Origin of the sequence: Nocardioides zeae (genome assembly GCF_010686755.1) — a bacterium.
Lineage (GTDB): Bacteria > Actinomycetota > Actinomycetes > Propionibacteriales > Nocardioidaceae > Nocardioides > Nocardioides zeae.
In genome coordinates this window covers 1-55,987 of the sequence record NZ_JAAGXA010000008.1, presented here as the reverse complement: position 1 = coordinate 55,987, position 55,987 = coordinate 1, and the positions used below count along the sequence as shown (strand labels likewise).

At 74.2% G+C, this 55,987-nt stretch carries 57 protein-coding genes (1 of these 57 cut by a window edge); 34 read left to right on the top strand and 23 right to left on the bottom strand.

The genetic code is table 11. The features are described from left to right. The 6 genes from dnaK to G3T38_RS12460 form a co-directional block, all read left to right on the top strand. Positions 1–272, top strand: partial view of a molecular chaperone DnaK gene (gene dnaK / locus G3T38_RS12485; RefSeq protein ID WP_163772644.1) — the 3' end only. It extends 1,579 nt beyond the left edge of the window; only the last 272 of its 1,851 coding nucleotides appear in the window; its start codon lies off the left edge, out of view; its stop codon occupies positions 270–272. Then, the gene (gene grpE / locus G3T38_RS12480; RefSeq protein ID WP_163772643.1) at positions 269–883 is read left to right on the top strand and encodes a nucleotide exchange factor GrpE; all 615 of its coding nucleotides are present in this window, start codon (positions 269–271) and stop codon (positions 881–883) included. Before dnaK ends, grpE begins: the two co-directional genes overlap by 4 nt. A gap of 80 nt (positions 884–963) precedes the next feature. After that, the gene (gene dnaJ / locus G3T38_RS12475; RefSeq protein ID WP_163772642.1) at positions 964–2,106 is read left to right on the top strand and encodes a molecular chaperone DnaJ; all 1,143 of its coding nucleotides are present in this window, start codon (positions 964–966) and stop codon (positions 2,104–2,106) included. Then, positions 2,106–2,570 carry a heat shock protein transcriptional repressor HspR gene (locus tag G3T38_RS12470; RefSeq protein ID WP_163772641.1) on the top strand — a complete coding sequence of 155 codons (465 nt, stop codon included), beginning with the start codon at positions 2,106–2,108 and terminating at the stop codon, positions 2,568–2,570. Before dnaJ ends, G3T38_RS12470 begins: the two co-directional genes overlap by 1 nt. A 47-nt stretch (positions 2,571–2,617) precedes the next feature. Next, complete coding sequence (locus tag G3T38_RS12465; RefSeq protein ID WP_163772640.1) at positions 2,618–3,202, top strand: RNA polymerase sigma factor; 585 nt, start codon at positions 2,618–2,620, stop codon at positions 3,200–3,202. Further along, a complete protein-coding gene (locus G3T38_RS12460) occupies positions 3,199–4,251 on the top strand; it encodes a hypothetical protein (protein ID WP_163772639.1) in 1,053 nt (350 codons plus the stop codon). The genes G3T38_RS12465 and G3T38_RS12460 overlap by 4 nt, the downstream gene beginning before the upstream one ends. Positions 4,252–4,322: 71 nt before the next feature. On the opposite strand, the gene G3T38_RS12455 is transcribed toward G3T38_RS12460, so the two are convergent. Further along, positions 4,323–4,562: a hypothetical protein gene (locus G3T38_RS12455; protein ID WP_163772638.1), complete on the bottom strand. Its 240-nt coding sequence runs from the start codon at positions 4,560–4,562 to the stop codon at positions 4,323–4,325. A gap of 270 nt (positions 4,563–4,832) precedes the next feature. Here G3T38_RS12455 and G3T38_RS12450 point away from each other — a divergent pair, with 270 nt between their 5' ends. Then, complete coding sequence (locus tag G3T38_RS12450) at positions 4,833–5,096, top strand: hypothetical protein (RefSeq protein ID WP_163772637.1); 264 nt, start codon at positions 4,833–4,835, stop codon at positions 5,094–5,096. A gap of 67 nt (positions 5,097–5,163) precedes the next feature. Here G3T38_RS12450 and G3T38_RS12445 read toward each other — a convergent pair whose 3' ends face one another. Both G3T38_RS12445 and G3T38_RS12440 read right to left on the bottom strand, forming a co-directional pair. Next, positions 5,164–6,606: an HNH endonuclease signature motif containing protein gene (locus tag G3T38_RS12445; protein ID WP_163772636.1), complete on the bottom strand. Its 1,443-nt coding sequence runs from the start codon at positions 6,604–6,606 to the stop codon at positions 5,164–5,166. Positions 6,607–6,782: 176 nt separating this feature from the next. Next, positions 6,783–7,085, bottom strand: coding sequence for a DUF4333 domain-containing protein (locus G3T38_RS12440; RefSeq protein WP_163772635.1), 303 nt, complete (start codon positions 7,083–7,085; stop codon positions 6,783–6,785). A gap of 167 nt (positions 7,086–7,252) precedes the next feature. Between G3T38_RS12440 and G3T38_RS12435 the strand changes: the two genes are divergently transcribed. Both G3T38_RS12435 and G3T38_RS12430 read left to right on the top strand, forming a co-directional pair. Continuing rightward, on the top strand, positions 7,253–8,629 hold the full coding sequence (locus G3T38_RS12435) for a DUF445 domain-containing protein (RefSeq protein WP_338037623.1): 1,377 nt from the start codon (positions 7,253–7,255) through the stop codon (positions 8,627–8,629). Further along, positions 8,626–9,657, top strand: a complete 1,032-nt coding sequence (locus G3T38_RS12430; protein WP_338037622.1) for an Abi-alpha family protein — start codon at positions 8,626–8,628, stop codon at positions 9,655–9,657. Before G3T38_RS12435 ends, G3T38_RS12430 begins: the two co-directional genes overlap by 4 nt. A gap of 44 nt (positions 9,658–9,701) precedes the next feature. Here the strand turns inward: G3T38_RS12430 and G3T38_RS12425 are convergent, their stop codons facing one another. Continuing rightward, the gene (locus G3T38_RS12425) at positions 9,702–10,628 is read right to left on the bottom strand and encodes a LysR substrate-binding domain-containing protein (RefSeq protein WP_163772634.1); all 927 of its coding nucleotides are present in this window, start codon (positions 10,626–10,628) and stop codon (positions 9,702–9,704) included. A gap of 93 nt (positions 10,629–10,721) precedes the next feature. On the opposite strand from G3T38_RS12425, the gene G3T38_RS12420 reads away from it, so the two are divergent. Then, on the top strand, positions 10,722–11,861 hold the full coding sequence (locus tag G3T38_RS12420; protein ID WP_163772633.1) for a TDT family transporter: 1,140 nt from the start codon (positions 10,722–10,724) through the stop codon (positions 11,859–11,861). Positions 11,862–11,898: 37 nt separating this feature from the next. Here G3T38_RS12420 and G3T38_RS12415 read toward each other — a convergent pair whose 3' ends face one another. The 5 genes from G3T38_RS12415 to G3T38_RS12395 are packed head-to-tail and all read right to left on the bottom strand — an operon-like array spanning position 11,899 to position 17,152. Further along, a complete protein-coding gene (locus G3T38_RS12415) occupies positions 11,899–13,524 on the bottom strand; it encodes a sodium:solute symporter family transporter (RefSeq protein ID WP_163772632.1) in 1,626 nt (541 codons plus the stop codon). After that, positions 13,521–13,961, bottom strand: a complete 441-nt coding sequence (locus G3T38_RS12410; protein ID WP_163772631.1) for a hypothetical protein — start codon at positions 13,959–13,961, stop codon at positions 13,521–13,523. Before G3T38_RS12410 ends, G3T38_RS12415 begins: the two co-directional genes overlap by 4 nt. Position 13,962: 1 nt before the next feature. Further along, a complete protein-coding gene (locus G3T38_RS12405; RefSeq protein WP_163772630.1) occupies positions 13,963–14,781 on the bottom strand; it encodes a response regulator in 819 nt (272 codons plus the stop codon). Positions 14,782–14,809: 28 nt separating this feature from the next. After that, the gene (locus tag G3T38_RS12400; protein ID WP_163772629.1) at positions 14,810–15,964 is read right to left on the bottom strand and encodes a histidine kinase; all 1,155 of its coding nucleotides are present in this window, start codon (positions 15,962–15,964) and stop codon (positions 14,810–14,812) included. A gap of 3 nt (positions 15,965–15,967) precedes the next feature. Further along, complete coding sequence (locus G3T38_RS12395; protein ID WP_163772628.1) at positions 15,968–17,152, bottom strand: class I SAM-dependent methyltransferase; 1,185 nt, start codon at positions 17,150–17,152, stop codon at positions 15,968–15,970. 246 nt (positions 17,153–17,398) lie between these two features. Here G3T38_RS12395 and G3T38_RS12390 point away from each other — a divergent pair, with 246 nt between their 5' ends. Next, positions 17,399–20,722, top strand: coding sequence for a 5'-nucleotidase C-terminal domain-containing protein (locus G3T38_RS12390; RefSeq protein ID WP_163772627.1), 3,324 nt, complete (start codon positions 17,399–17,401; stop codon positions 20,720–20,722). A gap of 297 nt (positions 20,723–21,019) precedes the next feature. Here G3T38_RS12390 and G3T38_RS12385 read toward each other — a convergent pair whose 3' ends face one another. Genes G3T38_RS12385 through G3T38_RS12370 form a run of 4 tightly spaced genes read right to left on the bottom strand, consistent with a single transcriptional unit; the run spans position 21,020 to position 24,240 of the window. Next, a complete protein-coding gene (locus G3T38_RS12385; RefSeq protein ID WP_163772626.1) occupies positions 21,020–21,832 on the bottom strand; it encodes an HAD family hydrolase in 813 nt (270 codons plus the stop codon). 58 nt (positions 21,833–21,890) lie between these two features. Then, on the bottom strand, positions 21,891–22,235 hold the full coding sequence (locus G3T38_RS12380) for a hypothetical protein (protein ID WP_163772625.1): 345 nt from the start codon (positions 22,233–22,235) through the stop codon (positions 21,891–21,893). 38 nt (positions 22,236–22,273) lie between these two features. Further along, the gene (locus tag G3T38_RS12375) at positions 22,274–23,635 is read right to left on the bottom strand and encodes a hypothetical protein (protein ID WP_163772624.1); all 1,362 of its coding nucleotides are present in this window, start codon (positions 23,633–23,635) and stop codon (positions 22,274–22,276) included. Further along, on the bottom strand, positions 23,635–24,240 hold the full coding sequence (locus G3T38_RS12370; protein WP_163772623.1) for a hypothetical protein: 606 nt from the start codon (positions 24,238–24,240) through the stop codon (positions 23,635–23,637). Before G3T38_RS12370 ends, G3T38_RS12375 begins: the two co-directional genes overlap by 1 nt. Before the next feature lie 232 nt (positions 24,241–24,472). Between G3T38_RS12370 and ssd the strand changes: the two genes are divergently transcribed. From ssd to G3T38_RS12335, 7 genes are all read left to right on the top strand, one after another. Further along, the gene (gene ssd, locus G3T38_RS12365; protein ID WP_163772622.1) at positions 24,473–25,651 is read left to right on the top strand and encodes a septum site-determining protein Ssd; all 1,179 of its coding nucleotides are present in this window, start codon (positions 24,473–24,475) and stop codon (positions 25,649–25,651) included. 80 nt (positions 25,652–25,731) lie between these two features. Beyond that, entirely contained in the window at positions 25,732–26,883 is a 1,152-nt protein-coding gene (locus G3T38_RS12360; RefSeq protein ID WP_241728830.1) for a TadA family conjugal transfer-associated ATPase, read from the top strand. Further along, positions 26,880–27,710 (top strand): type II secretion system F family protein, encoded by an 831-nt coding sequence (locus G3T38_RS12355; RefSeq protein ID WP_163772621.1) that lies wholly within the window; start codon positions 26,880–26,882, stop codon positions 27,708–27,710. Before G3T38_RS12360 ends, G3T38_RS12355 begins: the two co-directional genes overlap by 4 nt. Beyond that, entirely contained in the window at positions 27,707–28,438 is a 732-nt protein-coding gene (locus G3T38_RS12350; protein WP_338037621.1) for a type II secretion system F family protein, read from the top strand. The genes G3T38_RS12355 and G3T38_RS12350 overlap by 4 nt, the downstream gene beginning before the upstream one ends. A 137-nt stretch (positions 28,439–28,575) precedes the next feature. Next, the gene (locus G3T38_RS12345) at positions 28,576–28,800 is read left to right on the top strand and encodes a DUF4244 domain-containing protein (protein WP_163772620.1); all 225 of its coding nucleotides are present in this window, start codon (positions 28,576–28,578) and stop codon (positions 28,798–28,800) included. 83 nt (positions 28,801–28,883) lie between these two features. Continuing rightward, positions 28,884–29,210 (top strand): TadE family type IV pilus minor pilin, encoded by a 327-nt coding sequence (locus G3T38_RS12340; RefSeq protein ID WP_338037620.1) that lies wholly within the window; start codon positions 28,884–28,886, stop codon positions 29,208–29,210. 53 nt (positions 29,211–29,263) lie between these two features. Further along, positions 29,264–29,599 carry an Rv3654c family TadE-like protein gene (locus tag G3T38_RS12335; RefSeq protein ID WP_338037619.1) on the top strand — a complete coding sequence of 112 codons (336 nt, stop codon included), beginning with the start codon at positions 29,264–29,266 and terminating at the stop codon, positions 29,597–29,599. On the opposite strand, the gene G3T38_RS12330 is transcribed toward G3T38_RS12335, so the two are convergent. Next, positions 29,515–31,935: a DEAD/DEAH box helicase gene (locus G3T38_RS12330; RefSeq protein WP_163772617.1), complete on the bottom strand. Its 2,421-nt coding sequence runs from the start codon at positions 31,933–31,935 to the stop codon at positions 29,515–29,517. The genes G3T38_RS12335 and G3T38_RS12330 overlap by 85 nt on opposite strands. A gap of 178 nt (positions 31,936–32,113) precedes the next feature. Between G3T38_RS12330 and G3T38_RS12325 the strand changes: the two genes are divergently transcribed. The 8 genes from G3T38_RS12325 (at position 32,114) to G3T38_RS12295 (ending at position 39,241) form a co-directional block, all read left to right on the top strand. Continuing rightward, a complete protein-coding gene (locus G3T38_RS12325; RefSeq protein WP_163772616.1) occupies positions 32,114–32,461 on the top strand; it encodes an STAS domain-containing protein in 348 nt (115 codons plus the stop codon). Positions 32,462–32,582: 121 nt separating this feature from the next. Continuing rightward, positions 32,583–32,738 carry a hypothetical protein gene (locus G3T38_RS20925; protein WP_174267947.1) on the top strand — a complete coding sequence of 52 codons (156 nt, stop codon included), beginning with the start codon at positions 32,583–32,585 and terminating at the stop codon, positions 32,736–32,738. Between the two features lie 64 nt (positions 32,739–32,802). Next, complete coding sequence (locus G3T38_RS12320) at positions 32,803–33,738, top strand: NUDIX hydrolase (protein WP_163772615.1); 936 nt, start codon at positions 32,803–32,805, stop codon at positions 33,736–33,738. A 206-nt stretch (positions 33,739–33,944) separates the two neighbouring features. After that, entirely contained in the window at positions 33,945–35,066 is a 1,122-nt protein-coding gene (gene pstS / locus G3T38_RS12315; RefSeq protein ID WP_163772614.1) for a phosphate ABC transporter substrate-binding protein PstS, read from the top strand. A gap of 109 nt (positions 35,067–35,175) precedes the next feature. Next, positions 35,176–36,147: a phosphate ABC transporter permease subunit PstC gene (pstC, locus tag G3T38_RS12310; RefSeq protein WP_163772613.1), complete on the top strand. Its 972-nt coding sequence runs from the start codon at positions 35,176–35,178 to the stop codon at positions 36,145–36,147. Continuing rightward, a complete protein-coding gene (gene pstA / locus G3T38_RS12305) occupies positions 36,144–37,184 on the top strand; it encodes a phosphate ABC transporter permease PstA (protein ID WP_163772612.1) in 1,041 nt (346 codons plus the stop codon). The genes pstC and pstA overlap by 4 nt, the downstream gene beginning before the upstream one ends. Positions 37,185–37,202: 18 nt before the next feature. Continuing rightward, the gene (gene pstB / locus G3T38_RS12300) at positions 37,203–37,982 is read left to right on the top strand and encodes a phosphate ABC transporter ATP-binding protein PstB (RefSeq protein WP_163772611.1); all 780 of its coding nucleotides are present in this window, start codon (positions 37,203–37,205) and stop codon (positions 37,980–37,982) included. Between the two features lie 281 nt (positions 37,983–38,263). Beyond that, entirely contained in the window at positions 38,264–39,241 is a 978-nt protein-coding gene (locus G3T38_RS12295) for a hypothetical protein (RefSeq protein ID WP_163772610.1), read from the top strand. A 146-nt stretch (positions 39,242–39,387) separates the two neighbouring features. Here the strand turns inward: G3T38_RS12295 and G3T38_RS12290 are convergent, their stop codons facing one another. The 3 genes from G3T38_RS12290 to G3T38_RS12280 all read right to left on the bottom strand — a co-directional run bounded on the left by G3T38_RS12290 (position 39,388) and on the right by G3T38_RS12280 (position 43,355). After that, entirely contained in the window at positions 39,388–40,410 is a 1,023-nt protein-coding gene (locus G3T38_RS12290) for an inorganic phosphate transporter (protein WP_163772609.1), read from the bottom strand. 4 nt (positions 40,411–40,414) lie between these two features. After that, the gene (locus G3T38_RS12285) at positions 40,415–41,032 is read right to left on the bottom strand and encodes a DUF47 family protein (protein ID WP_163772608.1); all 618 of its coding nucleotides are present in this window, start codon (positions 41,030–41,032) and stop codon (positions 40,415–40,417) included. A 142-nt stretch (positions 41,033–41,174) separates the two neighbouring features. Then, on the bottom strand, positions 41,175–43,355 hold the full coding sequence (locus tag G3T38_RS12280) for an RNA degradosome polyphosphate kinase (RefSeq protein WP_163772607.1): 2,181 nt from the start codon (positions 43,353–43,355) through the stop codon (positions 41,175–41,177). Between the two features lie 101 nt (positions 43,356–43,456). On the opposite strand from G3T38_RS12280, the gene G3T38_RS12275 reads away from it, so the two are divergent. Next, positions 43,457–44,527 (top strand): alpha/beta hydrolase, encoded by a 1,071-nt coding sequence (locus tag G3T38_RS12275; RefSeq protein WP_338037618.1) that lies wholly within the window; start codon positions 43,457–43,459, stop codon positions 44,525–44,527. Continuing rightward, entirely contained in the window at positions 44,524–45,195 is a 672-nt protein-coding gene (locus G3T38_RS12270) for a GDSL-type esterase/lipase family protein (protein ID WP_163772606.1), read from the top strand. The genes G3T38_RS12275 and G3T38_RS12270 overlap by 4 nt, the downstream gene beginning before the upstream one ends. A 19-nt stretch (positions 45,196–45,214) precedes the next feature. Here the strand turns inward: G3T38_RS12270 and mshD are convergent, their stop codons facing one another. Both mshD and G3T38_RS12260 read right to left on the bottom strand, forming a co-directional pair. After that, positions 45,215–46,177, bottom strand: a complete 963-nt coding sequence (gene mshD / locus G3T38_RS12265) for a mycothiol synthase (RefSeq protein WP_163772605.1) — start codon at positions 46,175–46,177, stop codon at positions 45,215–45,217. 65 nt (positions 46,178–46,242) lie between these two features. Further along, positions 46,243–46,959 carry a winged helix-turn-helix domain-containing protein gene (locus G3T38_RS12260; protein WP_163772604.1) on the bottom strand — a complete coding sequence of 239 codons (717 nt, stop codon included), beginning with the start codon at positions 46,957–46,959 and terminating at the stop codon, positions 46,243–46,245. An 83-nt stretch (positions 46,960–47,042) separates the two neighbouring features. Between G3T38_RS12260 and G3T38_RS12255 the strand changes: the two genes are divergently transcribed. Further along, positions 47,043–47,345: a MoaD/ThiS family protein gene (locus G3T38_RS12255; RefSeq protein WP_163772603.1), complete on the top strand. Its 303-nt coding sequence runs from the start codon at positions 47,043–47,045 to the stop codon at positions 47,343–47,345. A gap of 38 nt (positions 47,346–47,383) precedes the next feature. Here the strand turns inward: G3T38_RS12255 and radA are convergent, their stop codons facing one another. After that, entirely contained in the window at positions 47,384–48,790 is a 1,407-nt protein-coding gene (gene radA / locus G3T38_RS12250) for a DNA repair protein RadA (RefSeq protein WP_163772602.1), read from the bottom strand. A gap of 145 nt (positions 48,791–48,935) precedes the next feature. On the opposite strand from radA, the gene G3T38_RS12245 reads away from it, so the two are divergent. Beyond that, positions 48,936–49,982 (top strand): LacI family DNA-binding transcriptional regulator, encoded by a 1,047-nt coding sequence (locus tag G3T38_RS12245; protein WP_163772601.1) that lies wholly within the window; start codon positions 48,936–48,938, stop codon positions 49,980–49,982. 24 nt (positions 49,983–50,006) lie between these two features. Here the strand turns inward: G3T38_RS12245 and G3T38_RS12240 are convergent, their stop codons facing one another. The 3 genes from G3T38_RS12240 to G3T38_RS12230 form a co-directional block, all read right to left on the bottom strand. Continuing rightward, on the bottom strand, positions 50,007–50,738 hold the full coding sequence (locus tag G3T38_RS12240; protein WP_338037617.1) for a class I SAM-dependent methyltransferase: 732 nt from the start codon (positions 50,736–50,738) through the stop codon (positions 50,007–50,009). A 19-nt stretch (positions 50,739–50,757) separates the two neighbouring features. Next, the gene (locus tag G3T38_RS12235; RefSeq protein WP_163772600.1) at positions 50,758–51,396 is read right to left on the bottom strand and encodes a VOC family protein; all 639 of its coding nucleotides are present in this window, start codon (positions 51,394–51,396) and stop codon (positions 50,758–50,760) included. 78 nt (positions 51,397–51,474) lie between these two features. Then, on the bottom strand, positions 51,475–52,260 hold the full coding sequence (locus tag G3T38_RS12230; protein ID WP_163772599.1) for a DUF3109 family protein: 786 nt from the start codon (positions 52,258–52,260) through the stop codon (positions 51,475–51,477). A 57-nt stretch (positions 52,261–52,317) separates the two neighbouring features. Between G3T38_RS12230 and G3T38_RS12225 the strand changes: the two genes are divergently transcribed. The 4 genes from G3T38_RS12225 (at position 52,318) to proC (ending at position 55,937) form a co-directional block, all read left to right on the top strand. After that, positions 52,318–53,253 (top strand): Ppx/GppA family phosphatase, encoded by a 936-nt coding sequence (locus tag G3T38_RS12225; RefSeq protein ID WP_163772598.1) that lies wholly within the window; start codon positions 52,318–52,320, stop codon positions 53,251–53,253. 36 nt (positions 53,254–53,289) lie between these two features. Next, positions 53,290–54,087: a sugar phosphate isomerase/epimerase family protein gene (locus G3T38_RS12220; RefSeq protein WP_163772597.1), complete on the top strand. Its 798-nt coding sequence runs from the start codon at positions 53,290–53,292 to the stop codon at positions 54,085–54,087. A 67-nt stretch (positions 54,088–54,154) separates the two neighbouring features. After that, positions 54,155–55,087 (top strand): proline dehydrogenase family protein, encoded by a 933-nt coding sequence (locus G3T38_RS12215; RefSeq protein WP_163772596.1) that lies wholly within the window; start codon positions 54,155–54,157, stop codon positions 55,085–55,087. Between the two features lie 37 nt (positions 55,088–55,124). Next, entirely contained in the window at positions 55,125–55,937 is an 813-nt protein-coding gene (gene proC, locus G3T38_RS12210) for a pyrroline-5-carboxylate reductase (RefSeq protein ID WP_338037616.1), read from the top strand. Positions 55,938–55,987: the final 50 nt, after the last annotated feature.

Below are 55,987 nucleotides of genomic sequence, written 5' to 3'. Positions count from 1 at the left end.
AGAAGCTGCCCGAGGACGTGAAGACCGAGGTGCAGGCCGACGTCGACGCGCTCAAGGAGACGCTCGCCAAGGAGGACGCCACCTCGGAGGAGATCGAGGCCGGCGTGCAGAAGCTCAACACCTCGAGCCAGAAGATGGGTGCCGCGCTCTACGCGCAGGCCGAGGCCGACCAGGCCGCGGCCGGTGGGAGCACCGGCTCGACGGGCGAGGCCGACGACGACGTCGTCGACGCCGAGATCGTCGACGAGACCCCCGAGGGTGAGAGCAAGTGACCGCTCCCGGCGACGGTGACCGCGAGGAGGTGAACGACCCGTCGGTGGAGGAGCCGACGGAGTCGCACATCGCCGAGGGTGACGCCCCGGACGTGCACGAGCCCGAGGCCCAGCCCGACGCCGCGCAGGCCGACGGCGGGGGCGCCGGCGCCGCCGAGCACACGGCGGCGTCCGACGAGCTCGCCGTGACGCAGATGGAGCTGGCCGAGCGCACGGCCGACCTCCAGCGGCTGCAGGCCGAGTTCCTCAACTACAAGCGACGGGTCGAGCGCGACCGCGAGCTGCTGGCGCAGAACGCGGCGTACAAGGTGCTCACCCCCGTGATCGAGGTGCTCGACACGATCGACCGCGCCCAGGAGCACGGCCCCCTCGAGGGCGGCTTCAAGGCGGTGGCCGACCAGCTGGAGCGTGTCGTGGGCGCGCAGGGCCTGACCCGCTTCGGCGCGCCGGGCGACGCGTTCGACCCCAACCTGCACGAGGCGCTGTCGCACCTCGGCACCGATGCGGACGTCACCGTGCAGACGGTGAAGGTCGTCGCCAAGGCGGGCTACCGCATGGGTGACCGCGTGGTGCGCGCGGCGCAGGTGCTGGTCGTCGATCCCGAGGACTGACGACCGTTCCGCCGGGCCCGGGACCTCCCGGGCCCGGCGGACCCACGACTGATGAGTGATCTCGAGGAGGAGGTGCGCGGATGAGCAACGCCGACTGGGCGACGAAGGACTTCTACAAGGTGCTCGGGGTGGGCAAGGACGCCTCCGCCGACGACATCAAGAAGGCCTACCGCAAGCTCGCGCGCGCCAATCACCCCGACTCCAACCCCGGGGACACCGCGAAGCACGAGACGTTCAAGAAGGTCGCCGAGGCCTACGACGTCATCGGCGACCCGGCGAAGCGGAAGCAGTACGACGACATCCGGTCCGCACCGTCCTTCGGGGGCGGCTTCGGCGGTGGTGGCGGCGGGGGCGGGTTCGACCTGTCCGACCTGCTGCGCGACCGCGGTGGCGCCGGCGGCGCCGGGGGCCTGGGCGACATGTTCGGCGACCTCTTCGGCCGCCGGCAGCAGACCCGCAGCCGCGCCACCAAGGGCGCCGACGTCGAGAGCACCGCGACGATCAGCTTCACCGACGCGCTCGAGGGCGTCACGATCTCCCTGCGGCTGAGCAGCGAGGCCGCCTGCTCGACGTGCAGCGGCACGGGCGGCAAGCCCGGCACGAAGCCGCACATCTGCACGGAGTGCGAGGGCGCGGGCTACATCACGGGCTCCGTCGGCGGGGCGTTCTCCATGAACGAGACCTGCCCGGTCTGCCACGGCCGGCAGCTGGTGTACGACGAGTCCTGCCCCACCTGCCACGGCTCGGGGCGCGGCACGTCGGCGCGCACCATCCAGGCCCGCATCCCGGCCGGTGTGAAGGACGGGCAGCGCATCCGGCTGCGGGGCAAGGGCGCGCCGGGGGAGAACGGCGGTCCGGCGGGTGACCTCTTCGTCACCGTCAAGGTGGCCGGCCACCGCGTGTTCGGCCGCAAGGACGACAACCTCACCCTCGACGTACCCGTCGGGTTCGACGAGCTCGCCCTCGGCGCGGAGATCAAGGTGCCCACGCTCGGGGGTGCGCCGGTGACCCTCCGGATCCCGCCGGGGACGCCGAACGGCCGCACCTTCCGCGTGCGGGGCAAGGGCGCGCGGCGGGCGGACGGCACGACGGGCGACCTGCTCGCGACCGTCGAGGTCCAGGTGCCCGCCACGCTGGATCCCGCAGCGCGCGAGGCGATCGAGAACTACCGTGCTGCCGTGGCCGGCAAGCCGTTGCGGGCCGGACTGTTCGAGGAGTCGTGATGGCGGGTCCGGGGGGTGCGGGTGGTCCGCGGCGTCCCGGGCCGCCGGACCCCGACGCCGCCGTCTTCGTCATCTCGGTGGCCGCCGAGCTGACGGGGCTGCACCCGCAGACGCTGCGCGCCTACGAGCGCATGGGTCTCATCAACCCCGGTCGCACCGGCGGCGGCGGTCGCCGCTACTCGGCGCGCGACGTCGACCGGCTCCGCGACATCGCCGAGCTCACCGCCGCCGGGACGGGCATCGAGGGCGTGCGCCGCATCCTCGACCTGGAGAACCACCTCGCTGCGCTGCGGGCGCGCAACGACGAGCTGGTGGCCGAGCTCGAGGCGACCCGGGACGCGCTGCGGCAGGCGCTGGCGCAGCGCCGTACGGCAGCCCCGGCGGTCCGCCCGGCCAACCTGCCGGTGCTCCGGGGTCCCGACCCCGGCCAGTCGCTCGTGGTCTGGCGACGCAACCGCGGCTGACGCGCAACGTCGGGCCGGGTGCCGGACACGTACGGAGCATGATCCTGATGACCGAGCACTCCGACGGCCAGACCCACGACCCGCCACCCCGGCGCGACGTCGAGGAACCCGTCGAGGAGAGGTTCCAGCGGCTCTACGCCGCCCACTTCGACGCCATGCTGGGCTACGCGCTGCGGCGCGTCGAGGTCAGCGAGGACGCGGCCGACGTGGTCGCGGAGACGTTCCTCGTCGCGTGGCGGCGGATCGGCGACGTACCGGCGGAGCCGCGCACGCGGCTGTGGTTGTACGGCGTCGCCCGCCGCACCCTCGACAACCACCGGCGCGGCGGGTCGCGCCGCGTCGCGCTCGGTGACCGCCTCCGGCACCAGCTGAGCGTCGTCGTGCCCGACCACGCCACCGCGGTGACGGAGCACCTGGCGGCCGCCGACGCGCTGTCGCGGCTCGCCGCCCGCGACCGCGAGGTGCTCGAGCTCGCCGCCTGGGAGGGCCTGGAGCCCCGGGAGATCGCCGAGGTGCTCGGCACCTCCGCGATCGCCGTCCGCACCCGCCTCTCCCGCTCCCGCCGTCGCCTGCGTGAGCTCACGCCCGACGCCGTGCCCACGACCGACCTCACCCCCGGGGAGTCCCGATGACCGCCACCGACGACCTCCGACGGCTGCTGCCGCCGCCGATCACCGACGAGCAGGTGCGCGACCTGCCGCTGCACGACGGACGCCACGCCCTCCTCGGGGAGCTGCTGCGGGCCGAGCCCGCGACCCGGCGGACGCCGTCGGCGTGGCGGACCCCGCGGCGTACGGCGCTCGTGGGTCTCGCCGCCGCCTCCGTCGTCGCGCTCATCGGCCTCGGTCCGCTGTTCCTGGGGGATGGGGGTTCCGAGGAGCCGAGCGACCGCTCCGGCAGCTGGGCGGGCTCCGGGACGGAGGTGTACGCCGACGGGGACTGGGTGGTCGCGAGCGACCCCGCGTGGGAGATCGCGAACGTGTGGGACGCCGGGGACGAGCGGGAGCTCGCCTACGACGCTCCCGGCGGGGTGCAGGTGGAGATCCACCAGCGACCCGCCGCCGCCCATGACTCCTACCGCGTGGACCGCGCGGACGTGTCGGCTCCCACCCCGCTCTCGCTGCTCGGCAGCCCCGCGGAGCGGTTCGACTACGGTCCCGACGACCACGCGGTCATCGCGGAGCCCGTGGGTGCCTTCTTCCTCGAGGTGCGGGTCTCGGGCGTGGACGCCGCGGGGTTGGACGCGGTGCTCGACGTGCTGCAGCCGGTCTCGGCCGGTGAGCTGTCGGCGTACCTCCCCGACGACGTCGTGATCGCCGCCGACCAGCCCGCCGCGCTCGACGCGCTGTTCGCGACCGTCGACCTGCCGCCGGGCCTCGACCGCTCGGTCGCCGTGTCCACGGCGGTGGCCGATCTCGACGGTGCGACGGTGGCCACGACCTACACGCTCGGCGTCGCCGCCGTCGACACCCTCGTCTGCGGATGGGTGGCGGAGGTGGGCACCGGTGGCGACAGCGCTGCGGCCGTCACCGCCCTGTCCTCCGCCCGCACGGCGCCGTTCGCGCAGGCCATGGACGTCGAGGGCGACTACACCTCCGTGCTCGACGAGACCGCGCTCGCCCTCGGCCGCGGCGACCCCCCGGCCCAGCTCGCCGAGCGGACGGGGCTCGAGTGCCCCTGACCGGCCCGTGACGCGAACGACCGGCGCCGGGAGTCCCGGCGCCGGTCGTCGTAGCGATCCGCGAGGTGCGCTCACATGTTGCTGTAGACGGCATAGCTGAGGGCGATGCCGGCGATCGTGGCGGCAATGCAGAAGATGCCGGCCCAGAGGCCGAGGCGGTCGCCCTTCGCGAGTCCGATGAAGCCGAGGACGGCGCCGACGGGACCGAAGACGATGGGAAAGAAGATCAGGCCGATGGCGCCGAGCACGAAGGCGATGATGGTCATGACGCGGGCGCTGCTGCTCGGGGCGGCGGGTGCGGTCTGGCTCATGCAGGTCTCCTCGGGTCGAGCCGCTCGCTGACGTCGAACGGCTTTCGGTGAGTCGCTCAGTACCCGGACCGCGCGAGTCCACACCGCGAACGCCCAGTTCAGGCGGGTTGGGCTCGGGTGGACTAGACCAGTTGCACTCGATTCTGTGCGTTCCTTGTCCGGCGCTCGGACCTCTGCTCAATTGGAGGGTCGGGCTCGCGGTGGCGGAGGCACGAGCGGCCGCGGCTCGGCCCTGTGACCGATGACCGACTCCACGACGAGAGGACCGCTGTGTACGCCACCCCCACCCGCCCCATGACCCAGGACGAGCTCGACATGATCTGCCGTGTCTGGGCCGACTGCGGGAGCGACGACTCCACCGACCGCTGGTTGCAGCTGTGGGACGGCGGCAGCTCCGCCGACGACCCCGAGACGCGCGACGCCATCATCGGGATCGCCGAGGCGTGCGGGCTCGAGACGAAGGTCGAGGACGGGGTGCTGCTGGTGCAGAAGACCCAGCAGCTCCACGACGAGATCGGGGCGCGCTGGATCTGAAGCCCTACGGCGGGCATGCTGCGCCGCCCGGCCACGGGGTGTGGGCGGGCGGCGGTGTGCTTGTCGCTCAGGTGGCGTCTGGTTCTCGCCCTGGCTCTGATGGCCAGGGTCGGGTGCCGTCGTGGTCGACGAGGTAGCGCAGGCCGAGCGGGCTGGTCCAGATGAGGGCGTGGGGTGGTTCGCCGTTGTTGGGGGCGGTGGGACGGTAGACCCACCGTTTCCCCGTCGCCATCTCGCGGTGGGTCTTCATGCGGTGGTGACGTCGACAGAGCGGAAACAGGTTCCGGGTGGAGGTCTGGCCGAGCGCTCCGTGCTGCTCATAGGCGTCGCAGTGGTCGAGGTCGGCGGTCCGTGAGGAGCGGGTGCAGTAGGGGAAGACGCACCTGGGCCAGCGGGCCCGGACGTGGTCGGCGATCCGGTCGGGCGGGGCGTAGCCGTTCACGGCGTCTTCGGTGGTGAGGTCGATGATCGGCCGGATGGTGATGGTGGTGTCGGGCGAGCCGCACCAGGACTGGACCTGCTCGACCGTCACGGCCCCGCGGGGCGCGCCTGGGGTGTCGAGGCGGGCGAGGTCGATGCCCGTCATTCCGGTGCAGGCATCGATCCCGGGACCGACCCCGTTCAGGGTGCCGGTGATCGCCGCCTGGTCGAGGTGCACGAACAGCACCACCTCCCGCCGCGCCCGCGTTGGCTTCTTCACGTCGTACTCCAACGTCGCGACACCCTCGCAGCGCCGCGCCATCTCACCCAGGGCCATCGACCGGCGGATATCCAGGTTCGGGTCGCAGCCGAGGTCGCCGAGCTGGCGGGCGACGTGCGCGATGGAGCGTTCGAGGTCGAGCGCGTCGGCGAGGTCGAGGCTGCCGTGGACGTTCACGGTGCCGCGCAGGGTCCCGGTCAGTGGGTCGGCGTAGCCGAGGTCGCCGAGGTCGATCGTCAGGTAGCGGTCGCCGTCAGCCTCGTGGCGCTCGGCCTCGGTGGTCTCGGGGTCGAACCGCGCTGCGGCCTCCGCCACCAGCCGGTCGACCTCGGGACCGGTGGCCTTGCCCGCGACGTACGCAATGTGCCGGTCGACGAACCCCGCCCCCTCGAACGTCAACGACCGCGTGGCCTGCGCGACCCGCCGACCCCGCCACACGTCGACCTCACCCGCAGCCATCCGCGCATGAACCCGCGGCAGCCGGTACCGCAGCTCGACCGCATCCCCGACCAACCGCCGCGCGGCGTCGAACGAGCAACCCCGCGCTGCGGCGATCTCGCTGATGCAGAACTCCGCGACCACCGGCGCCCCCGGCCCACCCAGCTCGAGGAACTGATCTCCAGTCAGAGCCTCGGCGTCCCACTCGCCCAGCGTCGTAAGGGGATCACCCACGACGGCGTCCGAGGTGTGCGCGGAAGCCCAGTCACCCACCGCGACGAACGCAGCCGCCTCCGCCACACGAGCCGCAGCCGTGCGCTCGCGGACCGCGTCGATCAACGCGGTCGCTGTGGTGTGGGTCCCCCGATCCATGCCCCCGACCCTAGTCGAACAGACATACGAACACCACCTCTCGATGGTGATCTGTGGATGACCGACCCGAGACCAGCGGCGAGTTGTCACGTACGCAGCGACGCCTCCCCCACTCGCACCACGGCGTACCTGACAACTCGACGCTCCTGCCGCGCCGTACGACCAAGCTCGACGCGTCAGTTGACCTCGTCGGCGACCTGGATGTCGAGGTCGACGCGGTCGCCGTCGACGCTCGTCACCTCGACCTCGACGTCGATGGTGCTGTCGTCGTCCGCGGTCAGGACGCAGGTCGTCGTCGCGCCCTCCTCGGCCTCGAGCTCGTCGGGGCAGTCGATGTCCTTCGGCGCCTGGCCGACGGTCTCGGTGAGGGACGACTTCACCTGGTCCTCGAGGTCGCCCTGGTCGACGGTGCCGCCGGAGCAGGCGCTGAGCAGGAGGACGGAGGCGCCGGTCGCGGCGGCGGCGAGGAGTCGGTTCACGGGGTGCGCCCTTCGGGAGGTGGTGGTGGGGTCCGACGCTAGTGCCGCCGCGCAACCCGGCGCGGTGCCGTGACCTGTCGTGCTCCTCGCCGTTCACCGATGTGACAGCATGGATGTCACGTTCCTGCCCGTCGGACCGGGTCCGCGACGCCCCTCCGGACGCTACGGTGCGGGCAGGACTGACCAGCGGCAACGACGCCGTGCGGCACGAGGTGGTGAGGTCGACGCTCGAAGCAGCGCTGGACTGGCTGCGCGACTACCTCGCGCACATGAACTGGGTCCACTTCTGGTCCATCCCCGTCTTCACCGCCGTCGTCGGCTGGCTCATCAACTGGTCGGGCCTGTGGATGCTCTTCTCCCCGACGCACTTCCACGGGTTCCGCGTGCCCGGTCTCAAGGAGCTGGCGACGGTGTCGCCGCGCAAGGTGCAGGAGATCCCCGGGTTCCTCGCGGGCGGTCTCGGGTGGCAGGGGATCGTGCCCGCTCGCGCCGGGAAGATGGGCAGCATCGCCGTCGACAAGGCGATCGCGAAGCTGGGCACGCCCGCGGAGTTCTACCAGGAGCTCGAGCCGGAGAAGATCGCCGAGCACATCGTCGAGATGTTCTCCCCGGACATCCCGGACCTCGTGAACCAGGTGATGGAGCGCGAGCACCCGCGGCTGTGGCACGACCTGCCGCGCCCGGTCCGCTCGGCCGTCGTGGAGCGGGTGCAGGCGCAGCTCCCGCAGGTGGTACGCCGCGTGACCACCGAGATCGGCATCCACATCGACCAGCTGCTCGACCCGAAGATCATGGTGATCGACCACTTCGAGCAGAACCCCGACCTCGTCGTCCGGATCTTCCGTGACTTCGGTGCGCGCGAGCTGCGGCTGATGGTGGTCTTCGGGGCGATCTTCGGCTTCCTGCTCGGCATCCCCGTCGCGATCATCGACCACGCGTTCGGCCAGTGGTGGGCGCTGCCCGTCATGGGCGTCATCGTCGGCTGGATCACCAACCTGCTCGGCATGTGGCTGATCTTCGACCCGCCGGAGCCGCGCAAGATCGGGCCCGTCACGCTGCAGGGCCTCTTCCCGAAGCGCCAGGCCGCCGCGGCGGAGATCTACGCCCAGCACATCGCGAGCGACGTCATCACGCTCGAGCGCATCGGCGACTTCCTCCTCGACGGCCCCCGCGGCGACCGCACCCGGCAGATGCTCGCGACCGCGCTCAAGCCCGCCATCGACGGCGCCATCGGCCCGGCCCGGGCCGCCGTGCGGGTCGCCGTGGGCACGGCCCGCTTCGACACCATCAAGGACTCCGTGGCCCAGGAGGCGGTGGGCCGCACGCTCAAGCCGTTCCAGGATCCCGCGTTCTCCGCCCGCCAGTCGGAGAAGATCCGCACCCTGATCGCGCAGCGCACGAAGGAGCTCCCGCCGCGGGACTTCGTCGAGATGATGCGAGCGGCGATCAAGGAGGACGAGTGGATGCTCTACGCTCACGGCGCGATCATGGGAGCGGCCGGAGGGTTCCTCCACCTGTGGATCTTCGGAGTGGGGGGTCAGTGAGCGACAGCGGTCAGCACCGTCCTCCGCGCGCCCTGCCCCCGCCGCGCCGCCGCGGCTTCGCAGCCCTCGTCCCCGCTCGGCGCAGCTCGCTCGTGCCCACCGCCCTGATGCCCACGGCCCTGGCCGACGCGATCTCCGACCGGGTGCCGGCGTCGTTGAGCCCGGCCGTCGACGCGCTGCCCGGGCTCGCCCGGATCGCGGCGTCCACGGCGCTGCACACCGCCGAGTGGGGGGTCACGGCGTCGACGCGCACCGGCCTCAAGCTCGCCCGCGCCATGGTGGACCCGCAGGCGGCCGCCGAGCTGTCCCGCGACCTCAACGAGGCCGCGTCCGTGGTCGCCGGGATCGCGAAGGGCGTGTCGTCGGGGCTCCCGCTGTCGCAGGCGGTCGCCCAGCTGCGGCTGCCGGACGAGACGGCGACCCCGCCCGTCCCCGAGGGCGGCGGCCTGTCCCGTCGGGAGTCCGAGGCCGAGCGCCTCCGCGCGAAGGGCGCCAAGCTGCTCGAGCAGTCGCGCGACGTGTGGCACCCGGAGACCGGGCACCCGGCCTACGAGCGCATCCTCGGCGACCTCGCCCCCGACGAGGCGCGCATCATCGTGCTGCTCCTCAAGGACGGCCCGCAGCCCTCCGTCGACGTCCGCACCGGTGGACCGGTCGGCATGGTCAACTCGCAGCTCGTCGCGCGCGGCCTCAACATGATCGGCGCCCGGGCCGGTCTGCGGCACGTGGACCTCGTGCCGCAGTACCTCAACAACCTCTCCCGCCTCGGCCTCGTCTGGCAGTCGTCGGAGGCGCTCGAGGACCTCCTGCGCTACCAGGTCGTCGAGGCCCAGCCCGACGTGCTCACCGCGATGCACTCGGTGAAGTTCCCCAAGGTGCTCCGCCGCAGCCTCCACCTCACGCCCTTCGGCGTGGACTTCGCGCGCATGTGCTTCACGACGGAGGACGAGGCGACCGCCGCCGCGTTCCCCGCCCACCTCGCGCCGCCGGCTGCCGCCGGCGAGAAGCAGCTGCCCCGCGGCCGCTGAGGCCCGACGGACCGCGCGGGACGAACCCGTTGCGTACGCCGCGGCTACCGCGCCGTCGCGGTCGGCGGTGCCGGTCGGGCTCGGTGCGGCGGCACGCGCCCGGCGATGCCGAGCAGGTCGCGGACGGGGCCCGCCGGGGGAGGGTTGCCCCCGAGCCAGACGGCGTGGAAGTGCCGGGTCAGGTCGACGCCCCGCACGGGCAGCACGACGAGGTCGCTCGCCCCGGCGAGGGCGAGGTCGCTGAGCAGGGCCGGGGCGCCACCCGCCCGTACCGTCGCGACGACGGCGGCGTTGGTGGTGAGCTCCACCTCCGGCGCGGCGAGGGCGTGCCCGGCGGCGCGGAACGCGTCCTCCGCGACCTGGCGGGTGCCGGACCCGGGTTCGCGGCTGGTGAGCCGGCGGCCGCTGACCGCCGCGGCCGTCACCGTGCGCCGCCCCGCCCACGGGTCGTCGGGGGCGACGACCAGGGTGAGCCGGTCGTTCCCCACGACCCGGCGGGCGAGGCCGACGAGGTCGCCCGATCCCTCGGTGAACCCGACGTCGGCCTCGCCGCGGCGCACCGCGTCGAGCACGGCGCCGGTGTTGGCCGCGACGAGCGAGGCGTGCACGGCGCGCTCGCTCCTCAGCCGCACGAGCCACCGGGGCACGAGGTGCTCGGCGGTCGTCATGGACGCATAGACGTGCAGCTCGCCGGAGCGTTGGTCGCGGAGGGTCTGCACCGCGGCCTCCATCTCGTCGGCCCGCGCCAGCAGCGCGGTGCTCCACTCCACGACGAGGCGACCGGACGGGGTCAGCGTCGAGCCCGACGGGCCGCGCTGCAGGAGCGGCAGCCGCAGCTCGGCCTCCATGGTGCGCAGCCGTTGCGACGCCGCCTGCTGCGACACCCCGGCCTCGCGCGCGGCCGTCCCGATGCTGCCCGTGCGCGCCACGGCCTCGAGCAGGCGGAGCGAGTCCAGGTCGGGGAGAGCCACAAGCCGACCTTACCGCTGGCCACAGGATCCCCTTGTGAGGTCACAAGCGCGGAGCGGGTTCTCGCCGGGGCCTGCCGCCAGCACGCTGGTGCCATGACCACCCTCAGCGCCGAGCGTGACCCGCGCGCCGGCATCCCGCGCACCGGCTTCCTGCGCGACCTGGGCGGCGCCCCGGCCCTCGGCCACATCGGGCCCAACTGGTTCGCGCCGGTCATGGGCACCGGCATCGTCGCCGTCGCGCTCGCCTCGTTGCCGTTCGACCTGCCCGGCGCGGTGCCCACGGCCCTGGCCTTCTGGCTGCTGGCCGCGATCGCGCTGCTCGCCGTGGCCGCGGCGACGCTCGGCCACTGGCTGCGGCACCCCGCCACCGCGCGCGGCCACCTCGCCGACCCGGTGATGGCGCACTTCTACGGCGCCCCGGCCATGGCGCTGATGACCGTGGGGGCAGCGACGCTGCTCGTGGGCCACCGGGTGCTCGGCCCCGGCCCGGCGCTCGCGGTGGACGCGGTGCTCTGGACCGCGGGCACTGCGCTCGGCCTCGTCACGGCGGTGCTCGTGCCCTGCGCGGCGTTCACGCGTCACGACGTCGGCGTGGACGCCGCGTCGGGAGCCTGGCTGATGCCCGTCGTCCCGCCGATGGTGAGCGCCGCGACCGGCGCCCTGCTCGTCCCGCACCTGCCCGCCGGTCAGGCCCAGCAGACGTTGCTGGCGGTCGCCGCCATGTTCGTCGGCGTCAGCCTGCTGGCCAGCGCGACGACCATCGTGCTCATCTGGCACCGGCTGCTGCGTCACGGTGTCGGCGCCGCAGCCGCCGTCCCGACCTTGTGGATCGTGCTGGGGCCGCTCGGGCAGTCGATCACGGCGACGCACCACCTGGGTCGGCTCGCCCCCGACGTGGTCGGCGGGCCCACCGGACGGGTGCTCGAGGTGGCCTCGCTGCTCTACGGCCTGCCGGTGCTCGGGTTCGCGCTGCTGTGGCTGGCGCTCGCGTCGGCCCTCACGCTCCGCACGGCCCGGGTCGGGATGCCGTTCGGCCTCGCCTGGTGGTCGTTCACCTTCCCGGTGGGCACCCTCGTCACCGGTGTCGCGGGGCTCGCGGACGTCACGCACCTCGTGGCGCTGCAGGTCCTCGCGGGGCTGCTCCTCGTCCTCCTCCTCGGTGCCTGGGCCACGGTCGCCGCGCGCACGCTGCGCGGGATCCACCGCGGCACGCTGCTCGTCGCGCCCCGCTGACCGACCCCGCTGACCGGCCCCGAGGAGGTCGCCCGCCTCACCCCCGGTCCAGCGGCACGTTCTCGGGCGTGTGCAACCGCACCATGAACCGGTCGACCCCGGCCGGCACGCGGCGCGGCGTCGCCCGGCTGACGAGCACCATGACGGCGAACGCGAGCGGCACGCTCCAGGCGGCGGGCTGGGTGAGCAGCGCCGTGCCCCACCCGCCGCCCGCGTCGGGCACCAGCAGCGCGGCGACCACACCGACGCCGGAGCCGACCCCGCCCACGACGAGCCCGGCGAGCGCGCCGACGTCGGTGAGGCCGCGCCACCAGATCCCCAGGACGAGGAGCGGGCAGAACGTGGAGGCGGCCACGGCGAAGGCGAGGCCCACGGAGCGCGCCACGGGGAGACCGGGGGAGACGAGGGCGGCCGCGCAGGGGACCGTCACCGCCAGCACCGCGCCGACCCGGAAGGCCGTCACGGGCTCGACCCGCCAACGCGGCAGCCGCTGTCGCACCGGAGCCGGTACGCCGCGCCCCGCCACCGTGCGCCCCCCGCGTCCCGAGGGGGTCACCGCCTGGCTCAGCACCCCCGCGACGGCGATGGTGAGGCCCGAGGAGGTGGAGAGGAACGCGGCGAACGCCCCCGCGGTCAGCACGGCCGTGAGGGAGTCGGCGAGCAGCCCGTCGGTCATGAGGCCCGGCAGGCGCAGCACCATCGTGTCGGCGCCGTCCAGCCCGCCGTCGGTGTCGTAGGCGCGGCCGAGCGCGCCGTACACGGGGGGAAGCAGGTAGAAGAACCCCAGCAGGCCGAGCACCCCGAGGGTCGTCCGGCGGGCGGCGCGCCCGTCGGGGTTGGTGTAGAAGCGCACGACCACGTGCGGCAGGCCCATGGCGCCGAGGAACGTGGCGACCATGACCGAATAGGTGAGGTAGAGCCCCTCCGGCCCGGCGGCCAGCCCGGAGATGCCGCCGCCGAACGGCGTCGACCAGCTGTCCCCGCCGCCGTCCCCGCCGCCGGCGATCCCGGTGCCGAGGTCCCGCGGCAGCGGGCGGCCGTCGCCGTGCCACACCACGACGAGCACCGCCAGCGGGGCGAGGAGGGCGGTGAGCTTGAGCCAGTACTGGAACGCCTGCACGAAGGTGATCGACCGCATCCCGCCCGAGGCCACGCCGACGAGCACAACGAGCGCGACGACCGGTCCGCCGAGCCACGACGGCGCGCCCGTCACGACCGCGAGCGTCAGTCCCGCGCCCTGGAACTGCGGCAGCAGGTAGAGCCACCCGATCGTCACCACGAGCAGCGCGGAGACCGCACGGACCCGCCCCGACGCCAGGCGCGCCTCGGCGAAGTCGGGCAACGTGTAGGCCCCCGACCGGCGGAGCGGGGCCGCGACGAGGGCGAGCAGCACGAGGTAGCCGGCGGTCCAGCCGACCGGGTACCAGAGCATCTCCGCGCCGTAGGCGAGCACGAGCCCCGCGACACCGAGGAAGGACGCCGCCGAGACGTACTCCCCGCCGATGGCCGACGCGTTGAGCATCGGTCGCACCCGGCGCGAGGCGACGAAGAAGTCGCTCGTCGTGCGCGACGACCGGAGCCCCCAGGCGGAGATCACCAGCGTCACGGCGACGACCGCCGCGACCGCCGCGGCCCCCCAGCGCGGGTCGAGCGGGTCGCTCACGCGTCGGCTCCCGGTGGCCCCGGTGGCCCCGGTGGCCCCGGCGGCTCGTCGCGCGCGACGAGCTCGGCGAAGTCCCGCTCGTTGGACTCGGAGCGCCGCACGTGGAGCCAGCCGAGCACGAACAGGAACGGGTAGACCGCCCCCGCCAGCACCGCCCACGCCAGGGGCACCCCCAGCACCCGTACGTCGGCGAGACCGGGCGCGAGGTAGAACACGGCGGGCAGCGAGCCGAGCGTCAGGGCGAGCGCCCCCACGACCGCCAGCCCGAGCCGCAGCTGCTCGGCGAGCAGCGAGCGCAGGTACACCTCGCCGACCGCCGTGCCCGCGTCGATCTGCTCCGCGCCGGTGGCGCGACGGGCGCCCCGCCGTGGCGGGCCCGTGACCCGCACGCGCTCCGACGGGGGCCGGGGACCGGGCGTGCCTGGGACGTCCGGCACGTCAGCGTGCCCCGACGTACCCGGCCAGCACCTCGCGCAGCGTCCGCGTGTGCCGGCGGCTGACGCCCAGCTCGGTGCCGTCGACGAGGACGGTGCACCGCCCCGCCTCCATCCGCACCTCCTGCACGTGGCCGAGCGCCACCAGCAGCGAGCGGTGCACCCGCACGAACCCGGCGTCGGCCCACTCCTCCTCGAGGGTGGCGAGCGGCGTCCGCACCAGGTACGACGCGGACTCGCCCTCCACACGGGCGTGGAGCCGCGCGTAGTCGCCCTGGGCCTCGACGTGGGTGATCGCCGAGCGGGGCAGGAACCGGGTGACCCCGCCCCGCTCCACGCGGACCTGCTCGTCGGGGACCGGGCGGGGGCCGGCCTGCGCGGGCGTGGCCCGTGCACGGCGGTCGAGCACGCGGCGCACGGCCTCGGCGAGGCGGTCCTCCCGCAGCGGCTTGAGGAGGTAGTCGACGGCGCTGAGGTCGAACGCCTCGAGGGCGTGCTCCTCGTGGGCGGTCACGAACACGACCGCGGGCGGCTCGCGGAAGGCGGCGAGCACACCGGCCAGCTCGAGTCCCGTGAGGCCGGGCATGGCGATGTCGAGGAAGACGACGTCGATGCCGCGGGCGGTCCCGTCGGGGCCCTCGGGGCCGCCGTCGTGGAGCACGCGGAGCGCCTCGGTCGCGGACGGGCTCGTCACCACGCGGCCGATCCGGGGGTGCCGCTCGAGCAGCCAGGCGAGCTCGTCGCGGGCGGGCTGCTCGTCGTCGACGACGAGCGCGACGAGCCCCGGCGTCCCCGGAGCTGCGGGCGGAGTGGCCTGGGTCACGGGGGCGACGGTAGCGGGAGCGGCCGGATCACGCGTGGACGCCCGGCGCGAACTTCGGGATCTGCACGACCACCTTGGTCCCGGCGCCGGGCGCGGTCTCGACGACGAGGCCCGCGTCCTCGCCGTACGTCGCGCGCAGGCGTGCGTCCACGTTGCCGAGCCCCACGGAGGGGTGGGCGCCCTCCGACGTGCCGGGGGAGTCGGCGGAGCCCGCCGTGCCGGCCAGCACGCGCGCGATGCGGGTGGGGTCCTCGCCGGCCCCGTCGTCCTCGATCTCGACGACGCAGGTGCGTCCGAGGTCGCGGGCCACGATGGAGACGGTCGTGACCGGTCGCGGCGAGCCGGCGAGGCCGTGGCGCACGGCGTTCTCGACGAGGGGCTGCAGGCACAGGAACGGCACGGTCACGCCGAGCACCTCGGGAGCGATCCGGAGCCGCACCGCGAGCCGGTCGCCGAAGCGCGCCTGCTCGAGCACCAGGTAGCGCTCGATGGCCCGCAGCTCCTCGGCCAGCGTCGTGAACTCGCCGTGGCGACGGAAGGAGTAGCGCGTGAAGTCGGCGAACTCGAGCAGCAGCTCGCGGGCGCGGTCGGGGTCGGTGCGCACGAAGGAGGCGATGGCGCCGAGCGAGTTGTAGATGAAGTGCGGGCTGATCTGGGCGCGCAGCGCCCGCACCTCGGCCTCGACGAGCCGGGTGCGCGAGGCGTCCAGCTCCGCGAGCTCGAGCTGGCCGGAGACCCACACGGCCACCTCGTCGGTGGCGCGCACGAGCCGCCCCGTCACCTGCGGGGCGAGCACGGCGAGGGTGCCCACCACGTCGTCCTCGACGACGAGGGGGCTCGCGATCGCGCCGCGCAGCACGCAGTCGGCGGCGGCGCAGCGGAGGTCCGCCGAGGTGGCCAGCGCCGTGCTGCCCGCGGCGACGGCCCGCGCGGCGAGCGCGGCGAGGTGCTCCTCGTGGTGGGAGCCCGCGCCGTCCCAGGCGAGCACCGCGGCCGGACCGGTCAGGCCCACGCCGGGCGTGCCGAGGAGCGCGCGCAGGTGGCCGACCGCGCGGGCGGCGCTGTCGGGCCGCAGCCCCTCGCGCAGGGCGGGAGCGGCGAGCGACGCGGTGTGCAGCGTGCGGAAGGTGGCGCGGTCGGCCTCGGTGCCGAGCTCGGTGCGCCGCCGGCTCCAGCGGGCCACGGGTCAGCGGAAGCGGATCAGCAGGTCGGGGTCGTCGGGCCCGTCCTGGTCGGCGGCGGCGCTCGTCTCGCCGAGCACGCGGAAGCCGCTGAGCGGCTGGGTCTGCTCGTCGTGGGAGGTGCGGGAGGCACGGGAGGAGCCGACGGACCCGTCCACGGCGAGCGGGGCGCGCACCGGCGGGATCTCGCCGGTGTCGACGACGTAGGTGATGATCCCCTCCGCCGTGTCGCCCATGTCGAACGTCGGCCGGGGCCGGACGGGCGGCGCGGGATAGGTGCGGGCGTCGGTGCCGTGCACCGCGGCGCGCAGGGCGTCCGCGTCCATCGCCTCGGTCGTCTCGCCGGCCTCGCTCCCGACCCCGGCGTCGCTGTCGGCGTCGCTGTCGGCGTCGCTGTCGGCGTCGCGAGCCGCGTCGACGTCGTACGGCGCGGGGCCGGCGTCCGCTGCGGTGTCAGCCGGGCGGTCCGTGTCCACGGGCGTCGCGCGGGTCGCGGAGTTGCGCGCCGCCCGCTCGGCGAGCGCCGCTGCCTCGGCGGCGGCACGGGCCCGCTCGGTGACCATCGCCCACGCCTCGCCGAGGACGGGGGCGCGGTAGCAGTGGCTGATCCAGGGCAGCTGCATGCCGTCGGGGCCGCGGCCGTAGTCGTCGTAGAGCCGCTCGGCCTCCTCGACCGCACGGGCCGACTCGGACTGGCTGCGGGCGAGCACCGCCGGCAGCGCGCGCACGACGTCGGCCAGCGTCTCGCGGGTGACGACCTGCCAGTGCCGGAAGGTGTCGGTGGAGACGGGGCCGAAGTACGGCGAGGTCTCCATCGGGCCCGACGGGTCGACCGGGTCGGGGAGCCGCAGGGCGGCGCGGAGCTTGCGCACCCACGGGATGCGGTGGTCGTGCGCCTGCACGAGCACCGCGACCTGGCCGCCGGGCCGCAGCACGCGTGCGGCCACCTCGGGCTCGGGGCAGAGGTCGAACGACACGATCGCGTCGACCGATCGGTCCGGCAGGCTCATGGTGCCGTCGAGGCTGGAGCGCACGTCGTACCCGAGCGCCGCGAGGGCCTCCTCGAGCGGCGCGGTGCTGCGGGGATCGCCCACGAGCACCACCGTGCGCCCCGACGGGCCGGCCAGCCAGGCGGCGGCGTCGGGGGGGAAGGCGGAGGCGGCGCGGGTGCGGTCGGACAGGCGGTCCATGGTGCGCCCGAGGCTACCGGCGGACGCGGGACGCGGTCGCTCGCCACGCCGTCGCCTCGACGGTCGAGGCGACGCTCCTGACGCTCCGTCGGCCACGGACTCGGGCCGTCCGCTTTCTCAGTTCGTTACGGATCCTTCATCTCCGTACACGTATCCCTCAGGAGATTCACGGGTTAGCGTGCCGAGGCCACCCCTTACCTTCCGAGAGGTAGACCGTTGTCCCGTTCCCAGACCCACCGCCTGCGCGTGAGCGCTGCCCGGCTGTCGGCGCTCGCCGTCACGGCCGGTCTGTGCGCCGTCGTGCCGGTGGCGCTCGCGCCGTCCGCGAGTGCAGCTCCCGTCTCGATCCAGCTCCTCAACTTCAACGACTTCCACGGCCGCATCGACGCGAACACCACCAAGTTCGCGACCACGATCGAGCAGCTGAGGGCGCAGAACCCGAACACGCTCCTCATGAGCAACGGCGACAGCATCGGGGCGAGCATCTTCGCCTCGGCCGTGCAGGAGGACGTGCCGACGCTCGAGGTGCTCAACGCCCTCGAGGTCGCGACGTCGGGCGTGGGCAACCACGAGTTCGACCAGGGCTACGACAACCTCACCGGTCTCGTCGCGGACACGGTCGACTTCGACTACCTCGGGGCGAACGTCTACGAGAAGGGCACGGACACGCCGGCCCTGCCGGAGTACGCCGAGTTCGAGGTCGGCGGCCTGACCGTCGGCGTCGTCGGCGCCGTGACGCTCGAGACGGCCGACATCGTCTCGCCCTCGGGCATCGAGACCATCGACTTCGGCGACCCCGTCGAGGCGGTCAACCGCGTCGCGGCCCAGCTCTCCGACGGCGACGCCAGCAACGGCGAGGCCGACGTCATCGTCGCGCAGTACCACGAGGGCGCGAACCTGACGACCGGGCTCGACGCGGCCAAGGCCGACCGTCCCGAGTTCGCCGAGATCGTCGACGGGACGAGCGCCGCGGTCGACGTGATCTTCACGGGCCACACCCACCAGAAGTACGCGTACGACGCGCCGGTCCCCGGCACGGAGCGCACGCGTCCGGTGCTGCAGACGGGCCAGTACGGCGAGAACATCGGCCAGGTCAACCTCACGGTCGACAGCGAGACCGGCGAGGTCACGGCGTACACGCAGCAGAACGTCGCCCGCGTCGCCACCGCCGACACCACGCTGCCGCGCGTGGCCGCGGTCGACGCGATCACCAAGGAGGCCCTGGAGTACGCGGCCGAGGTGGGCAACGAGCCGGTCGGCGAGATCACGGCCGACATCACCCGCGCCTACAGCGCCCCGGGCACGACGGACCGCTCCGTCGAGTCGACCCTCGGCACCCTCGTCGGCAACGCGCTGCGCGACGGCGTCCCGGAGAACATCGGCACGCCCGACCTCGGCATCACCAACCCCGGTGGCCTGCGCGACGACCTGCTGTTCGCGGGCAACACGGCGAGCAACCCGGCCAACACCGACGGCGTCGTCACCGTCGCCGAGGCCAACAACGTGCTGCCCTTCCTCAACAACGTCTCGCTCGTCGAGCTCACGGGTGCCGAGCTCGCGCAGGTCTTCGAGCAGCAGTGGCCCGTCGAGGGTCGCAGCTCGACGCTGCGCCTCGGCACGTCCGACAACGTCGCGATCACGACGAACCCGTCGGCCCCGGCCGGCAGCCGCGTCGAGAACATCTGGGTCGACGGCGTGCTCGTCCAGCCCGAGGAGACCTACACGGTCTCGACGTTCAGCTTCCTCGCGGGCGGCGGCGACAGCTTCACTGCCTTCAAGGAGGGCACCACGCGCGACACCGGTCTCGTCGACCGTGAGCTCTGGTTCTCCTACCTCGACGACGCCAGCCCGATCGAGCCCGACTTCGCCAAGCACCAGATCGTCGCGCCCGGCATGCCCACCGTGCTCGGGATCGGCGACGCCGCCGAGATCAGCGTGAGCAACCTCGACCTCACCTCGCTGGGCTCGCCCGCGAACACCGACCTCACGGCCTACGTGGTCGACGAGGAGGGCGAGGTCGTCGACGTCGCCGGCGAGGCCACGGTCACCGCCGGCGCGGCGACGATCGCCGTCGAGGTCCCGCTGTCGGCCTACGAGGGCGACGAGATCTACCTGGTCGCCGAGCCCACGGGCACGGCCGTCGGCCCGATCGCCGTCGTCGACGAGCGCACCGCCTCCACCGCCACCGGTCCGGCCACGGCCGTCACCACCACCGTCGGCAAGGGCGTGCAGGTCCCGATCCGCATCACGTCGGACGCCACCGCGACCGGCACGGTCGAGATGCGCTGGAACGGCTACCGCCAGACGGCCACGGTCGTCAACGGCGTCGCCCGTCCCACCGTGCCGAGCAACTGGAAGCCGGGCACCTACAACATCGGCTTCTACTACAGCGGTGACGCCCAGACCGCCCGCTCCGCCGTCGGCGTGCGGGTCACGATCGGCCGTGCGCCGTCCGTGGTCCTGCTGACGGTGCCGAACCCGGTGAAGGCCGGCGCCACGCCGACCCTCGGGATCCAGGTCGGCAACTCCAGCGGGGTCCCCTACACGGGTCGCGCGAACATCTCCTACGGCGGCAAGGGCTACCAGGTCCTCGTCGTCAGCGGTCGCGCGAACTTCAAGATGCCCCCCGGCCGGGTGGGCAACCACCTGATCACGGTCTGGATCGACGGCAACGCCCTCACGGCGCCGTCGGCCTCGACCCGCGGGGTCCGCATCATCCGCCCCCCCCCCGGCGTCGACCCCCCCGGGGGGGGGTGGCGTCCGCCGGCTTCTTCCCCCCCCCCCCCCCCCACGACCGACGTGTTCCGGCGGTCGGTCGCTACCCTCGCGCTCGTGCCCGACGTCGCGCCCGACCCGCTCATCCACCTCGTCGCCCTCGAGGGGGTGGGCTCGGCGTACGCCGCGGCGCGGGACGGCATCGACGTGATGCTCCGCGACCGGGGGCTGCGCCGCACGTCCCCGGAGCTCACCGCCGAGTCGCTGCTGCGGGGTGCGCACGCCAGCGCGGTGCTGGAGGGATCGGGCTCGACGCTCGCGGAGGTGCGCGAGGGCACGGGCGACGAGATCGCCCAGGACGCCGTGCGGGTCTCCACCGAGCTGCTCGGGCTCGCCCCCCAGCTGCGCACGGCACCGCTCATGGCCTTCGCGCGGCTGCACGCGCTGGCAGCGACGGGCTCGCTCCCCGACGAGCGCCGCGGGCGACCGAGGGACGCCGAGAGCGCGGCACGGCTGCGGAGCACCGCCGAGCTGCTCCTCACCTCGCGGGAGGTGCCGGCGCTGGTCGTGGCGGCCGTCGTCCACGCCGAGATCGCCTGCGCCGCCCCGTTCCCGTCCCACAACGGCATCGTGGCCCGGGCGGCCGAGCGCCTGGTGCTCGTCGCCCGCGGGCTCGACGAGAAGTCGCTGGTGGTCCCGGAGGCGGGACACCTGGCGGTGCGTGCCGAGTACGAGTCCAACCTGCGGGGCTACCGCAGCGGCAGCGCGTCCGGTGTGCACGCCTGGCTGCTCTACGCCGCCGAGGCCTACGCGGCGGGGGCCGAGGCGAGCCCCTTGCGACGCGACGCGAGCTGACGGGGAGCGCTGCCCGAGCACAGCAGACGGCCCCCGGAATCGCGTGGATCCGGGGGCCGTCGCTGACACGCACCGCCACTGGCTACCAAGCGTGCACTCGTATGCAGCCTCGGGAGTCTCCCGTCGACATGCGCCCTGTCAGAAGGGTGGGTCGCCGCGTGGGTACCTGGGTGGAGCGTGAAGCCTCTGTGGATTTTCCGGTCCGGATCCGGGGTGCTGCGTGGCTCCCACTGTGCCTCTGTGACCTGGGTCACGCAAGGGTTCCTGGGCGGTAACTTCCGGCCTGACGGGATCCGCTCAGGCCGGCTGCCGGCGCTTGCGCACCTGGGTCCAGACCACGCCCGCCACCGTCAGCGCCCCGCCCACCGCGAGGGCCGCGAGCGTCGGCCCGGCCGGCGGCAGCTGGCTCCGCAGCGCCACGGGCTTCGTGAAGACGAGGACCGGCCACTCGTTCGCGAGCGCGACCTTGCGCAGCTCGCGGTCCGGGTTCACGGCGTACGGGTGACCCACCGCCTCCAGCATGGGCACGTCGGTGATCGAGTCGCTGTAGGCGTAGCTCGCGTCCAGGTCGTAGCCCCGCTCCTCGGCGAGGGCGCGCACGGCGTTGGCCTTCTCCTCGGCGTACGCGTAGTAGGCGATCTCCCCGGTGTACCGGCCCTCCTCCTCGACCAGCCGGGTCGCCACGACCCGGTCGGCACCGAGCATCGCGCCGATCGGCTCCACCACCTCGGAGCCCGAGGTCGAGACGATGACGACGTCGCGACCCGCGAGGCGGTGCTCCTCGATGAGGGTGACGGCCTCGTCGTACACCAACGGGTCGACCACGTTGTGGAGCGTGTCGGCGACGATCTCGCGCACCGTCGCGACGTCCCAGCCCGCGGTGAGCGCGGAGAGGAACTGCCGCATCTTCTCCATCTGGTCGTGGTCGGCGCCGCCGACGAGGTAGACGAACTGCGCGTACGCCGAGCGCAGCACCGCGCGCCGGGAGATGAGGCCGCCCGCCTGGAAGGGCTTCGAGAAGGCGAGCGTGCTCGACTTCGCGATGATCGTCTTGTCGAGGTCGAAGAACGCCGCGGTGCGGCCGCCCTGGGCTCCGGTGCGCTCCGGCATGGTCCCGAGGATAGCCGTCTCACCCGGTCGGAGGTGCCGCTCCCCGGTCGCCGGAGGGTCAGCGGTAGCGCTCGTGGAGCTCCGCACCCGAGGGTCGCGACCGGAACCCGACGTCGGTGGGCGCCACCACGCTGCCGTCGGGGAGCCGCCCCACGGCGTACACGGCGATCCGGCCCCCGTCCCGACCGAGCACCCGCCCGACGGCCGCGAGGGCCTGCTCGAAGGCAGCGGGACCGGTGACCGCGACGTGTCCGCGCAGGGATCCGCCACCGCTGGCGTCCGTGCGGAGCACGAGGTCGGAGTCGGTGACGCCCGGCAGGGCGCGCACGGCGCTGACGAGCTGCGCCTCGACCTGCGCGTCGCTGCGCCCGGAACCGCCCAGCAACCGCGTCATCCACCCCATCGGGCCATCCTCGCCGATCCGCGCGGTGGGCGGGACCCTCAGTCGGGGAGTCGCTCGACCGGTACGTCGACGGCGGTCGCCGCACCGCCCGGCCCGACGAGGAACGGCGCCATCGATCCCGACGCCTGGTAGGCGCGGAGCTCCGCCCCGAGGGGCGTGTCGGACGCGAGCGCGTCGTGCACGGAGCGGATGTAGGCCTCGTGGCTGTGGTTGGTGAGCACGTCGTTCCAGGCGCCGGGGCTCGGCAGGTCCACGTGCCGGCTCGTCGGGGTGGGGGACGTGCCGAGTCCCTCCAGGTCGGTGCGGGGGACCGGGTCGAGCGCGTGGCCCATCTGGAGCACGTCGACGCCGCGCACGTCCAGGTGGTCGATCGGGGCGCCGTAGGTGACCATGTTGGTCACGTTGAACCGCTCGCGGAAGGCGGGGTCGGTCGCCAGGTGGCCCGTGATCATGCCGCCCTGGGAGTGGCCCACGAGCAGCACGGGGGAGTCCGCCGGGATGCCGGCCCGCTCCATCGCGGCCCGCACGCTCTCGGCCGCCGCCGTCGGGTTGCCGGCCATGAGGTGCAGGTTGGCCGAGAGGTCGCGCGGCATGCTGCCCGCCGACGGGGTCCAGGTCTCGGTGCCGGGGACGTTGACGATGTACGCCGGGGGACCGGCCCCGTTGTCGACCCGCACGATGCGCACCTCGCCGTTGCTGCCCTCGGCCGTGCCGTTGGCGTAGGCGTCCGTGACCGACTGCATGATCGTGTCGAGGGAGCGCGGCTGCTCGAGGGCGGGGCGGTGGCTGAGCCCGGTGTCGGAGGTCGGCACGGCGACGGGGTCGCCCGCCGCGCCCCGGCCGCTCGCCAGCCAACGCTGGTCCACGCCGGTGCCGAGGTTCGCGCCGACCCCGAGCGCGGTGCCGAGCGTGCCGAGCGCGCTCGCCGCGATCGCGGACACGCTCCAGTCGCGCTGACCGGTGAGGACGTCGACGATCTTGCCCTGGAGGTCGGTCGCGGCCCCGAGGAAGCGTCCGAGAGCGACCCCGCCGGCCTGGAGGCGGTCGCCGATCCACGAGCCGATCCGGTCGAGGAGCCCCCGCTGCGTCGCTGCGCCCGGGGCGGTGGGGCCCGCGCCGCCCTCTCCCGTGCCGCCGGACGCGCGGTCCTGCTCGTCCGCCTCGGCCCGGAGCCGGAGGGCGAGCTCGGACAGGTGCTCGGCCACGAGCTCGAGGTGGGGACGCTGGGTGAACGACCACTCCGAGCGCACCCGTTCGGCGTCGGGGCCCCACCAGTCGAAGTCGGCGAGCGCGGCGTCGAGGCGCGCGGCGAGGGCGTCGATCTGCGCGGCCCCGCCCGTCAGGTCGTCCGCAGCGGCCAGGCCGGCCGCCGTGTCCATCCCGTGGGTGACGGTGCTCATCACGCGGCTCCCGTTGTGGCGAGGGCGCCGACGAGGTGGTCCAGCGCCCCCGCCACGTCCCACTGCAGGGTCGCCGCGAGCGCACCGGCGCGCTCCCGCAGCACCGTGGTCGTGCCGTCCGGGGCGGACGTCACCGCGTAGAGGTCCCGCGCGGTCAGCAGCCACGTGCGGAGCGCGAGGGCGTCCTCGGCGGCGGCCCCCACGTCTCCGCCCCCGGGGGTCCCGGGGGTCCCGGGGGTCTCGGCGGTCCCGGGGGTCTCGGCGGTCCCGCCCGCGCGGGCCGTGACCGTCACGGTGACGGCGTGCCGCACGAGGGCCGGCAGGATCGCCGCCTCCTCCGCGCTCACGGGCACACGCTCGGCAGCGCGGGTGACGGCCGGCGCGCTGCGCGCGACGCTGTCGGCGGGCAGCAGCGCGCGGACGGTGGGCCAGAGCCGGCTGACGGGGAACTCGCTGATGGTCGCGTCCGGCGAGCCCAGCGGGGTGTGGACGGAGCCGCGGCTGCCCACGATCACGAGGTCGCTGCGCGTCGTGCGCCGGCCCGTGGTGACCGCGATCCGGAGCGAGACGTGCGGGGGGAGCGCGGAGGACGGGACGTCGGGCACGGTTGCCGCCTTTCGACGGAGGGTCGGGGCCCGTGGGGAGCTGCGGGGCCAGGCAGCCCACGCTCCCTCCTCGGCCGCGCCTTGGGGAGGTGGAAGGTTCCGGGTCGTCCACCCGCTCCCCGGCCCGCTCCCCGGCCCGCTCCCCGTCCCCAGCCGATCCGCAGGGTGCGCTCGTCCCCAGGTCCACGCCGAGCGGTACGCCGCGGCCCGTCGCCGACGCATCGTCGGAGCCATGAGACGTCGTCGCCCCGGTCCGACCGCCCCCGACCTCCACGCCGCGCCGCCGCCCACGGGCCGTCCCGTGCTCGTGACCCGGTCCCCGGAGCTAGCGGCGCGGGTGGAGCGCCTGGCGGCCGGGTCGGGCACGAGCGTGCAGGCGACCGGAGACGCCGCCGAGGCGCTGGCCGCCTGGCGCCGGGCGCCCGTGGTGCTCGTGGGGGCGGACGTCGCGATCGAGCTCGCGGAGCGGTGCCCCGTCCGGCGCGCCGACGTGCACGTGGTCGCGAGCGGGGAGGTCGGGACCGCCGTGCTGCGGGCCGCTCTGGTGCTGGGGGCCGAGGGCGTCGTGGTGCTGCCCGACGGCGACGCGTGGGTGGGCGAGCTGCTCACCGCGCACGAGACGGCGCCGCACGTCGCCCGCACCGTCGCCGTGGCCGGGGCGAGCGGCGGGGCGGGTGCGACGACCCTGGCCTGCCTGCTGGGGGCCGTGTCCGCCGAGGAGGCACCGGCCCTGGTCGTGGACCTCGATCCGGCCGGCGCCGGCGTCGACCGGGTGCTCGGGCTGGAGGCGGCACCGGGGATCCGGTGGTCGGCGCTCGACGAGCTCGTCGGTCGCCTCAGCGGTCCGGCGCTGCGCGACGCGTTGCCCGGGCGGGGAGGTCTCCGGGTGCTCGCCTGGGACGACGCGGCCCGCCGTGCCGGTCGTGACCGGCCCGACCTGCCCGACCGGCCCGACCTGCCCGACCGGCCCGACCTGCCCGACCGGCCGCCGCCGCCGCGGCCGACGGTGCTGGCCGAGGTGCTCGCCGCCGGTGTGAAGGCGCACGCCACGGTCGTCGTCGACGTGGGGCGGCGCGACGACGCCGCGGTCGACGACGTGCTCGCGCGCAGCGACCTCGCCGTGGTGGTGGTGCCGGGCACGGCGCCCGGCCTCGTGGCGGCACGCCACCGAGTCGAGGCGCTCGGTGCCCGCGTCCCCGTGGGCGTCGTGCTCCGCGGGCGGGCGGCGGACGAGGTGGCGGTCGCGGGTGCCGTCGGCGTCCCCGTCGTCGCGCGCCTGCCCGAGCAGGCGCGCGCGGTCGAGGACGTCCACCTCGGCATCGGGGGGCTCCGCCCGTCGCGGGGCCTCGTGCGCGCCGCGCAGGACGTGCTCGCCCTGCTCCCCGAGCACGCCCCCCGGTGGGCGGCGTGACGGGCGGCGGGCTGGCCGGCGGGCTGACCGGCGGGCTGGTCGGCGGGGAGGCCGGCGGGGCGCGGTCGCCGGTCAGCGGCCTGGTGGACCTGGTGCGCGAGCGGCTCGCCGGTGAGGGCGGCGACGTCACGCCGGCGCGGGTGGCGGCGGCCCTGCGGGCCCACGGTCGCCCGGTCGGCGACGCGACGGTGCTGGCGGTGCACGAGGAGCTCCGCCGCGAGGTGCTGGGGGCGGGTCCGCTCGACCCGCTCCTCCTCCGTCCCGGGGTGTCCGACGTCCTGGTGAACGGCCCGACGGAGGTCTACGTCGACGTCGGCCGGGGGCTGGAGCTCACCGACGTGCGGTTCACCGACGAGGCGGCGGTGCGTCGGCTCGCCCAGCGGCTCGCGGCGCAGGCGGGTCGCCGGCTCGACGACGCCGTGCCCCACGTCGACGCCCGCCTCGCGGACGGCACGCGGTTCCACGCCGTGCTGGCGCCGGTCGCGCGGCCCGGCACCCTGGTCAGCCTGCGGGTCCCCCCGCGCGGCCGCTTCGGTCTCGAGGACCTCGAGGCCCGCGGTGCGGTCAGCGGTCCGGGAGCCCGGCTGCTCCGCCGCGTCGTGGCGCAGCGCCTCGCCTTCCTCGTCAGTGGCGGCACCGGCACGGGGAAGACGACCCTGCTCGGTGCGCTGCTCGGCCTGGTGCCCGCGGCAGAGCGGATCGTCGTCGTCGAGGACGCGAGCGAGCTGCGGCCGGCGCACCCCCACGTGGTGGCCCTCGAGGCGCGCCCGCCGAACGTCGAGGGCGCCGGCGAGGTCACGGTCCGCACGCTCGTGCGGCAGGCGCTCCGCATGCGGCCGGACCGCCTCGTCGTGGGCGAGGTGCGCGGCGGCGAGGTGGTCGACCTGCTGGCGGCGCTCAACACCGGTCACGAGGGCGGGTGCGGCACCATCCACGCCAACGGGGCCGGCGACGTCGTCGCCCGCATCGAGGCGCTCGCGCAGGCCGCGGGCCTCAGCCGCGCGGCGGCCCACGCGCAGGTCGCCGCCGCGCTCGACGTCGTGGTCCACGTGGCACGCGGTCGCGACGGCCGCCGTCGGCTCGCCCAGGTGGCCGTTCCCGTACGCCGCGACGACGGCCTCGTCGAGACCCGGGTCGCCGTCGCGTTCGACGCCGCCGGTCGCCTCGTCGAGCACGAGGGCGCCGAGCGGCTCGCGCTCCTGCTCGACCGCGCCCCGGGGGAGTCCTCGTGAGCGCCGCCCCCGGTGCGTCGAGCCTGCTGCTCGCCGCGCTGGCGGCGGCCCTGGCCGTGCTGGTCGCGTGGCGGCCGGAGCCCGCGACGGCGGTCCGGGAGCCGGGGCCGGCGCGAGCGGGCTCGGTCACGCCGAGGGGCGGCCGACGTGGCGCGCTCGTCGCGGCCGCCGCTGCCCTGGGCGCCACCGCGGCCGTGGTCGGCGGGATGCGGGCCGCTGCCTGGGCGCTGCTGGCCACCGGCGTGGCGCTGGGGGCGAGAGCGCTCGCGCGGCGCCGCCGCGAGGGCCGCGCGGCGGCCGCGAACCGGGAGCGGGTGGTCGGGCTCTGCGAGCTCCTGGCGGGCGAGCTGCGCGCCGGTCGCGCGCCGTCGGTGGCGCTCGCGGCCGCCGCCCGGGAGTGGCCCGCCGTCGACGTGGTGCGCCGCGCCGACGCCCTCGGGGCGGACACCGTCGCCGCGTGGCGGACGTTGGCCGCCACACCCGGGGCGGACGCCCTCGGCCTGGTCGCCGCGGCCTGGCAGGTCAGTGCGCGCACGGGGGCCGGGCTCGCCGACGCCCTCACGCGGGTCGCCCGCCTCGTGCGGGCGACCGAGGCGACCCGTCGGGTGGTGGCGTCCGAGCTCGCATCGGCCCGCGCCACGGCACGCCTCATGGCGGGGCTGCCGCTCGTGGCTCTCCTCATCGGTGGCACGACGGGTGGCAACCCGCTCCACTTCCTCCTCGTCACGCCCCTGGGTCTCGGCTGCCTGGCCGGTGGGCTGGCGTTCGGGGCCGCGGGCCTCCTCTGGATCGAGCGGATCGCCGACGACGTCCTGGAGGTCCGGTGAGCGGCGCGGACGGCCTCGTGCTGCTGGCAGCCGCGAGCGCCGCAGCGGCGATCGCCCTCGCCGTACCGCCGCAGGTCAGCGACCCGACCCCGGCCGAGCCGGCTCCGGCGACGCCGCGCGACGACCGGGTGCGGCGCCTGGCGCCGCTGTGGTGCGCCTCCGCGGCCCTCGGGGTCGGCACCTTCCTCGACGGGCCGCTCGCGTGGCCGGCGGCGGCAGCCGCCGCGGTGGGGCTGTGGGTGCTGCTGCGCCGGGCGGAGCCGGCGGAGGCGCGACGGCGGAGGGCGCGTCTCGCCCGTGAGCTCCCGGCCTTCGTCGAGCTGTTCGGAGCGGCCCTCGCGTCGGGCGCCGGGCCCGCCGCCGCCCTGGGCGCGGCGCGCTCGGCGCTGCCGGGCGCCGCGGCCGACGAGCTGGCGCCGGTCGCCGCCCGTCTGGAGCTCGGCCTCGACGCCGGGCTGGTGTGGACCCGGCTCGCCACCGACAGCCCCGGTCTGGCGCCGCTCGCCCGGGTCATGGCGCGCTCCCACGAGGCGGGCATGGTCGTCACCGACGCCGTCGCAGCGCTGGCCGAGGAGCTCGACGAGCAGGCCCGTGCCCGGGTCGAGGACCGGGCACGCGCCGTCGGCGTGCGTGCCGCCGTGCCGCTCGGGCTGTGCCTCCTGCCCGCGTTCCTGCTCCTCGGGATCGTCCCGCTCGTGGCTGCCGCTGTGGAGGGACTCCAGTGGTGACCCGCTGGCTCTCCCCAGGTGCGTCCGTGACGCCCGTCGTCCCCAGCCGGGTCGTCGGGCCGCCCGTGCAGCCCTCCGGCGCGGGAGGGTCGTCCCAGGTCGGCGGGACGGTCCCACCGACCGGAAGGGGGAGAACCATGCACGTCACGAGGATCCTGCGGCGCCGGGCCGGGCGACTGGTGGGCCGGTGCGCCGGCGGCACCCGGGACCAGCGGGGCATCACGACGGCGGAGTACGCCGTGGGCACCGCCGCCGGGGCCGGGCTCGCGGGCCTGGCCTACCAGCTGCTCACCGGCGGGCTCGGCAACCAGATGCTGACGTCGATGTTCGAGCACGTGCTCGGCCTGATCGGCATCGGCTGATGGGCGGGCGCCGACCCGCCCGGCGCGGCCGCGCCGTGCCGGCCCGTGTCACCGCGGGTCGGCGTCGCGACCAGCGCGGCGCGGTGACGGCCGAGACCGTCATGGTGCTCCCGCTGCTGGTGCTGCTCACCCTCGCGCTGACCTGGATGGTGGGGCTGGCGTTCGTGCAGGTCCAGGTCGTCGACGCGGCGCGCGAGGCCGCTCGCGCCGCGGCGCGGGACGACGGCACGGCCGCGAGCGTCGCCGCCGGCCGACGCGTGGCCCCGGAGGGCGCGACGGTGACCGTGGCGACCGGCGGGTCCGAGGTGACCGCGACGGTCCGGGTCCGGGTGCAGGGCCCCTCGGTCCTGGCCTGGGCGCCTGCGGTGCCCCTGAGCGCCACCGCGGTGGCGGCTCGGGAGGAGCGGTGAGGAGGTCGGGTCGCGCCCGTCGCGCCCGTCGCGGCCAACGGGGTGCGGCCACGGTGACCGCGCTCGCCCTGGTCGCGGTGCTGGGCGCGGTCGCGGTCGTCCTCGCGGTGGGGGCGGGGCTGTTCGTGGAGCACCGTCGGGCCCAGGCGGCCGCCGACCTGGCGGCGCTCGCCGGTGCCGGTGCCGTGGGGGACGGCGACCCGTGTGCGGCGGCGACCGCGACGGCGCGGCGCAACGGCGCCGAGCTGACCTCGTGCGAGGTGCTGGACCGCGACGTGCGGGTGGTGGTGGCGGTGCGCCGCAGCTATCCGGGCGGCCGGGAGGCCGTCGTCGAGGGCACGGCCCGAGCCGGTCCGGTGGGCTCCCCGGCCGCCGGAGGTGGAGCGTGACGCAGCAGCGCGTCGAGGAGGAGCAGCGCCGCGTGCTTGTCCAGCGGGTTGTTCTGGTTGCCGCACTTCGGGGACTGCACGCAGGACGGGCAGCCCTCCGCGCACTCGCAGTCCGCGATGGTCGCCCGGGTCGCGCGGAGCCAGTCGGGGGCGGCCTCGAAGCCGCGCTCGGCGAAGCCCGCCCCGCCGGGGTGGCCGTCGTGGACGAAGACCGTCAGTCTCCCGGTGTCGGGGTGCACGACGGTGGACACGCCGCCGATGTCCCACCGGTCGCAGGTGGCGAAGAGCGGCAGCAGGCCGATGGAGCAGTGCTCGGCCGCGTGGGCCGCCCCGGGGAGGTCGCCGACGTCCACCCCGCTGCCCTCGAGGTCGGCGAGCACGGAGGAGGGCACGGTCCACCAGACGGCGGCCGTGCGCAGGGAGCGCACGGGCAGGTCGAGGCCCTGCTCGCCGATCACCTCGCCGCCCGGCTCGCGGCGGCGGAGGTAGGCGACCACCTGGTGGCTGACGTCGACCGTCCCGAAGGCGAGGCGGCACCCGCCCCAGTCGACGCCGCGCTGCTCCTCGACGATCCGGATGTCGGTGACCTCGCGGGCCGAGGTGGAGTACGGCGGGTCCGCCCGTCGCAGCACCGCGACGTGCTCGTCGAGGTCGAGGCTCTCGACGAGCCAGGTCTCGCCGAGGTGCACGTAGACCGCCCCCTCGTGGGCCTCGCCGTGCGCCCGGGCGGCGTCGACCGTGCCGATGACGCGGCCACTGCCGGCCTCGACGAGCTGCACGGGCGACCCGCCGCTCGACCGCAGGTCGGCGAGGTCGCTGGCCCGACGGCGGTCGGTCCAGAAGTAGCCGGCCGGCCGGCGTCGGAGGAGGCCGGTCGCGAGGAGCTGGTCGAGGAGCACGGGGGCCGTGGGCCCGAACAGGCCGAGGTCGGCGTCGGTGAGGGGGTGGTCGGCGGCAGCCGCGCACAGGTGCGGGGCCAGCACGTAGGGGTTGTCGGGGTCGAAGACCGTCTGCTCGACCGGTGCGTCCAGGAGCGCTTCGGGGTGGGCGACGAGGTAGGTGTCGAGCGGGTCGTCCCGGGCGACGAGCAGCCCCAACGAGTCCTGCCGCGCCCGGCCCGCGCGACCCACCTGCTGCCACAGCGCCGCGCGGGTGCCGGGGAAGCCGACGACCAGCACCGCGTCGAGCCCGGCCACGTCGATGCCGAGCTCCAGGGCGTTCGTGGCCGCGAGGCCGAGGAGCTCGCCGGAGCGCAGGGCCCGCTCGATCTCGCGACGCTCCTCGGGCAGGTAGCCGCCGCGGTACGACGACACCCGCGCGGGCAGGGCCGGGTCCACGTCGGCGAGGTGCTCCCGCGCCGTGCGGGCCACCTGCTCGGCGCCCCGCCGGGAGCGCACGAAGGCGAGCGTGCGCACGCCGTCGACGACGAGGTCGGTGAGGAGGTCGGCCGCCTCGGAGCCCGCGGCGCGCCGCACGGGTGCTCCGTTCTCGCCCTGGTGGGACGTCAGAGGGGGCTGCCACATGCCGAGGGTGACGCTGCCCCGCGGGGACGCGTCCTCCGTGACCGGCGTGACCTCGAGCCCGGTCAGGCGGCGCGCGGTGTCGGCGGGCTCGGCCGCCGTGGCCGAGGCGAGCACGAAGGTGGGCTCGCTGCCATGGTGGGCCGCGATACGGCGCACGCGGCGCAGCACCTGCGCGACGTGGGCGCCGAACACCCCGCGGTAGTGGTGGCACTCGTCGACCACGACGAACCGCAGCCCCCGCCAGAACGCCGGCCAGCGCTGGTGGGCCGGCAGGAGGGAGTGGTGGAGCATGTCGGGGTTGGTGAGGACGTACTCGGCGTGGTCGCGGGTCCAGTCCCGCAGCTCCGGCGGGCTGTCCCCGTCGTGGGTGACCGCGCGCACGCCGGTGCCCAGGCGCTGCACGGCAGCGAGCTGGTCGGAGGCGAGCGCCTTGGTCGGCGCGACGTACAGGGTCGAGGCCCCTCGGGTGCCGCGCGACGTGCGCGCGTCCAGCAGCGTGGTGAGCGCCGGCAGCAGGTAGCCCATCGACTTGCCCGAGGCCGTGCCCGTCGCGAGCACGACGTGGGTCCCCGCGTGGGCGAGGTCCGCGGCGGCGCGTTGGTGGGCCCAGGGCGCGGCGACGCCCTCCGCGGCGTAACCGTCGCGCACCACCGGGTGCGCCCAGTCCGGCCACGCGGCGGTCACGGCCTCCCGTCGCGGCAGCACGCGCACGTGCCGCAGGCGTTCGGCGCGGCCGTGCGGGAAGGTCAGGCGCGCCAGCGACGCGGCGGGGGAGGAGCCGTCCTCCGCCTCGTGCTCGCCGTGACCGTCCATGACCCGGCAGTCTGGCAAGCACCACCGACGGTGCTCGCATCGGCGGGGCCGGGCACAGCGGTTCCGCCGTCCTCCTGCGGCTCCTCGGAGGAACATGGTTTGATAGGTCGGGCACCATCTCGGGTACGGTGCCCGGCAAGTGGCCCGATGCATGCACCCGCGTGCCTGAGGAGACGACGTGGACCTGACTCTTGCGACCAGCGAGGCCGATGGCAAGACCATCGTCGCCGTCGGTGGCGAGATCGACGTCTACACGGCGCCGCGCCTCCGCGACCGCATCACCGAGCTCGTCGCCGCCGGCACCTACGACCTCGTGATCGACATGGAGGGCGTCGAGTTCCTCGACTCGACCGGGCTGGGCGTCCTCGTCGGCGGCCTGAAGAAGGTGCGGGCCAACAACGGCTCCCTGCAGCTGATCTGCAGCCAGGACCGGCTCCTCAAGATCTTCCGGATCACGGGCCTCGCCAAGGTCTTCGTCATCCACGACTCGCTCGCGGCCGCGCTCGCGTCGGCCGACGCGTCCTGACCGCGTCCGCTCGCCCCCGGGTGACCGGGAGCACCGCGTTCCTTAACCTCCGCGGAGGTTTCCCCCCGGTAGCCGCGGGCACCGTCCTCCCCGTGTCCACGCGCGCGAGGGAGGAGAGCCCGTGAACGACCAGTTCGACGTGACTCTCGAGGACTCGGTGCTGCTGGGCGAGGTCGAGCTGACCACCAACCTGATGGTCGCGGCCAGCCGTTCCGAGCGGCACCTGACGACCGAGGAGATCGACCGCATCCTCGGCGTCGCTCCCGACGACGACTGAGTCACCCCCTCTCCACCGGTCGGCGCCCGTCCGGCTCGCCGGCGCGGGTGTGAGACTGGTGCGCATGTCGCGCCGCCTCCCCGGGTCCGTCTCCCGCGAGCAGCTGCCGCCCTCCGCCGAACCCGGCGCGGGGGAGACCGACCGCCCCACCGTGCGTGCCGCGGGTGCCGTCGTGACGCGGCCCGGCAAGGAGGTCCTGCTCGTCCACCGACCGCGGTACGACGACTGGTCCTTCCCCAAGGGCAAGGTCGACCGGGGGGAGCACGTCGTGGCGACGGCGGTGCGCGAGGTCGAGGAGGAGACCGGTCTCCGGGTCCGCCTGGGCGCGCCCCTGGCCGAGCAGCACTACCGCGTGGCCGGTCGCAACGGCCCGCGACGGAAGACCGTGTCGTACTGGTCCGCCCGCGTGGTCGGCGACGACGACGTGGTCGGCTACCGGCGCGGCGACGAGATCGACGAGGTCGCCTGGGTGCCGGTGCGCGAGGCCCGCGAGCGCCTGACCTATCCTCACGACGTCGCCACCCTCGACGAGGCGATGGCCCGACCGCGGCGTACGTCGACGCTCGTCGTCCTCCGCCACGGCACCGCCCGCTCGCGGGACCGGTGGCGCGCCGACGACCGGGTGCGACCCCTGCTGGCGGGTGGCCACGAGCAGGCGCGCCGCTGGGTGGCGCTGCTCGCGGCGTACGGCGTGGGCTCCGTCGTGACCTCCCCGAGCACGCGGTGCGTGCAGAGCGTGCAGCCTTTCCTCGACGCGCACGACCTCACGCCGCGGCTCGAGCCGGTGCTGAGCGAGGAGGACGCGAGCGCGCCCGGCGTGCGCCACCTCGTGACGCGCCTGCTCGACGAGCCCCGCACGGTCCTGTGCACCCACCGGCCGGTGCTGCCGCTCGTGCTGGAGGCGCTCGGGGTCGAGCCGGTCGTCCTCGAGAAGGGCGAGGCGCTGGTCGTGCACCACCGTCGCGGGCGGGTCGTGGCCACGGAGGTCACGGGCACGTAACGGGTGAGTGTGGTCCAGGTCATGCCGTCAAGGGCGCACCGGTCTAGTTCACCCGATGCTCACCGTCTGCCCGACGTCGCGTTCGCCGATGGGTCACCACCGTTCACTGCTCGTTCACTGACGCCGACGGATCCGTACACCAAGCCTCCTTACGTTCCCTGCGTCAGTTCGTTCAGTGAACCTCAGCAGACTTCAGGAGACCCGCAGTGAAGCGCACTTCCTTCCGGTACGTCGTGCCCGGTGTTGCCGCTCTGGCCCTCACCCTCTCGGCCTGCGGTGCCGGCAACGAGGGCAGCAGCTCCAACGGCTCCGGCAACAGCGACGCCCCCTCGGCCGCCTCCGGCCTGTCGGGCGAGCTCCGTGGCGCGGGCGCCACCTCGCAGGAGAAGGCGCAGGAGGCGTGGGCGACCGCGATCCAGGGCCTCAACGACGGCAACCTGACGGTCGACTACCAGGGCATCGGCTCGACCGACGGTCGTGGCCAGTTCATCGACGGCGCGACCTCCTTCGCCGGCTCGGACTCGTACCTCAAGGACGAGGAGCTGGAGTCGGCGCGCGAGCGCTGCAACGGCAACGTCATCGAGGTCCCGGCGTACGTCTCGCCGATCGCGATCGCGTTCAACCTGCCGGGCATCGACAGCCTCAACCTGAGCCCCGCGGTCATCGCGGACATCTTCAACAACAAGATCACGAAGTGGAACGACCCGGCGATCGTCGCCGACAACCAGGGTGTCGAGCTCCCGGACGCCGACATCTCGCCGGTGCACCGCTCGGACGACTCGGGCACGACGAAGAACTTCACGGACTACCTCGGCAAGGCCGCGCCGGACAACTGGTCCTACGAGGCCGAGGACGCGTTCCCCGTCTCCGGCGGCAAGTCGCAGGCGGCCGAGGGCACGTCGGGCGTCGTCGAGCTGATCACGAACACCGAGAACACGATCGGCTACGCCGACGAGAGCCAGATCGGTGACCTCGGCACGGTGTCCGTGGGCGTGGGCGACACGTTCAGCGCCCCGACCGCCGACGGTGCCGCCAAGGTCGTCGCCGTGTCGACCCGGGTCGAGGGCCGCGACGCCACCGACATGGCGACCGACGTCGACCGCACGACGACGGAGGAGGGCGCCTACCCGGTGATCCTGCTGTCCTACCTGATCGCGTGCGAGAACTACGACGACGACACCGAGGCCGCGAACGTGAAGGGCTACCTGTCCTACATCGTGTCGGACGAGGGCCAGCAGGCCGCTGCGGACGCCGCCGGCTCGGCGCCGCTCTCGGACGAGGTCGCGACCGAGGCCCAGGGGATCGTCGAGAACATCTCCGCCGGCTGATCCGACCAGCTCCTGATCCGGGCTCCCGGGGGTGTGACGCCGTCACACCCCCGGGCGCGTGCCCGGACCACTGCACCGATTCTCACGTCGCCCGGAGGAGACCTCGCCCGTGAGCACCACCCTGACCACCAAGGAAGCGCCAGCCGGCGGTGACCCGTCGCCGTCCTGGATCTCCGAGCGCTCGGGCCGCGGCGACGCGATCTTCAAGGGCCTCACGATCGCCGCTGCCGCGCTCATCCTCCTGGCCCTGGCCAGCGTCTTCATCTTCCTGTTCACCCAGGGCTTCGCGGGCTTCACGCAGCCGGCCGAGGTGTACTCGAAGTACGGCTCCAGCTTCTGGGGTTACGTGTGGCCGCTGCTGGCCAGCACGATCGTGGCCTCGCTCATCGCGCTGATCATCGCGGTGCCGCTGGCGATCGGCATCGCGCTCGTCATCACGCAGTACGCCCCGTCGTGGCTCAGCACGCCCGTGGCGTACGTGATCGACCTGCTCGCCGCCGTGCCCTCCGTCGTGTACGGCCTCTGGGCCGGCATCTACTTGGCGCCGAAGCTCGTGCCGATCTACGAGTGGCTCCACGAGCACCTCGGCTTCATCCCGCTCTTCGGCGACGTCGTCAGCAGCGGCCGCTCGATCTCGACCGCCGGCCTCGTGCTCGCGATCATGATCCTGCCGATCATCACGGCGATCAGCCGCGAGGTCTTCTCCCGCACCCCGCGGCTCCACCGCGAGGCCGCCCTCGCCCTGGGGGCCACCCGGTGGGAGATGATCCGGATGACGGTCTTCCCCTACGGCCGCTCGGGCGTCATCTCCGCCGTCATGCTCGGCCTCGGTCGCGCCCTCGGCGAGACGATGGCGGTCGTGATGGTGCTGTCGCCCGGCACGCTCTTCACCTTCAACCTGTTCAGCGGCTCGAACACTCCCTCCATCGCGGCCAACATCGCGCTGCGCTACAAGGAGCGGTCGGAGGGCACCCTCGAGGTGCTCATCGCCACGGGTCTCGTGCTCTTCCTGCTGACGTTCGCCATCAACTTCGCGGCCCGGTGGGCCGTGGCTCGCAGCGAGAGGAAGCTTGCCGGATGAGCATCCAGTCCCCGCCCGCGTCGTCCCCGACGCTCACCCACGCGCGCCTGCCCCGGCAGGCGCCGCTGATGGTGGGCGCCGTGGCCGTGGCCGTCACCGCCATCGGCCTGGTGCTCGGCCTCGGGAGCGTCGCCGCCGTGCTCATCGGCGCGCTGGTGTTCCTCGTCGTGCTGCCCGTGTGGTCGCTCGCCGTCGAGAACCGGCGCTCCGCGACGGACCGCATGATGACCGGCCTGATCTGGGCGACCTTCTTCGTGGCCCTCGCGCCTCTGGTCAGCCTGGTGTGGACCGTCGTCGCCGAGGGCTCGCAGGCGCTCAGCGGCACGTTCTTCACCTACAGCTTCTACCGCACGTCGCTGGACCAGCCCGTCGGCGTCTACCACGCGATCATGGGCACGCTCGTCATCACCGGCGTCGCCGCGCTGATCTCGGTGCCCGTCGGCATCCTCACGGCGATCTACCTCATCGAGTACGGCAAGAAGAACACCTTCTCCCGCGTCGTCACGTTCCTCGTCGACGTGATGACCGGCATCCCGTCGATCGTCGCCGGCCTCTTCGCCTTCGCGCTCTTCACCCTCATCTTCGGACCGGGCCACCAGTCGGGCCTGGGCGGCGCGGTCGCGCTGTCGCTCCTGATGATCCCGACGGTGGTGCGCGCGACCGAGGAGATGCTGCGTCTGGTCCCGGACGACCTGCGCGAGGCGGCGTACGCCCTCGGCACCCCGCGGTGGCGCACGATCGTGCGCGTCGTGCTGCCGACCTCGGTCGGTGGCATCATCGCCGGTGTCACGCTCGCCGTGGCCCGTGTGATCGGTGAGACGGCGCCGCTGCTGCTCATCGCCGGCATCGTGCAGCGCACCAACTTCAACCCGTTCGACGGGAGCATGACCACCCTGCCCGTGCTGATCTTCTCGGAGCGCAACAAGGGCAACATCGAGATCGTCTGGGGAGCTGCGCTGGTGCTGATGGTGCTGGTCATGCTGCTCAACGTGATCGCTCGCGTACTCGGCAAGATTCTGGCGCCCAAGCAGGGCTGAGAGGGAACTCCCACCACCATGGCTAAGAGCATCGACGTCTCCGACCTCGACATCTACTACGGCGACTTCCTCGCCGTGCAGGGTGTCAACATGACCATCCGGGCGCGTTCGGTCACCGCCTTCATCGGCCCCTCCGGTTGCGGCAAGTCGACCTTCCTCCGCTCGCTCAACCGCATGCACGAGGTCATCCCCGGCGCTCGCGTCGAGGGCAAGGTGTCCGTCGACGGGCAGTCGCTCTACGACGCCAACGTCGACCCGGTGGCCGTGCGCCGTCAGATCGGCATGGTCTTCCAGCGCCCGAACCCGTTCCCGACGATGTCGATCTACGACAACGTGCTGGCCGGCAACCGCCTCAACAGCAAGCGCATGAAGAAGAGCGAGGCCGACGCGATCGTCGAGCGCTCCCTCAAGGGCGCCAACCTGTGGGGCGAGGTCAAGGACCGCCTCGGCAAGCCCGGCATGGGCCTGTCCGGCGGTCAGCAGCAGCGCCTCTGCATCGCCCGGGCCATCGCGGTCGAGCCGCAGGTCCTCCTGATGGACGAGCCCTGCTCGGCCCTCGACCCGATCTCGACCTCGGCGATCGAGGACCTCATCCACGAGCTGAAGACCCAGTTCACGATCGTCATCGTCACGCACAACATGCAGCAGGCGGCCCGCGTGTCCGACGAGACGGGCTTCTTCAACCTCAAGGGGGCCGGCCAGCCCGGCCACCTGGTCGAGTTCAACTCGACCGAGAAGATGTTCGCTAACCCGGACAACGACGCGACCGAGGCCTACATCTCGGGTCGCTTCGGCTGATCCGCCGCCCGAGGGCCCGGCCCGCCACGCACGTCGTGGTCGGCCGGGCCTTCGTGCTTCTCCCTCGCGGATGTCATGCGATCCGGTGGCCGGGGTGGCCGCCGTGCATGACGTCCCGGGGAACCCCTTGCGGACGTCATGCGATCCGGTGGCCGGGGCGGCCGCCGCGCATGACGTCCGGCGGGCCCGTCTGCGGTCCACAGGTCCGGACCCCGACGGACCTGTGCACAGGCGGCCCCGGCGGGCGGCCGCGGAGCAGTACCGCCGCCGAGGATGCCGCCATGCCCCTCACCCCCGCACAGCGTCAGGCAGCACGATCGGTCCGAGCAGCGGCGCGCGTCCGCGCGCTCGAGGTCGCCTCCGGTCAGGAGGGAGTGCTCAGCCTGCGGCAGCTGTACGGCGCAGGCGTCACCCGCGCGCAGCTGCGCGCCGAGCTGGCCGGGGAGCGCTGGCGGCGGCGGGGATCGCAGTGCGTCATCGTGCACACGGGCCCGCTGCCGCGCGCCGCGGAGCTGTGGGCTGCGGTGCTCGGCGCCGGGCCGCGTGCGTACCTCGACGGCGTCGCTGCGCTGGAGGTAGCCGGTCTCCGTCGGTTCGCGGGCGGCGACATTCGCGTCAGCGTGCCGCGGGGAGCCCGGGTGCGCCGGGCCCGGGGCGTCGCGGTGCGCCAGACCCGCCGGTTCGATCCGGCAGACGTGGTCGGCACGGGGATCCCCCGCAGCCGTCCCGAGGTCGCTGCCGTGCGCGGCGCGCTCTGGGCGGACAGCGACCGTCAGGCGACGCTGCTCCTCACGATGAGCGTGCAGCAGGGAGTCACGACGACGGAGCGCATCGCGACCGAGCTCCTACGGATCCGGCGTGACCGTCGGCGCCGGTTGGTCGGCACCGTCCTCCTGGAGCTCGCTGGCGGAGCGGAGTCGCTCGGCGAGATCGACGTGGCCCGCGAGTGTCGGCGGCGGGGGCTGCCGGAGCCGACGCGGCAGTCACGTCGCCGTGCCCGCGACGGCAGCTACTTCCTCGACGTCTGGTGGGAGGGGTACGGCCTCGTGGTGGAGATCGACGGCATCCACCACGCGTGGGCGGAGAACGTCGTCGCCGACGCGATCCGTCACAACGCGGTGACGTTGTCCGGCGCCGACACCGTGCTCCGGCTGCCGCTGTTGGGACTGCGCTTCGCTGCGGACGCGTTCTTCGACCAGATCGAGGCGGGCCTGCGCCGTGGCGGCTGGTGCCGCGACGTACCTGCGGCGGCAGCCTGACATGCGTGGGACGTCATGCGTGCCGCTGCCCCCCGGCGCCGAAGTGCATGACGTCCGGGAGCGGCCACACCGCATCGCGCGGGACGTCATGCGTCCCGCTGCCTGGGGCCACCGAGGCGCATGACGTCCGGGAGCGGGTCAGGAGGTCAGGGAGCGACCTCGAACAGCACGTGGGCGACCCAGTAGCCGGCGGCGCCGACGAGGCCGGCGGCGGGGAAGGTGAGCACCCACGCGGCGACGATCGACTTCGCGACGCCCCAGCGCACGGCCGAGAACCGCTTCGTCGCGCCGGCGCCCATGACGGCGGAGGTGATGGTGTGCGTCGTGGAGATGGGGGCCTCGAACACGAACGCGGTCGTGTAGAGCACGCCGGCCGCGACGGTCTCCGACGCGAAGCCGCGGGCGGGGTCGAGGTCGATGATGCGGCGGCCGAGCGTGCGCATGATGCGCCAGCCGCCGGCGTACGTGCCCAGCGAGATCGCCGCGGCGGCCGCGAAGATCACCCAGAACGGGAGGCCGTCGGACTGGGCGGCGAAGCCGCCGGTGACGAGCGCCAGGAAGATCACGCCCATCGTCTTCTGGGCGTCCTGGAGGCCGTGGCCGAGGGCCATCGCGGCGGCCGAGATGGTCTGCGCGACCCGGAACCCGCGCTGCGTCGGCCCCGGCTTGCGGCGGCGGAAGATCCACATGATCGCCAGCATCACGAGGAACGCCGCGGCGAAGCCGAAGAGCGGTGAGGCGATCATCGGGATGACGACCTTCTCGACGATGACGTCCCACTTCACGCCCGCGCCGCCGGCGATGGCGGCACCGACGAGACCGCCGATGAGGGCGTGGGACGAGGAGGAGGGGAGGCCGAAGTACCAGGTGACGAGGTTCCAGGTGATCGCGCCGAGGAGGCCCGCGAGCACGATCACCAGGCCGTGCACCGCGGCTGAGGTCGTCGTCGGGTCGGGGATCGTGATCACCGACGCGACGGTGTTGGCGATCTCCTGCCCGAGGAACGCTCCGACGAAGTTCATGACGGCGGCCATGCCGAGCGCCACGCGCGGCGTCAGCGCCCGGGTGGAGACCGACGTCGCGATCGCGTTGGCCGCGTCGTGGAAGCCGTTCGTGTAGTCGAAGACCAGCGCGACGACGACCACCACGATGACGATGGTGAGCTCCACGTCGTCAGGACTCCTTGACCGCGATCTGCTCCACGGTGTTCGCCACGGTCTCGAAGGCGTCGACGGCACGCTCGAGCGCCTCGACGATGTCCTTCAGCTTGAGCACCTCGAGCGCCTTGTAGTTGCCGCTGAACAGGTTCGCGAGCGTGCGGCGGTGGTTCTTGTCGCCGGCGTTCTCGAGGCGGTTGATCTCGATCCAGTACTCCGAGAGGTCCTGCATCGTGCGCAGGCGCGGCATGGCCTCGGCGGTCAGCTCGGCGCAGCGCTGCAGCACCTCGACCTGGGCGCCGAGCTCCGCGGGCAGCGACTTCACCTCGTAGAGCAGGATCATGTCGACGACCTCGTCCATCTCGTCCATGACGTCGTCGAGCCCTGACGCCAGGCCGTAGATGTCCTCGCGGTCGAACGGCGTGATGAACGTGCTGTTCACCTTCCGCACGATCTCGTGGGTGGTCTCGTCGGCCGCATGCTCGGCATCCCGCATGCGCCGGGCCACGTCCTCGTGGTCGGCGCCATCGGCGAGCATCTCGGCGAGGAGGCCGGCTCCGACGGTCAGGTGCTGGGCCTGCTGGGCGAAGAGGTCGAAGAACGCACCCTCGACCGGGCGAAAACGAAAAGCCACGACTTCTCCTGCTGGATGGGAACCGGCCGCCCCATGCTAGGGGCACGTCACTCCGGCGTCACAAACCGCGGGGGGTCGCACGCGCGTTCCCCCGGTACGACGCGGGGCGAGCCCGCGCCGTACCGGCATGTCCGAAGGGCTGTCAGGCCCGGCGGCGGCGCTGACGGTCCACGAGCGTCTCCTGCAGGTGCACCGACCCGGCGTTGCGGTTCCAGACGCCGTCGGCGTCGAGCTCCCACGCGTCGGTGTCGGGGTCGAAGGCGAGGTCGAGCAGGCCCTCGACGCGGGTGCCGAGCGCGGCCGGCAGGCGCACCAGCACCTCGACGCGCCGGTCGAGGTTGCGGTGCATCATGTCGGCCGAACCGATCCAGGCCTGGGGCTCGCCGCCGCCGGCGAACGTGAAGACGCGGCTGTGCTCGAGGAACCGGCCCAGCACGGAGCGCACCGTGATGGTCTCGGACAGGCCGGGCACCCCGGGCCGGAGCGCGCAGATGCCCCGCACGAGCAGCTCGACGGGAACGCCCTCCTGCGACGCCAGGTAGAGCGCGTCGATGATCGCCTCGTCGACGACGGAGTTCGCCTTGAGGCGGATCCGCGCGGGGCGCCCCGCCTGGTGGTGGGCGATCTCGGCGTGGATCTGCTCGACGAGGCCGGTGCGGACGGAGTCGGGGGCGACGAGGAGCTCGTCGTAGGACGCGTTGCGCGAGAAGCCGGAAAGGTTGTTGAACAGGTGGGCGACGTCCTCGCCGATGCGCGGGTCGGCAGTGAGCAGGCCGAGGTCCTCGTAGAGCCGCGCCGTCTTCGGGTTGTAGTTGCCCGTGCCGATGTGGGTGTAGCGACGGATGCCGTCGGGCTCGTCGCGCACCACGAGCGAGAGCTTGCAGTGGGTCTTGAGGCCGACGAGCCCGTAGACGACGTGGCAGCCCGCGTGCTCCAGCTTGCGGGCCCACCGGATGTTGTTGGTCTCGTCGAACCGCGCCTTGATCTCGACGATGACGAGCACCTGCTTGCCGGCCTCCGCCGCGTCGATGAGGGCGTCGATGATCGGGGAGTCGCCGGACGTGCGGTAGAGCGTCTGCTTGATGGCCAGCACGTGCGGGTCGGCGGCCGCCTGCTCGAGGAAGCGCTGCACCGAGGTGGCGAACGAGTCGTAGGGGTGGTGCAGGAGCACGTCGTTGCGGCGCACCGCCTTGAAGACGTCCACCGGCGAGCTCGACTCGACCTCCGCCAGGAGCGTGTGGGTCGTGGGCACGAAGGCCCGGTACTTCAGGTCCTCGCGGTCGAGGTCGGCGATGTCGTTGAGCCCGCGGAGGTCGAGCGGCCCGGTCAGCCGGAAGACCTCCTCCTCCCGCACCCCCAGCTCCGACATGAGCAGCTCGAGCACGGCGGGGTCGATGGACTCCTCGACCTCCAGGCGCACCGCGGGGCCGAAGCGACGGCGGAGCAGCTCCTTCTCCAGCGCGGCCAGCAGGTTCTCCGCGTCGTCCTCCTCCACCTCGAGGTCCTCGTTGCGGGTCACGCGGAACGTGTGGACCTGCAGCACCTCCATGCCGGGGAAGAGCCGCTTGAGGTGCTCGCGGATCACGTCCTCCAACGGCACGAACCGCTGGTTGCCCACCGCCACGAAGCGGTCGAAGATCGGCGGGACCTTCACCCGCGCGAACTGCTCCTTGCCCGACTTCGGGTTGCGCACCAGGACGGCGAGGTTGAGGGACAGGCCCGAGATGTAGGGGAACGGGTGCGCCGGGTCGACCGCGAGCGGGGTCAGCACGGGGAACACGCGGTCACGGAACAGCCGCTTGCAGTGCTTCTGCTCCTCGCGGTCGAGGTCCTCCCACCGCACCAGCTGGATGCCCTCCGCCTCGAGCGCCGGCGTGATGTCCTCCCGGAAGACGCGCGCGTGCCGCTCCATCAGCTCGCTGGTCGTCGCCCAGATCTCCTTCAGCACCTCGCGCGGGAGCAGGCCCGACGCGGCGCGCACCGCCACGCCCGCGGCGATCCGCCGCTTGAGACCGGCGACGCGCACCATGAAGAACTCGTCGAGGTTGCTCGCGAAGATGGCGAGGAAGCGCGCCCGCTCGAGCAGCGGCAGCGACGGGTCCTCCGCCAGCTCCAGCACCCGCTGGTTGAACTTCAGCCACGAGACCTCGCGGTCGAGGAAGCGGTCACCGTGCTCCTCGACGGCGGCGAGGGCCTCGGGGTCGGGCGTGTAGGGCGGGTCCACGTCGAACGTGTCACCGCCCACGGCGGCCAGAGCAGCCTCGGGCGGTCCGTCGTCGAGGGAGCCGGAGACGTGGGCTGCGAGGGCGGACGGGTCGGTCATGTCGATGATCCTCCCACTGCCGGGTGAACGGCCGGTGTCGTTCTCCACAGGGTCCGGAGGACCGCCAGCGCGTGGCCGAACCGGCGGGTAACGTGACCGCCGTGTCCCTCCCGACCCGCCCCGCCGACGTCGTCGCCGCGGCCCGCCGAGCGTCGGTCACGGCGCTGCTGCGGCTGCCCGAGCCGGTCAAGCGCCGCCTCGCCGGCCCGCCCGTGCGGGTCGACGGGCTCGAGCTCGACCTCGACACGCAGCTCGTCCTGCGGCTGCGCCGCCTCGCCCGGGAACCGGTCGTCGAGGACCTGCCGGTCGCCCGCGGACGGGCGGTGCTGCGCGCCCAGGCGGTCCTGGCCGGCGGCGACCAGCCGATCGGCGCCACGCGCCCGTGCCGGGTCGCCGACCTGCCGGGTCGGCTCTACGTCCCGAGCGGCCGCCTCGTCCGCGACGGCGACGCCGGGGATCCCCTGCTGGTGTTCTTCCACGGGGGCGGGTGGCTCTACGGCGACCTCGACAGCCACGACCCGCTCTGCCGGTTCCTCGCCGAGCGGGCCGGGGTGCGGGTGCTCTCGGTGGCCTACCGCCTGGCCCCGGAGCACCCGTTCCCCGCGGCGTACGAGGACGCCCTCGCCGCCCTGGAGTGGGTGAGCGCCAACGCCGGGTGGCTCGGCGCCGACGCCCGCCGGATCGCGGTGGGCGGTGACTCCGCCGGCGGCAACCTGGCGGCGGCGGTGGCGATCGAGGCCGCTCGCCGCGAGATCCCGCTCGCCTTCCAGCTGCTGGTCTACCCCGCGACCGACATGACCCGGGGGAGCGCCTCCCACCGGCTCTTCGGCCAGGGGTTCTACCTGACGACGGAGTTCATGGACGGGGTGGCGTCGCACTACCTGCCCGTCGAGGAGCAGCGCACCGACCCGGCCGCCTCGCCGCTCTTCGCCGACCTGCCCGCGGGGCTCGCCCCGGCCTACGTCGCGACGGCGGGCTTCGACCCCCTGCGCGACGAGGGGGAGGCCTACGCCGCGAAGCTGGCCGACGCCGGCGTGCCCGTCCGGGTCCGCCGGTTCGACGGGCTGATCCACGGCTTCGCGAACTGGGTCGCCCTCGGGGCCAGCAACACCGCAGCCGTGGCGGAGGTGGCGGACGCGCTGGCCGGGGGTCTCGCGGAGACCGGCGCGTGAACCGCCCGCTCGTCCGCCGCGTCGCCACCGGCGGCGTGGCGCTGGCGGCGCTCACGGGGCTGCTGGTGCACGAGGCGGTCCGCGTCGAGGCCAGCACCCACGGGGTGCCCACCGTCTTCATCGGCGACTCGATCAGCCAGGCCGACACCGACGCGTTCACCGACCTGCCGGGCAAGGCGTCGTGGCTGCGGTACGTCGTGGTCGACGACCGCACCCCGTGGCGGTACGTCGCGAACGCCGCCATCTCCGGCGAGACGCTGGGCCAGATGGAGGCTCGGTTCGACGAGGACGTGCTCGAGCGCGATCCGCATGCGGTCGTCATCATGGGCGGCACCAACGACGTCCGGCTCGGGATCCCCGTCGAGGAGTCGCTCGACTCGCTGCGCTCGATGGTCACGTCCGCCCAGGCAGCGAGAGCCGAGGTCTGGGTCATCTCGCCGCCGCCCCTCGACCGCGACGACTGGGGGGACGTGGGTCCGCTCATCGCCGCCGAGCGCGAGCTGGCGGCGGAGCTCGAGGTGCCGTTCGTCGAGACCGTCGATGCCGTCGGCCAGGGCGGGGAGGACCGCTGGCGGCCGGGCCTCTCGGACGACGGGGCCCACCCCACGCGGGAGGGCGCCCGGGCCATCGCGGCCGCCGTGCTCGCGGCCGTCGGCGCGCCGGGCTGACCCCCAGCCCGGCGACCGGTCAGGCGGTCGGCGCCTCCCGGGCGTACTGCACGTGCGTCGCGACCACCGCGAAGCCGAGCCCCGCGTAGACGGCCCGGGCGCCGGCGTTGTCGCCCTCGACGTACAGCTCGATCCGCTGCACGCCCCACGACGCCAGGTGGTGCAGTCCCGCGAGCGTGAGCAGCGTGCCGAGCCCGCGGCCCTGCGCCTCGGGGGCGACGCCGACGACGTACACCTCACCGTCCGCGCCGTCGCCGACCGGACCGCCGTCACCGGGCCGCCGGGCGGTCTTGGTCCAGTGGAACCCGAGCACGGCGCCGGTGGCGGCGTCCTCGGCGACCAGGAGGCCGGCGGGGTCGTACCAGTCCTGGGCCATCCGCTCCGCCAGGTCGCGCTCGTCCATGGCGCCCTGCTCGGGGTGGCGGGCGAACGCGGCCGCGTTGATGCGGAGCAGGTCGTCCCGGTCGTCCGGGGTGTAGGTGCGGATCCGCACGTCGTCGCGCTCGGCGACCGGCGGCAGACCGGTGGCGGGCCGCTCCATGACGAGCAGCTCCCGCACGACCGCGAAGCCGAGGCGGTCCGCCAACCGGTCGGCGTGCTCGTCCGTCGTGTGGCGCCACGCGACGACCCGGCCCGCGGGTGCGTCGGCGAGCGCGGCCTCCGCCAGCGCCGTACCCACGCCGTGACCGGCCACGGCGGGTCGCACGGCGAGGGTCAGGTCGTGCTCGGCGCCGGTGTCCCGCAGGAGGGCGAAGCCGCCGGGGCGCCCACGGCCGTCGGGTCCCGTCGCGGCGGCGACCCACAGGCGCGCGCCCTCGAGGCCACGGTGCTCGAGGTGGCGCTGACCGGCCTCGTCGAGCGCCCCACCGCCGAAGGCGGCGCGGACGTCGGCGTCGACGCCCACGACCTCGTCACGCGCACGGGAGTCGAGGTCGTCGACCTCGCGGACGGTGAACGTCGTCGTGTCGCGCGTCTCGACCATGGCCCGAGCGTACGGCGGCCCCCCGACCACGGGGTCGGAGGGCCGTCGGACGAGCGGGTGCCTGCTCAGGCGTCAGCGGAGACCGCGGTCTCGGCCTTCTCCTTGGTCGGCAGCACGAAGCGGTAGCCCACGTTGCGGACGGTGCCGATGAGCGTCTCGTGCTCGGGACCGAGCTTGGCGCGGAGGCGACGCACGTGGACGTCGACCGTGCGGGTGCCGCCGAAGTAGTCGTAGCCCCAGACCTCCTGCAGCAGCTGCTGGCGGCTGAAGACGCGGCCGGGGTGCTGGGCGAGGAACTTGAGGAGCTCGAACTCCTTGAACGTGAGGTCGAGCGGGCGCCCGCCGAGCTTCGCGGTGTAGGTCGCGTCGTCGACGACGACCTCGCCGGAGCGGATGACGTGGGCCTCGGGGTCGTCCGCCTCGCGCTGCGCGGCGAGACGTCCGATGGAGAGCCGGATGCGCGCCTCGAGCTCGGCCGGGCCGCAGGTGTGGAGCAGGACGTCGTCCATGCCCCAGTCGGCGGCCACGACGGCGAGGCCGCCCTCCGTGACGATGAGGAGGACGGGGACGTCGGAACCGGTGGTGCGGATCAGGCGGCACAGGTCGCGGGCGTGGGCCAGCTCCTGGCGGCCGTCGACCAGCACGAGGTCGGCGTCGGGGGCCTCCAGCAGGGCGCTGCCCTCGGCTGGAAGAATCTTGACGGAGTGGCCGAGCAGCGCGAGGCCCGGCAGGACCTCGACCGAGGGCTGCAGGGCGCTGGTGAGGAGCAGAAGTGCACTCACGATGGTCTCCTCCCTGAGGGGGTGGGGACCGAAACACGACGTTGAGCTTCGGCCAGCACAAGTGAACGGGAGAATACAGAAACATGGGCGACACACCACCGGAATCCCCGCGAAGTGAGACGCACGTCATCGAGGCGCGCTACTGGGCGTCGGCGAAGCAGGCGGCCGGAACCGACGCCGACCGGGTCGAGGTCGAGGGGCCGGTGACCCTGGCTGACCTGCAGCAACGGCTCCTCGGACTGCACCCGGGTGCGCGGCTCGGGGACGTCCTGGCCGTCTGCTCGGTGCTGGTCGACGAACGACCGGTCAGCTCCGACGATCCGGGCGAGGTCGTCGTCAGCCCGGGCAGCGTCGTGCAGTTCCTCCCGCCGTTCGCGGGGGGCTGAGAACCCTCGTACGCCGCGGCCCGCCCCGGACGGCTCCCTCAGCCCGGGAGGAGGTTGAGCAGGCGGAGGGCGGACTGCACGTCGCTGGAGTCGATGACCTTCATGCCGTCGACGGTCCAGGACTCCGGGGTGCGGGCCCGCCCGTTGGGCGAGCGGCCGGGCACGATCGCGAGCCGGAAGCCCAGGCGGGCGGCCTCGCCCAGGCGCTGGTCGAGGTCACGCACGCGCCGGAGCTCGCCAGCGAGGCCGATCTCGCCCATGGCGACCACGCCGAGCGGGGCGGCGCGGCCCTGCGTCGCGGAGGCCAGCGCGACGGCGACGGCGAGGTCGCTCGCCGGCTCGTGGAGGCGAGCCCCGCCCACGGTCGAGGCGAAGACGTCCATGTTGTGCAACCGGATGCCGCAGTGCTGCGCGAGGACGGCGATGACCATCGCGATCCGGGACCCGTCGAGCCCCGACGTCGTGCGGCGCGGCCGGTCGGCCGACGTCGGCGTCACCAGCGCCTGCACCTCGGCGAGCAGGGGACGACGACCCTCCATCGCGACGGCCACGCACGTGCCGGGGACCTGCCGCTCGTGGTGCTCGACGAACAGGCCGGTCGGGTCGGACACGGCGACGATGCCGTCGCTCGCGAGCTCGAAGCAGCCCACCTCGTCGACCGGGCCGTAACGGTTCTTCATCGCGCGCACCATGCGGAGCCGGGAGTCGCGGTCGCCCTCGAAGTGCAGCACGACGTCGACGAGGTGCTCGAGCACACGGGGGCCGGCGATCGCCCCGTCCTTCGTCACGTGGCCGACGAGGACCGTGGTGATGCCGCGGGTCTTGGCCATCCGGATGAGGGCGGCGGCGACCTCCTTCACCTGGGTCACGCCGCCGGGGACCCCGTCCACGCCGGCTGCCTGGATGGTCTGCACCGAGTCGACGACGAGCAGGGTCGGCTTGACGGCGTCGACGTGGCCCAGCACCGCGCCGAGGTCGGTCTCCGCCGCCAGGTAGAGCTCGTCGGTGACGTTGTGGGTGCGGTCGGCCCGCAGGCGCACCTGCGACGCGGACTCCTCGCCCGACACGTAGAGCGTGCGTGCCTTGAGCCGCGCGGTCTGGGCGGCCACCTCGAGGAGCAGGGTCGACTTCCCGACCCCGGGCTCTCCTGCCAGCAGCAATGCCGCCCCGGGCACGAGGCCGCCGCCCAGCACGCGGTCGAGCTCGGGCACGCCCGACGAGCGGAAGGCGGCCGTGTCGGTGCGCACCTCGCCGATCGGGACCGCGGGCGCCGACACGGGGCCGGCGACCGCGGTGGTGCCCGACGCCGCCGGGGCCACCTCCTCGACCGTGCCCCACGCCTGGCACTCGCCGCAGCGCCCGACCCACTTCGCCGTCTCCCACCCGCACTCGGTGCAGCGGTGGACGGTGCGCGGACGCGAGGAGCGCGAGGGGGTGCGGGACATGGCGAGGACGCTAGACGAGGCCGCCGACAGTCCTCGCGCCTCGTCCCCAGGGGCCGCGTCGTCCACAACCCGGGGTTGCCGTGCGCCCGGGCGCGCCGCGACGTACCGTTGGAACGTTCTAGTGCGAGCGGACGGAAGAGGACGCATGGGTCGCGAGCTCCACCGGGTGCAGGACGGCGCGACGTCGCTGCCCACCCTGGCGGACGTCGCCGCGATGGCGGGCGTCTCGCGGCAGACCGTCTCCAACGCCCTCAACAACCCCTCGCTCCTGCGGGCCGACACCCTCGAGCGGGTGCGGGCCGCGATCGCGCACCTCGGCTACACGCCGAACCGCGCCGCCCGGAACCTCCGCACGAAGTCGTCGCGGCTCATCGGCCTGCGGCTGACCCCCTTCGCCGAGGACACGGCGAACGCGACCATCGACCGGTTCGTGCACGCGCTGGTGCAGGCGACGCGGGCGGCCGACTACCACGTGCTGCTGTTCGACGGGAACGACCCGGCGGACCCGTCGTCGGGCTACGACGACCTCGTGCGCTCGACGGCCGTGGACGCCTTCGTCGTCACCGACACCTTCAAGGGCAGCCCGCAGGCGGCCTACCTCGAGGACGGCGGGGTGCCGTTCGTGGCCTTCGGCCGCCCCTGGACGCCGGCCGCGCTGCACCCGTGGGTCGACGTCGACGGCGCGGCGGGCACGTCGGCGGCGACCGCGCACCTGCTCGCCCAGGGGCACACCCGCATCGCCTGGATCGGCTGGCGCAAGGACTCGCCCATCGGTGAGGACCGCCGGGCCGGGTGGTCGCGCACGATGCACGGCCACGGCCTCCCCACGACGGGGCTGGCCTCCCGCGTCGAGGACTGCGTGGCCAGCGGCGTCGAGGCTGCCGGGGTGCTGCTGGACGAGGCCCGGCCGACGGCCTTCGTCTGCGCCTCGGACACACTCGCGACGGGGGTGCTCCACCAGCTGCACGCCCGCGGGCTGCGGCCGGGCCGCGACGTCGCCGTGACCGGCTTCGACGACGCGCCCTTCGCGCAGCTCCTGCCCGGCGGCCTCACCTCGGTGCGCCAGCCGGTGGAGGAGGTCGCCGTGCAGGTGGTGGACCGGCTCGGCAAGCTGCTCACCCACCGCGAGGTGTTCGCGTCCGGCACCCTCCTCGAGCCGACGCTCGTGGTGCGCGGCAGCAGCGAGCGCTGAGGCCGCGCTCCGGGACGAGGAGCGTCAGAACCGCCGCCACCACAGGTTGACGGCGTAGTCGACGGACGTGCCCGGGTGCTCGGCGAGGATCGCGTCGGCGGTGCGCGGGTCGAACTCGATCCGCACGACGGCCTCGAAGTCCTCCCGGGTGTCGTGCTCCCAGGCGATCTCGAGCGGCTCCCGGTGCCACCCGTGCGACGCCCAGAACCGCTCGATCACCTCCGGGGGGTCGACCTTCGGGTACCCCCGCCGGAACCACGTCCCGAAGGTCGAGCGCGACCCGTCGTTGTCGATGACGAACGCGGTGCCCCCGCGCCGTACGACGCGGGAGAGCTCCGCGAGGCCGGGTTCGCAGCCCGGGCCGAAGAAGTAGGCCCAGCGGGCCTGGACCACGTCGACGGAGGCGTCGGGCAGCGGGATCTCCTGGGCGGAGCCCACCTCGACCCGCACGCCCTCGAGGGTGCGGACGCGGCGGCGCGCCAGCGCGGCCAGCGCGGGGTGGGGCTCGACGCCGACGACCTGGGCGGCCCGTCCGCCGGTCGGCTCCGCACCGGCCCACCGCGGGAGGTGGAACCCGGCACCGCAGCCCAGGTCGAGGAACGTGGCGCCGGACCAGTCGTGGATCCCGCGCATGGTGCGCTCGATGAGCCCGCCGCGGTCGACGCCGCGGTTCTCGAGCTCGTAGGCGGCCGTGTGCTCCCAGATGTTGGGGCTGGGGATGGTGCCGCGGGGGGCGCCGGGCGGCAGCGTCGCCACGAGCCGGGTGCTCAGGCGCTCAGATGCGGACGAGGCCGTCCGGCGTCTGCACCTGGACGGCGAGCAGGCCGGGGGTGCCGTGCGGGGCGACCCACTCGACCTTCATGTCCTCGAGGGGCTCCTCGATGGGCTCGCCGAGCCACTCGCTCACGCGGTGCGGGTCGCCGGCGATCTCCAGCGAGGCCAGCGAGAACGCCTGGTCGGCGCCCGCGCCGGGGTGCAGCTCCCGCGGCGACTCCCAGTGCACGAAGAACGGCAGCTGCGGGTCGGCGATGAGGCCGTTCACGCCGAGCTGCTTCCAGACCAGCTCGGTGCCGTCGGGGCGGTGGCGGCTGCCCTTGACGGCCTCGCGGCCGAGGCGGCGCTCGATGCGGGAGAGGTCGCCGACGGCGACGACCCAGCCGAGCCAACCGCCGCCGAGCGCGGACCGCGCCCGCACCGCCTGGCCGAAGGGGGCCTTGTCGGACGCCGGGTGGTCGAGCACCTCGACGATCTCGATGTAGGTGTCACCGGCGAGGCCGAGGGTCATGTTGCGGGTGCCGAAGCGGGGGTGGATGCCGCCGTCGGTGAACTCCCGGCCGAGCAGCTTCCCGATGCGCTCGGCGGTCGCCGCCAGTCCGTCGGGTCCGGCGGCGTACGAGACGTGGTCGAGGCGCATGGCCCGATTCTGTGCGACACACCGCGGCGCCGCGAAACCGGGGTCGGGTGTCTTGACGTCGAGACTTAACGGAGGGATTCAGCGGGGGTCGGCCGGGTGGAGCGCCAGGGCCGACCGCGAGCGCACGTGCGCCTCGCAGTGACGGAGGAGCGCGTCGTACCCGGCGTCCCCCATCAGCTCCCGCAGCTCGGCCTCGCTCGTCACGTAGAGCGGCTCGGGCGCGACGTGCGCGACGGGGTTGCCGGTGCAGTACCAGTCGAGGTCGTGCCCGCCCGGCCCCCAGCCGCGGCGGTCGTACTCGCCGATCGACACCTCGAGGTAGGACGTGCCGTCGGGCCGCTCGACGGTGCGGTAGGTGCGGCGCAGGGGCAGCTGCCAGCAGACGTCGGGCTTGGTCTCCAGCGGGTTGCGGCCCTGCCGCAGGGCGAGCGCGTGCAGGGCGCAGCCCTCGCCCCCGGCGAAGCCGGGACGGTTGGCGAACACGCACGCCTCCTGCCCGTCGACGACGATCGTCAGCGTCTTGCGGGCGCCGTCCTCGTCCTTGGTCACCCAGTCCTTCCGGGTCACCTTCGCGACGTCCGGGCGGTGCTGCCACAGGTCGGCGTCCAGCTCCGCGACGAACCCGGCGACCCGGCGCTCGTCGTCACGGTCGGAGAAGTGCGCCCCGAGCGTGCAGCAGCCCACGTCGGGGGCCGAGGCGTAGATGCCGGCGCAGCCGGCGCCGAAGATGCAGGTGTACGCCGAGGTGAGCCACGTCAGGTCGCAGCGGAAGACCTGGCCTTCGTCGGCGGGGTCGGCGAACTCGACCCAGGCGCGGGGGAAGTCGAGGGGCACCTCGCCGGAGGGGCCGGACTGGTCGGGCACCGGGCCACCCTACGGGCGACGCCGCCGGCGGGCCCTCGCGGCGCTACCGTTCTGCCCATGAGGTTGGGAGTGCTGGACATCGGCTCGAACACGGGTCACCTGCTCGTGGTCGACGCCGCCGGTGGCGCGGCGCCGCTGCCCGCTTCCTCCTACAAGGAGCCGCTGCGCCTCGCCGAGCACCTCGACGCGTCCGGCGCGGTCACCCCGGCGGGCATCGACGCCCTCGCCGCCTTCGCCCAGCAGGCGAAGGTCGTGGCCGAGGACAAGGGCTGCGAGGACATGCTGGCCTTCGCGACGTCCGCGGTCCGCGACGCGTCGAACTCCGACGCCGTGCTCGCCGAGGTCGAGGGCCGCACCGGCGTGCCGCTCACGGTGCTCTCGGGCGAGGACGAGGCGCGCCTCACCTTCCTGTCCGTACGGCGCTGGTTCGGCTGGTCGGCGGGCCGGCTGGCCGTCTTCGACATCGGTGGCGGCTCGCTGGAGATCGCGGGCGGGGCCAACGAGGCGCCCGACGTCGCGTGGTCGCTGCCGCTCGGCGCGGCGCGGCTCTCGCGCGCCTGGTTCGCCGACGGCGTGCCCGACGAGGACCGTGTCCGCGACCTGCGCCGCACCATCCGGGCCGAGATCGCCCGGGACGCCGGCAACCTGCTACGTGCGGGTGCGCCCGACAAGGCCGTGGCCACCTCCAAGACCTTCCGCTCCCTGGCCCGCATCTGCGGCGCGCCGGGCTCGTCCGAGGGGCCGCTCGCGCCGCGGGTGCTGCCCGCGGCCGAGCTGCGGGAGTGGATCCCCAAGCTGATGGTGATGGACCACGAGGCGCTCGCCGCGCTGCCCGGCGTCTCGCCGAGCCGCACCCACCAGGTCGTGCCCGGAGCCCTCGTCGCCGACGCCGTCATGGACATCTTCGGTCTCGAGGGCCTCGAGATCTGTCCCTGGGCCCTTCGGGAGGGCGTCATCCTGGAGCGGCTGGACCAGCTCAGCGTCCTGGGCTGACCCCCGCCCCGATCCCCGACAGCTAGGAGCGGCTCGATGCTCGTCGGTCTGTCCACCTCCTCGGTCTACCCCGAGTCCACCGCGCACGGGTTCGCCTACGCGGCCGAGCTCGGGTACGACGCGGTCGAGGTCATGGTCGGGATCGACGCGCTCAGCCAGCAGGTGGCCGCGGTGGAGCAGCTGGCGCAGCACCACGACGTACCGGTGTGTGCGGTGCACGCCCCGTGCCTGCTGTTCACGCAGGCGGTCTGGGGGCTCGAGCCGTGGGGGAAGCTGGAGCGGTCGGCCGAGATGGCCACGGCCCTCGGTGCGGACGTGGTGGTCGTGCACCCGCCGTTCCGGTGGCAGCGGGAGTACGCCCGCGACTTCGTCAACGGCATCGCGGCGCTCGAGGAGTCGAGCGGCGTCGCGTTCGCCGTCGAGAACATGTATCCGTGGAAGGCGACCCCCCGGAAGGGCTCGACGCGGGGCATGGAGGTGTACGTCCCGGGCTGGGACCCCTCCGAGGAGAACTACGCCAACACCACGATCGACGTCTCGCACGCCGCGATCGCGGGCTCGGACCCGGTCGCGATGGCCGAGCGCCTCGGTGAGCGCCTGCGGCACGTGCACCTCACCGACGGCACCGGCTCCGCCAAGGACGAGCACCTCGTGCCGGGACGCGGGCGCATGGAGCCCGAGCGGCTGCTGCGCCACCTCGTGCGCACCGGGTTCGACGGTCACGTCGTGCTCGAGATCAACACGCGCAAGGCGGAGACCGCCGACGACCGGCGGGCCGACCTCGCCGACTCCCTCGCCTTCGCCCGCGAGCACCTGCGTCCGACGGCGGTCTGACCCGTCGACGTACCCCCGCCGGCTGCGGTCGGGTGTCGCCTGGATCACGCCGGGTAGGTTGGAGCGCATGTCCCTTCTGCGTCGCCCCCTGCTCGCCCTGGCGCGCAGCGAGGAGGTGAAGCGGGGGCTCGTGACGATGCCGCTGACCGCCTCCGTCGTGCGCGGGTACGTCGCGGGCGAGTCCACCGCCGAGGCCGTGCGCGTCACGGCCGACCTCGTGGGCGAGGGCCTCGCGGTCACCATCGACCACCTGGGCGAGCTGACCACGGACACGGGACGGGCCGAGGACACGACCAAGGTCTACCTCGCGCTGCTCGACGACCTCGCGGCCCACGGCCTCGCCCGGCGCGCGGAGGTGTCGCTCAAGCTCAGCGCGGTCGGCCTGTCCCTGGGCGACGACGGGATCGACCTGGCGCTCGCCAACGCGTACCGGATCTGCGAGGCCGCCCGCGCCGTCGGCACGACGGTCACCGTCGACGCCGAGCACCACGAGATCATCGACGACACGCTCACCGTCGTGCACGAGCTGCGCCGGGAGCACCCGGAGGTCGGGGCGGTGCTGCAGGCCTACCTGCACCGCACCGAGGCCGACGCCCGCGACCTCGCCCACGAGGGCTCCCGAGTGCGCCTCTGCAAGGGCGCCTACGACGCCCCCGCGACCGTCGCCCACCAGGGCGAGGCCGTCGACCGGGCCTTCGTGCGGAGCCTGCGGATCCTCATGGCCGGGCAGGGCTACCCGATGGTGGCGACGCACGACCCACGCCTCATCCGCATCGCGGCGTCCCTGGCCAGCCGGCACGGGCGCGGTCCCGGCACCTACGAGTTCCAGATGCTCTACGGCATCCGCCCGGCCGAGCAGCGCCGCCTCGCGGAGGCGGGCGAGACGATGCGCGTCTACGTGCCCTACGGCACCGACTGGTACGGCTACCTCACCCGCCGGCTCGCGGAGCGACCGGCGAACCTGTCACTCTTCCTCACGTCGTTGATCTCCAGGTCGTGAGCCGTCCCGGCTCGCCCGAGCCGGAAGCAGGCAGCACGTGAGCAGCTCCACCCCCCGTCTGACCGCCATCATCGGTGCCGGCGTCATGGGCGAGACCCTCCTGTCGGGCCTCGTCCGCGCGGGCCGCCGCCCGGACGAGCTCGTCGTGGGGGAGAAGCGCCCGGAGCGCGCCGAGGAGCTCACCGCCCGCTACGGCGTCGCGGTCGTCGACAACGTGGACGCCGCCCGGCGCGCCGACACCGTCGCCCTCGTGGTGAAGCCGCAGGACATGGCGGCCGTGCTCGAGCAGGTCGCCCCCGAGCTCCGCCCCGGCCAGCTCGTCGTCTCCCTCGCCGCGGGCATCACCACGGCGTACGTCGAGGAGCGGGTCCCCGCCGGCGTCGCCGTCGTGCGCGTCATGCCCAACACCCCCGCGCTCGTCGACCAGGGCATGCACGCCGTCTCCGGGGGCCGGCACGCCACGGCCGAGCACCTCGACGAGGTCGAGGCGCTGCTCAGCGCCACCGGCAAGGTCGTGCGCATCCCGGAGGCGCAGCAGGACGCCGTGACCGCCATCTCCGGGTCCGGTCCGGCCTACGTCTTCTTCGTGGTCGAGTCGATGATCGAGGCGGGCGTGCACCTCGGCCTGCCGCGCGCCACTGCCACCGAGCTCGTCGTGCAGACCCTCGTGGGCTCCGCCGCGATGCTGCGCGAGACCGGCACCCACCCGACCGTGCTGCGCGAGCAGGTCACCTCGCCCGCGGGCACCACGGCCGCCGCGCTGCGCGAGCTGGAGATCCACAAGGTGCGCGCCGCGTTCCTCGCGGCCATGGAGGCCGCCCGCGACCGCTCCCGCGCGCTCGGCGCCTGAGCCCGCTCGGCGTCCACAGCGGTCGGTTCCCCGGCTGACCGGGGAACCGA

Bases quoted from the DNA above. Each gene is read 5' to 3' on its own strand.
- dnaJ (WP_163772642.1), top strand. From the start codon at position 964: ATGAGCAACGCCGACTGGGCGACGAAGGACTTCTACAAGGTGCTCGGG.
- G3T38_RS12470 (WP_163772641.1), top strand. From the start codon at position 2,106: ATGGCGGGTCCGGGGGGTGCGGGTGGTCCGCGGCGTCCCGGGCCGCCG.
- G3T38_RS12465 (WP_163772640.1), top strand. From the start codon at position 2,618: ATGACCGAGCACTCCGACGGCCAGACCCACGACCCGCCACCCCGGCGC.
- G3T38_RS12460 (WP_163772639.1), top strand. From the start codon at position 3,199: ATGACCGCCACCGACGACCTCCGACGGCTGCTGCCGCCGCCGATCACC.
- G3T38_RS12455 (WP_163772638.1), bottom strand. From the start codon at position 4,562: ATGAGCCAGACCGCACCCGCCGCCCCGAGCAGCAGCGCCCGCGTCATG.
- G3T38_RS12445 (WP_163772636.1), bottom strand. From the start codon at position 6,606: ATGGATCGGGGGACCCACACCACAGCGACCGCGTTGATCGACGCGGTC.
- G3T38_RS12420 (WP_163772633.1), top strand. From the start codon at position 10,722: ATGACCACCCTCAGCGCCGAGCGTGACCCGCGCGCCGGCATCCCGCGC.
- G3T38_RS12395 (WP_163772628.1), bottom strand. From the start codon at position 17,152: ATGGACCGCCTGTCCGACCGCACCCGCGCCGCCTCCGCCTTCCCCCCC.
- G3T38_RS12385 (WP_163772626.1), bottom strand. From the start codon at position 21,832: ATGCCGGAGCGCACCGGAGCCCAGGGCGGCCGCACCGCGGCGTTCTTC.
- G3T38_RS12380 (WP_163772625.1), bottom strand. From the start codon at position 22,235: ATGGGGTGGATGACGCGGTTGCTGGGCGGTTCCGGGCGCAGCGACGCG.
- G3T38_RS12375 (WP_163772624.1), bottom strand. From the start codon at position 23,635: ATGAGCACCGTCACCCACGGGATGGACACGGCGGCCGGCCTGGCCGCT.
- ssd (WP_163772622.1), top strand. From the start codon at position 24,473: ATGAGACGTCGTCGCCCCGGTCCGACCGCCCCCGACCTCCACGCCGCG.
- G3T38_RS12345 (WP_163772620.1), top strand. From the start codon at position 28,576: ATGCACGTCACGAGGATCCTGCGGCGCCGGGCCGGGCGACTGGTGGGC.
- G3T38_RS12330 (WP_163772617.1), bottom strand. From the start codon at position 31,935: ATGGACGGTCACGGCGAGCACGAGGCGGAGGACGGCTCCTCCCCCGCC.
- G3T38_RS12320 (WP_163772615.1), top strand. From the start codon at position 32,803: ATGTCGCGCCGCCTCCCCGGGTCCGTCTCCCGCGAGCAGCTGCCGCCC.
- pstA (WP_163772612.1), top strand. From the start codon at position 36,144: ATGAGCATCCAGTCCCCGCCCGCGTCGTCCCCGACGCTCACCCACGCG.
- pstB (WP_163772611.1), top strand. From the start codon at position 37,203: ATGGCTAAGAGCATCGACGTCTCCGACCTCGACATCTACTACGGCGAC.
- G3T38_RS12295 (WP_163772610.1), top strand. From the start codon at position 38,264: ATGCCCCTCACCCCCGCACAGCGTCAGGCAGCACGATCGGTCCGAGCA.
- G3T38_RS12280 (WP_163772607.1), bottom strand. From the start codon at position 43,355: ATGACCGACCCGTCCGCCCTCGCAGCCCACGTCTCCGGCTCCCTCGAC.
- mshD (WP_163772605.1), bottom strand. From the start codon at position 46,177: ATGGTCGAGACGCGCGACACGACGACGTTCACCGTCCGCGAGGTCGAC.
- G3T38_RS12255 (WP_163772603.1), top strand. From the start codon at position 47,043: ATGGGCGACACACCACCGGAATCCCCGCGAAGTGAGACGCACGTCATC.
- radA (WP_163772602.1), bottom strand. From the start codon at position 48,790: ATGTCCCGCACCCCCTCGCGCTCCTCGCGTCCGCGCACCGTCCACCGC.
- G3T38_RS12245 (WP_163772601.1), top strand. From the start codon at position 48,936: ATGGGTCGCGAGCTCCACCGGGTGCAGGACGGCGCGACGTCGCTGCCC.
- G3T38_RS12235 (WP_163772600.1), bottom strand. From the start codon at position 51,396: ATGCGCCTCGACCACGTCTCGTACGCCGCCGGACCCGACGGACTGGCG.
- G3T38_RS12225 (WP_163772598.1), top strand. From the start codon at position 52,318: ATGAGGTTGGGAGTGCTGGACATCGGCTCGAACACGGGTCACCTGCTC.
- G3T38_RS12220 (WP_163772597.1), top strand. From the start codon at position 53,290: ATGCTCGTCGGTCTGTCCACCTCCTCGGTCTACCCCGAGTCCACCGCG.
- G3T38_RS12215 (WP_163772596.1), top strand. From the start codon at position 54,155: ATGTCCCTTCTGCGTCGCCCCCTGCTCGCCCTGGCGCGCAGCGAGGAG.